The sequence below is a fragment of the Polyangium sp. 6x1 genome (genome assembly GCF_029946515.1).
GTDB lineage: Bacteria > Myxococcota_A > Polyangia > Polyangiales > Polyangiaceae > Polyangium.
Genome location: NZ_JARZHH010000066.1, coordinates 1 through 57671, shown reverse-complemented (window position 1 = coordinate 57671; position 57671 = coordinate 1). Strand labels below are relative to the sequence as shown.

The 57671-nt window shown below is 69.4% G+C and carries 44 protein-coding genes and 2 pseudogenes (1 of these 46 running past the window's edge); 30 read left to right on the top strand and 16 right to left on the bottom strand.

Annotated features, from left to right (window positions below; translation table 11 throughout):
- Together QHF85_RS39790 and QHF85_RS39785 are read left to right on the top strand one after the other, a co-directional pair.
- Positions 1-40 carry the 3' end of an RtcB family protein gene (locus QHF85_RS39790; protein WP_281332650.1) on the top strand. It extends 1493 nt beyond the left edge of the window, so only the last 40 of its 1533 coding nucleotides appear in the window; its start codon lies off the left edge, out of view; its stop codon occupies positions 38-40.
- A 521-nt stretch (positions 41-561) separates the two neighbouring features.
- On the top strand, positions 562-2295 hold the full coding sequence (locus tag QHF85_RS39785; RefSeq protein WP_281332649.1) for a serine/threonine protein kinase: 1734 nt from the start codon (positions 562-564) through the stop codon (positions 2293-2295).
- Here the strand turns inward: QHF85_RS39785 and QHF85_RS39780 are convergent.
- Complete coding sequence (locus tag QHF85_RS39780; protein WP_281332648.1) at positions 2292-3278, bottom strand: hypothetical protein; 987 nt, start codon at positions 3276-3278, stop codon at positions 2292-2294. The genes QHF85_RS39785 and QHF85_RS39780 overlap by 4 nt on opposite strands.
- Positions 3279-3836: 558 nt before the next feature.
- Entirely contained in the window at positions 3837-4172 is a 336-nt protein-coding gene (locus QHF85_RS39775) for a hypothetical protein (protein ID WP_281332647.1), read from the bottom strand.
- Between the two features lie 175 nt (positions 4173-4347).
- Between QHF85_RS39775 and QHF85_RS39770 the strand changes: the two genes are divergently transcribed.
- From QHF85_RS39770 to QHF85_RS39735, 8 genes and pseudogenes are all read left to right on the top strand, one after another.
- The gene (locus tag QHF85_RS39770) at positions 4348-6228 is read left to right on the top strand and encodes a 4-alpha-glucanotransferase (protein ID WP_281332646.1); all 1881 of its coding nucleotides are present in this window, start codon (positions 4348-4350) and stop codon (positions 6226-6228) included.
- Between the two features lie 453 nt (positions 6229-6681).
- Positions 6682-8001, top strand: coding sequence for a serine/threonine protein kinase (locus QHF85_RS39765; RefSeq protein WP_281332645.1), 1320 nt, complete (start codon positions 6682-6684; stop codon positions 7999-8001).
- Positions 8002-8014: 13 nt separating this feature from the next.
- Positions 8015-8785 carry a tetratricopeptide repeat protein gene (locus tag QHF85_RS39760; protein ID WP_281332644.1) on the top strand — a complete coding sequence of 257 codons (771 nt, stop codon included), beginning with the start codon at positions 8015-8017 and terminating at the stop codon, positions 8783-8785.
- A 9-nt stretch (positions 8786-8794) separates the two neighbouring features.
- Complete coding sequence (locus tag QHF85_RS39755; RefSeq protein ID WP_281332643.1) at positions 8795-9523, top strand: hypothetical protein; 729 nt, start codon at positions 8795-8797, stop codon at positions 9521-9523.
- 1 nt (position 9524) lies between these two features.
- Positions 9525-11561, top strand: a complete 2037-nt coding sequence (gene tssI / locus QHF85_RS39750) for a type VI secretion system tip protein TssI/VgrG (protein WP_281332642.1) — start codon at positions 9525-9527, stop codon at positions 11559-11561.
- Positions 11562-11575: 14 nt separating this feature from the next.
- A pseudogene (locus QHF85_RS39745) lies at positions 11576-11845 on the top strand (PAAR domain-containing protein); the annotation flags it as partial.
- Between the two features lie 62 nt (positions 11846-11907).
- Positions 11908-12741, top strand: a complete 834-nt coding sequence (locus QHF85_RS39740; protein ID WP_281332640.1) for a DUF4123 domain-containing protein — start codon at positions 11908-11910, stop codon at positions 12739-12741.
- Positions 12738-13841 carry a DNA/RNA non-specific endonuclease gene (locus tag QHF85_RS39735; protein ID WP_281332639.1) on the top strand — a complete coding sequence of 368 codons (1104 nt, stop codon included), beginning with the start codon at positions 12738-12740 and terminating at the stop codon, positions 13839-13841. The genes QHF85_RS39740 and QHF85_RS39735 overlap by 4 nt, the downstream gene beginning before the upstream one ends.
- A 208-nt stretch (positions 13842-14049) precedes the next feature.
- Here QHF85_RS39735 and QHF85_RS39730 read toward each other — a convergent pair whose 3' ends face one another.
- Together QHF85_RS39730 and QHF85_RS39725 are read right to left on the bottom strand one after the other, a co-directional pair.
- Positions 14050-16089, bottom strand: coding sequence for a DUF2169 domain-containing protein (locus QHF85_RS39730; RefSeq protein WP_281332638.1), 2040 nt, complete (start codon positions 16087-16089; stop codon positions 14050-14052).
- Positions 16090-16217: 128 nt separating this feature from the next.
- Positions 16218-17180: an NmrA/HSCARG family protein gene (locus QHF85_RS39725; RefSeq protein ID WP_281332637.1), complete on the bottom strand. Its 963-nt coding sequence runs from the start codon at positions 17178-17180 to the stop codon at positions 16218-16220.
- 82 nt (positions 17181-17262) lie between these two features.
- Between QHF85_RS39725 and QHF85_RS39720 the strand changes: the two genes are divergently transcribed.
- The 6 genes from QHF85_RS39720 (at position 17263) to QHF85_RS39695 (ending at position 30097) form a co-directional block, all read left to right on the top strand.
- The gene (locus tag QHF85_RS39720; RefSeq protein ID WP_281332636.1) at positions 17263-17856 is read left to right on the top strand and encodes a 2OG-Fe(II) oxygenase; all 594 of its coding nucleotides are present in this window, start codon (positions 17263-17265) and stop codon (positions 17854-17856) included.
- Positions 17857-17983: 127 nt separating this feature from the next.
- Complete coding sequence (gene gltB, locus QHF85_RS39715) at positions 17984-22597, top strand: glutamate synthase large subunit (protein WP_281332635.1); 4614 nt, start codon at positions 17984-17986, stop codon at positions 22595-22597.
- Positions 22590-24023, top strand: a complete 1434-nt coding sequence (locus tag QHF85_RS39710; protein WP_281332634.1) for a glutamate synthase subunit beta — start codon at positions 22590-22592, stop codon at positions 24021-24023. Before gltB ends, QHF85_RS39710 begins: the two co-directional genes overlap by 8 nt.
- Positions 24024-24044: 21 nt before the next feature.
- A complete protein-coding gene (locus QHF85_RS39705; RefSeq protein ID WP_281332633.1) occupies positions 24045-24779 on the top strand; it encodes a glutathione S-transferase in 735 nt (244 codons plus the stop codon).
- 114 nt (positions 24780-24893) lie between these two features.
- Positions 24894-27131 carry a PAS domain S-box protein gene (locus QHF85_RS39700; protein ID WP_281332632.1) on the top strand — a complete coding sequence of 746 codons (2238 nt, stop codon included), beginning with the start codon at positions 24894-24896 and terminating at the stop codon, positions 27129-27131.
- 194 nt (positions 27132-27325) lie between these two features.
- On the top strand, positions 27326-30097 hold the full coding sequence (locus QHF85_RS39695) for a PAS domain S-box protein (protein ID WP_281332631.1): 2772 nt from the start codon (positions 27326-27328) through the stop codon (positions 30095-30097).
- Positions 30098-30115: 18 nt separating this feature from the next.
- Here the strand turns inward: QHF85_RS39695 and QHF85_RS39690 are convergent, their stop codons facing one another.
- From QHF85_RS39690 to QHF85_RS39675, 4 genes are all read right to left on the bottom strand, one after another.
- Complete coding sequence (locus QHF85_RS39690; protein ID WP_281332630.1) at positions 30116-31876, bottom strand: hypothetical protein; 1761 nt, start codon at positions 31874-31876, stop codon at positions 30116-30118.
- A 110-nt stretch (positions 31877-31986) separates the two neighbouring features.
- Positions 31987-32847: an outer membrane protein assembly factor BamD gene (bamD, locus tag QHF85_RS39685; RefSeq protein ID WP_281332629.1), complete on the bottom strand. Its 861-nt coding sequence runs from the start codon at positions 32845-32847 to the stop codon at positions 31987-31989.
- Positions 32844-33419: an RNA polymerase sigma factor gene (locus QHF85_RS39680; protein ID WP_281332628.1), complete on the bottom strand. Its 576-nt coding sequence runs from the start codon at positions 33417-33419 to the stop codon at positions 32844-32846. The genes bamD and QHF85_RS39680 overlap by 4 nt, the downstream gene beginning before the upstream one ends.
- A 58-nt stretch (positions 33420-33477) precedes the next feature.
- Positions 33478-34491, bottom strand: coding sequence for a hypothetical protein (locus QHF85_RS39675; RefSeq protein ID WP_281332627.1), 1014 nt, complete (start codon positions 34489-34491; stop codon positions 33478-33480).
- A gap of 118 nt (positions 34492-34609) precedes the next feature.
- On the opposite strand from QHF85_RS39675, the gene QHF85_RS39670 reads away from it, so the two are divergent.
- The 4 genes from QHF85_RS39670 (at position 34610) to QHF85_RS39655 (ending at position 40778) form a co-directional block, all read left to right on the top strand.
- Positions 34610-35557 (top strand): D-2-hydroxyacid dehydrogenase family protein, encoded by a 948-nt coding sequence (locus tag QHF85_RS39670; protein WP_281332626.1) that lies wholly within the window; start codon positions 34610-34612, stop codon positions 35555-35557.
- Positions 35558-35587: 30 nt separating this feature from the next.
- On the top strand, positions 35588-37489 hold the full coding sequence (locus QHF85_RS39665) for a carboxypeptidase regulatory-like domain-containing protein (RefSeq protein WP_281332625.1): 1902 nt from the start codon (positions 35588-35590) through the stop codon (positions 37487-37489).
- 209 nt (positions 37490-37698) lie between these two features.
- On the top strand, positions 37699-39114 hold the full coding sequence (locus tag QHF85_RS39660; protein ID WP_281332624.1) for a hypothetical protein: 1416 nt from the start codon (positions 37699-37701) through the stop codon (positions 39112-39114).
- 239 nt (positions 39115-39353) lie between these two features.
- Positions 39354-40778, top strand: a complete 1425-nt coding sequence (locus QHF85_RS39655; RefSeq protein WP_281332623.1) for a hypothetical protein — start codon at positions 39354-39356, stop codon at positions 40776-40778.
- 422 nt (positions 40779-41200) lie between these two features.
- Here the strand turns inward: QHF85_RS39655 and QHF85_RS39650 are convergent, their stop codons facing one another.
- The gene (locus tag QHF85_RS39650; protein WP_281332622.1) at positions 41201-41641 is read right to left on the bottom strand and encodes a DUF2267 domain-containing protein; all 441 of its coding nucleotides are present in this window, start codon (positions 41639-41641) and stop codon (positions 41201-41203) included.
- Between the two features lie 157 nt (positions 41642-41798).
- Here QHF85_RS39650 and QHF85_RS39645 point away from each other — a divergent pair, with 157 nt between their 5' ends.
- Both QHF85_RS39645 and QHF85_RS39640 read left to right on the top strand, forming a co-directional pair.
- Complete coding sequence (locus QHF85_RS39645) at positions 41799-42203, top strand: MmcQ/YjbR family DNA-binding protein (protein WP_281332621.1); 405 nt, start codon at positions 41799-41801, stop codon at positions 42201-42203.
- A 96-nt stretch (positions 42204-42299) separates the two neighbouring features.
- Positions 42300-42977: a hypothetical protein gene (locus tag QHF85_RS39640; protein WP_281332620.1), complete on the top strand. Its 678-nt coding sequence runs from the start codon at positions 42300-42302 to the stop codon at positions 42975-42977.
- A 684-nt stretch (positions 42978-43661) separates the two neighbouring features.
- Here the strand turns inward: QHF85_RS39640 and QHF85_RS39635 are convergent.
- Together QHF85_RS39635 and QHF85_RS39630 are read right to left on the bottom strand one after the other, a co-directional pair.
- Positions 43662-44486, bottom strand: coding sequence for a hypothetical protein (locus QHF85_RS39635; RefSeq protein ID WP_281332619.1), 825 nt, complete (start codon positions 44484-44486; stop codon positions 43662-43664).
- Between the two features lie 92 nt (positions 44487-44578).
- Positions 44579-44713: pseudogene (locus QHF85_RS39630) on the bottom strand (IS630 family transposase); the annotation flags it as partial.
- A gap of 327 nt (positions 44714-45040) precedes the next feature.
- Between QHF85_RS39630 and QHF85_RS39625 the strand changes: the two are divergent.
- Positions 45041-45376 carry a hypothetical protein gene (locus QHF85_RS39625; protein ID WP_281332618.1) on the top strand — a complete coding sequence of 112 codons (336 nt, stop codon included), beginning with the start codon at positions 45041-45043 and terminating at the stop codon, positions 45374-45376.
- Positions 45377-45530: 154 nt separating this feature from the next.
- On the opposite strand, the gene QHF85_RS39620 is transcribed toward QHF85_RS39625, so the two are convergent.
- Positions 45531-46133, bottom strand: a complete 603-nt coding sequence (locus QHF85_RS39620; protein ID WP_281332617.1) for an SMI1/KNR4 family protein — start codon at positions 46131-46133, stop codon at positions 45531-45533.
- 93 nt (positions 46134-46226) lie between these two features.
- On the opposite strand from QHF85_RS39620, the gene QHF85_RS39615 reads away from it, so the two are divergent.
- From QHF85_RS39615 to QHF85_RS39595, 5 genes are all read left to right on the top strand, one after another.
- Positions 46227-46880, top strand: coding sequence for a hypothetical protein (locus tag QHF85_RS39615; protein ID WP_281332616.1), 654 nt, complete (start codon positions 46227-46229; stop codon positions 46878-46880).
- Between the two features lie 221 nt (positions 46881-47101).
- A complete protein-coding gene (locus QHF85_RS39610) occupies positions 47102-47962 on the top strand; it encodes a hypothetical protein (RefSeq protein WP_281332615.1) in 861 nt (286 codons plus the stop codon).
- Positions 47963-47966: 4 nt separating this feature from the next.
- The gene (locus QHF85_RS39605) at positions 47967-48869 is read left to right on the top strand and encodes a hypothetical protein (RefSeq protein ID WP_281332614.1); all 903 of its coding nucleotides are present in this window, start codon (positions 47967-47969) and stop codon (positions 48867-48869) included.
- Between the two features lie 18 nt (positions 48870-48887).
- A complete protein-coding gene (locus QHF85_RS39600; protein ID WP_281332613.1) occupies positions 48888-49391 on the top strand; it encodes an ATP-binding protein in 504 nt (167 codons plus the stop codon).
- Positions 49392-49542: 151 nt separating this feature from the next.
- A complete protein-coding gene (locus QHF85_RS39595) occupies positions 49543-50163 on the top strand; it encodes a hypothetical protein (RefSeq protein ID WP_281332612.1) in 621 nt (206 codons plus the stop codon).
- 428 nt (positions 50164-50591) lie between these two features.
- Here the strand turns inward: QHF85_RS39595 and QHF85_RS39590 are convergent, their stop codons facing one another.
- Genes QHF85_RS39590 through QHF85_RS39580 form a run of 3 tightly spaced genes read right to left on the bottom strand, consistent with a single transcriptional unit; the run spans position 50592 to position 52377 of the window.
- Positions 50592-51278, bottom strand: coding sequence for a hypothetical protein (locus QHF85_RS39590; RefSeq protein WP_281332611.1), 687 nt, complete (start codon positions 51276-51278; stop codon positions 50592-50594).
- Entirely contained in the window at positions 51275-51571 is a 297-nt protein-coding gene (locus QHF85_RS39585; RefSeq protein WP_281332610.1) for a hypothetical protein, read from the bottom strand. Before QHF85_RS39585 ends, QHF85_RS39590 begins: the two co-directional genes overlap by 4 nt.
- Positions 51572-51603: 32 nt before the next feature.
- The gene (locus QHF85_RS39580; protein ID WP_281332609.1) at positions 51604-52377 is read right to left on the bottom strand and encodes a methyltransferase domain-containing protein; all 774 of its coding nucleotides are present in this window, start codon (positions 52375-52377) and stop codon (positions 51604-51606) included.
- Positions 52378-52446: 69 nt separating this feature from the next.
- On the opposite strand from QHF85_RS39580, the gene QHF85_RS39575 reads away from it, so the two are divergent.
- Positions 52447-54384 carry a tetratricopeptide repeat protein gene (locus QHF85_RS39575; protein ID WP_281332608.1) on the top strand — a complete coding sequence of 646 codons (1938 nt, stop codon included), beginning with the start codon at positions 52447-52449 and terminating at the stop codon, positions 54382-54384.
- A 28-nt stretch (positions 54385-54412) separates the two neighbouring features.
- Here QHF85_RS39575 and QHF85_RS39570 read toward each other — a convergent pair whose 3' ends face one another.
- Positions 54413-55216: a hypothetical protein gene (locus QHF85_RS39570; RefSeq protein ID WP_281332607.1), complete on the bottom strand. Its 804-nt coding sequence runs from the start codon at positions 55214-55216 to the stop codon at positions 54413-54415.
- Positions 55217-55659: 443 nt separating this feature from the next.
- Here QHF85_RS39570 and QHF85_RS39565 point away from each other — a divergent pair, with 443 nt between their 5' ends.
- A complete protein-coding gene (locus tag QHF85_RS39565) occupies positions 55660-57489 on the top strand; it encodes a cache domain-containing protein (RefSeq protein ID WP_281332606.1) in 1830 nt (609 codons plus the stop codon).
- The last annotated feature ends 182 nt before the right edge of the window (positions 57490-57671 follow it).

The following is a 57671-nucleotide window of genomic DNA, read 5'->3' as shown; positions in this document are numbered from 1 at the left end:
AGTCGTACGGCTCTCGCCGATCGCCACGGTGAAAGGATGAGCGCGGGTGTCATCGGGGAAGCGCCGCGCCGGGGCGCTGCCCCGGGCCCCGCGGGGGCTCTTCGCCCCTCGACCCGAACCAGGGCCAGCCCTGGACCTCTGGGCATCGACTGCGCAAAGCGCAATCGATGCGGGGAATTTTCAAGCTGTCCGCCCCCTCTTCGCAGGGCCAGCCCTGGACCTTTCGGGGAAGAACTGCGCATCGCGCAGTTCTTCCCACAGGCCGGTGGCAAGACCATGGCGGCGCGTCTCACGCATCGACGGGCGTTGCCGGTCGAACCGTCTTGGCTGGCAGGATCGCCCGTGGTCTTGACCTGGCCCGTTCGATGAACTGCGCATCGCGCAGTTCATCGACCCCGAGTCCAGCGCTTGCGCTGGTCCAGGTCCAGGAGCGGACAGCTCCTGGTGGGGCCTGGGGCAACGCCCCAGCGAAACGCCCCCAAACCAGATGGAAACCTGCCCGACCACCGGGTTTGTTGGCCCGCGTGCGTGGCCTTCGTAGCATGCGCCGAAGGGCGCGATATGGGAAACGAAGCAGTGCGGAGCCAGGTCGCGGTAGGCGAGGTCCTCGCGGGGAAGTATCGCGTCGAGCGCCTCCTCGGCATGGGCGGCATGGGCGTCGTGGTCGCTGCCACGCACCTCGAGCTCCGGGACGAGCGGGCCATCAAGCTGGTCCGCTCGGAGCTCACGCACCCGCAGATCATCGAACGATTCCTCCGCGAGGCGCGTGTCGTCGTGAAGCTCCGGAGCGAGCATGTCGCCCAGGTGTACGACATTGGCCGGCTGCCTTCGGGCGCTCCTTTCATGGTCATGGAGCTGCTCCACGGCGACGACCTCTCGGCGCTGCTCAAGAAACGGGGCACGTTGCCGGTGCACGAGGCCGTGCTCTACGTCATGCAGGCTTGCGACGCGCTCGCCGAGGCCCATGGGCGCGGGATCGTCCACCGGGATCTCAAGCCGGCGAACCTGTTCCTCACGCACCGCGAGGATGGCTCTCCTTGCATCAAGGTCCTTGATTTTGGCGTCTCGAAGCACGTGCCCGAGGATGGCGAGTCGAGCGACGTGGAGATGACGAGCAACGGCGACATCATGGGCTCGCCGCTGTACATGGCGCCGGAGCAGATGCGCGCGGCCCGGGAGGTCGACGCGCGGGCTGACATCTGGGCGCTCGGCGCCATCCTTTACAAGCTCCTCACGGGTCGCGCGCCGTTCCAGCGCGCCACCACGCCCGAGATCTGCATGGCCGTGCTCGGCAGCGAGATGGCTCCGCTCCCGTCGTCCGTTCACGCGGGCATCCCGTCCGGGCTCGAGGCCGTCATCATGCGGTGCCTCAGCAAGGACGTCGATTCGCGGTTCACGCGCGCCCTCGACCTCAAGGCTGCGCTCTCGCCCTACAGCGAGCGCCGCGAAGGCTGGGCCGAGGATGAGCGCGCGTCGCTCCTCGACGATCCGCGCTCGTCGTCGAGGGGCTCGAACAGCTCGCGCCCGATCCCCAAGAACATCGACGCCATTCTGCTCGGCTGCATCGGCAAGGATTCGGGCCGCCGCGCTGCGCGGGCGAAGGGACGTCGGACCCGGTCGGATCCTTTCCTCAAGCGCGCCGCAGCCGCCGACCTGAGCACGCTCACCGCGCCCGCCGACCCGCCTTGCGAAATGCCCCGCGATCCCGAGCTCTCTTGCTCGGGTGGCGGCACTGTCCCTATGGGGAGCACCGATCTTCGCAGAGCCCGGGAGATGGGCTTGGGGCGTCCGACCCAGTCCTCGCAGCCCGTGATGTCCGCGTTCCAGGCCGAACCGGCCGGGCTCTCGGCCGCGATGAACCCCGGGGAGACGATCGACGAGGCGACCGCGCTCGCTCCGCCGCGGCTGCCGAGCTTCCCCGCGCTGCCGCCTCCGTCGGTGCGCACATCACTCCCGACCTTTCCCGTGCCGAGCGCCGGTGAGCCCATGGGCAACAGCATGGCGCCCTGGGATTACGCGCTGGCCCCGCCGGCGCCTCGCCGCGCGAAATCGGTCGCGCTCCTGGCGAGCGCGACGACGGCTGCTTTCATCGTCGTCGCGCTCGTCATGGCGTTCACCACGGGGGGCGAGAAGAACGTCGCGGAAGGCGCGGTGCGCGGCGCGGACATGCGCCCCGCGGCGGGTGGCATGCCCGCGCCCGCGGAGCCTGCGATCGAGCCGCAGCCCGAAATCGCAACGCCGGACGCGAGCGCGTCCGCGACGGCTCCCGTCGCGGCGGACGACGCGACGCGCTAGGGCACGCAATACGCGACGGTCCTGCCCCCGAGCATGGCCGTCTCGCAGCCGCCGAAGCCTTGCGCCTTGCAATCGACCTTCGCCGGCGTCCCCAGGTCGCAGAACGAGACGGTGCTGCCCTCGCAGGACTCCGCCGCCCCGAGATCGCAGCTCGGCTCGACGAACCCGCACGCCGCGCCCCCGGCAAAGGCTCCGCTCTGCACGAAGCCGCAGCTTTGGCCCTCGGGTGACAGCGCGGCGCAGTCACGCCGTCCGATCTTCCCGCCCGCACACGTCTCCAGCACGTCGCCGTTGCACGCCTGCGAGAAGAAGCTGCAATCCTCGCCTTTGCCGATGCAGCCGATGTCGTTGCGTTGCTTGTCGAAGCCGCAGGTCTCCCCGGCGATCGTGACCCTCTTCTCCCCATCCTGCCCGTTGATGTGCACCATGTTGTACTGCGTGCGGCAATCGATCCGCTCGAGAACGCCAGCCGCGGTGCATTCGACGAGCACGTCGGGATCATCGGCGGCGCAGGTCGTCTTCGTCTCGCCGAACGTGCAGGTCTCCTTGCCGCAGCCGGCCCAGATGCCCTTGTGGCAGGAGAGCCCCGCGGCCGCGCAGTCCATGGCGGCGGTCGGCTTGCCGTCGGGGTCGCAAAGAACCCAGGTCTGACCCTCGCAGATGTCGTCGGCAGGGGCCGCGGCGCACGCCGACGCAAAGGTGTCCTTGGGCGGGGTGCAGGCGCGGACGGTGGCGCAGTCCTTCGCGGCGAGCTTGCAATCGAGGCTCGCGATCTCGAGCCGCAGCGTGCCGGTGGCCGCCCAGGTCCAGGGCTCGTCGAGCACATGGCCGAGGCAAGCCTGCATGCCGATCGGCTGACCTCCCTCGGCATCGCATGCGTTGATGCGCAGGCAGTCGGCGATCCGCGCCTCCAACTCCGGCGGCGGCGGAGGCGCAGGCGCAGGCGTCTCGGGGTCGTTCCCGGCGCACGAAAGCAAAAGCATGGACAGAAGAATCCAAGAAGAACGGTGGAGCATGCGCGCTCTCTAGCGCGCCGCTGGCTCCTCGCCGGCCGGCAGCAGCAAAATGGCGCCACCCGTGTCGCTGGGGCGTTGCCCCAGACCCCACCCGGGGCTGTCCGCCCCGGGACCCGGACCAGCGCCCGCGCTGGACTGAGGGTCGATGAACTGCGCGATGCGCAGTTCATCGAACAGGCCCGGTCAAGACTGGCGACGACCCTGCCCGCCAAGACGGCGGCGCTGACGGTTCGACCGGCAACGCCCGTCGCAGCGTGAGAGGACCTCCATGGTCTTGCCACCGGCCTGTGGGAAGAACTGCGCATCGCGCAGTTCTTCCCCGAAAGGTCCAGGGCTGGCCCTGCGAAGAGGGGGGCGGGCAGCTTGAAAAACTCTCCCCGCATCGACTGCGCTTCGCGCAGTCGATGCCCAGAGGTCCAGGGCTGGCCCTGGTTCGGGTCGAGGGGCGAACAGCCCCCGCGGGGCCCGGGGCAGCGCCCCGGCGCAACGGCTCCCCGCGGGGGCTCTAAGGTAAGGTTTGTCCGCCTAGAACCTACGCCCTGGCCGCCCGCGATCTTCGAGCAGGCGCGCCGAGTCGGGCGCGTTCGAGGGGGCCGTCATGCGCGACGTTTGCGCGCCTTCTGGCGTGGAGGCCTCGTTCGTCTCTACGATCCACGAGGCGAGTGCGAGCAGGACGAACCCAAGGAGAAGGATTGCGGCGACGATCGCTGTCGCCATGGGCAAACGAATTCGAACGCCATCGACATGATTCATCTCGAGCGTCACGAACACCTCCGCGAAAGGGACGGACTCGAAACGGGTGGCTTGCGGCGCCTCTGCGCCGATCTTCGAGCCCCCCTCGATGTCCGTCCGATGGTCCACCGCCGCTCGAAAAGAGCGGCACCTTCATCGTCCGTCGATCGGCGCACATTTTATCGATCTGGGCCGCGAAATCGAGGGAAATCAGGGATTCGCTGGGACATTGAATGTCCATCCGACGCGCTTGGACGCTGGCCGCGTGACGCCGCCCCGCTGCGCGGGTAGGCTCCGCCCCTGCATGAACACGCGCGCCGAGGAATGTGAGCTCACTCGCGAGGCCTTGCGCCTCCTTGGCGTCGACAGGCTCGCACTTGCCATCCACGATCCGAGCTTTCCTGCGGATCCCGACGAGGACATCGGCCGCGGATCGCCTTACACCCGCGCTGCCGCGCGATTTTTCCGTTTTGCCCGCGACCTCGGCTTCAGTGCGATTCTCCTCGGCCCGCAAGGGGAGCTCTCGGCTGACAACGCCTCGCCGTACGATGGCGCTTGCTTTTCGCGCGCCACTGTCTCCATCGCCCTCGCGCCGCTCGCGCGGGATCCTGCCTGGGGTGGCCTCCTTCGCTCGGGGACGCTCGCTTCTCTCCTCGAGGATCGGCCCCGCGCTCCGGCCGGCCGCGCGCATCATCGCTACGCGTCTGCTGCCGTTCGCCGTGCGCTCGACGAGGCGTTCGCGTCATTCCAGGAGAAACGTCGGCTTGGCGCCTTGCCTCCCGCGCTCGCCTCGTTCGCTGCGCGGCTCGACGCGTGGCGCGCGCGCAACATCGGCTGGATCGAGCGGGATGCGCTGTACGAGCGCCTCGCCGTCGAACACGGCCGCGGCCATTTCGAGGACTGGCCCGCCCTGGACGCGCGCCTCTTCGCGCCTTTGCCCGGCGACGAGGCTGCGGCGGCTGCGCGGATCGCGGCGCTCCGGTCACGCTCTGCGGAGAGCATCGAGGCGCACGCGTTTCGCCAGCTCCTCGCGCGCGAACAGCATGCGGCCTTGCGCGCGCACCTCGCTTCGCTCGACCTCTTCCTTTATGGCGACCTCGCCGTGGGCCTCGCCCTGCAGGACGAATGGTCGAACCTCTCGATTTTCCTTTCGGGCTACCGCATGGGCGCGCCGCCGAGCCGCACGAACCCCGAGGGACAGCCTTGGGGGTATCCCGTCCTCGATCCTGCGTGTGTTCGCGGCGCTGCGCGGACCTTCCTCCGCGCGCGCATGGACGCGATGTTCGAGGCCTATGACGGCGTGCGAATCGACCATCCCCACGGGCTCGTCGACCCGTGGGTGTATGTGACCTCCGCGGACGACCCGCTCGCGGCCGTCCAGCACGGCGCGCGCCTCCGCTCCTCGCCGGATCTGCCCGATCACCCGCGCCTCGCCGCGTTTGCCATTGCACGTCCGTCACAGCTCGACCGAGGCGTCCCGCGGCATGCAGAGGAATGGGTTCGCGCGCTCGACGCCGCCCAGGTGGGCGAATACGGAAGCCTCTTCGATGTCCTGGTCGAAGCCGCGGAGGCGAGGGGGCGCGCCGTCGATACGCTGTTTGCCGAGGTCCTGAGCACGCTGCCGGCGCAGGTCGGGGCGGTGCTCGCGCGGCATGGGCTCGGGCGATTCCGCGTGACCCAGAAGGCGAACGTCGACGATCCGCGCGACGTCTACCGCAGCGAGAACGCCGAGGCGGCCGACTGGATCATGATGGGCACGCACGACACGCCCTCGATGTGGGAGCTCGCGGCGTCGTGGCGGACCGAGGGCAAGCTCGCGGCGCAGGCCGCTCACCTCGCGCGGCGGCTCGGCGCGCCGGCGCTCGAGGCGGACCTCGTGCGGGACGCGGGCCTGCTCGTCTCGGCGAAGCTCGCCGACGCCCTGGCGAGCGACGCCCGGAGCGCGATGATCTTCTTCACCGACCTTTTCGGGATGCGGGAGCGGTACAACTTGCCCGGCTCGATCAGCGACGACAACTGGTCGCTCCGCGTGCCCGAGGGGTGGGAGACGGGGTACTTCGAGGCGCGACGCCGGGGCGAGGCGCTCGACCTCCGGCGGGCGCTCGCGCTCGCGCTCCGGGCGCGTGCGGCCGGGACGACGGGCGACCTCGAAACGCTCGCGGCGCGGCTCTTCGCCCTGCCTTGAGCGGCGCCTCTGCCCGATCCCGACCCCACACACGTGCCAGCTCGGAAACCCGGTCCCGCCGGCGACCTGTGAAGCTTCACAGCCGCGAACACCGGTCGGCGCGCGGGACCCACACACGCGCCGGGTGACGAGAGGAAACCTCGATCCGCGGCTGGCAGACGTCACGGACGGGCGGGGAGCTCGGGGCGGGTGGGTCCCACACGTCACAGGGGCCGAAAGCAGATCACTTCGGCGAGGTGACACATGTGGGACCTCGCGTCGGAGGTCCCCGAAATGCCGCTGTGACGAATGCCAGCGGGCGCGGGCGGTCGGATCGAACGACTGGGACGTGTGTGGGCGCATTCGAGCGCGCGGCGTCCCCATTCACAGCAAGAACGTGCGGTGGAATGGGCTTGCCGCATTCCTTTCGGATCGTACCCTGTCGCGGATTGTCGGGCGGGAGGGGGACTTTCGTTGAACAGCGGGGACATCATCGCCTCGAGATACGTGCTCGAGCGACCGCTGGCGAAGGGCGGGATGGGGGCCGTGTGGGTGGCGCGGCACCTCGAGCTCGACGCGCTCGTCGCCCTCAAGGTCATGGCGCCCGAGCACGCGGACACCTTTTTCGCGCGTGACAGATTCCAGCGCGAAGCGAGGGCCTGCGCGCAGATCCAGCACCCGAACGTCGTGGCCGTCCACGATTACGGCGTCGCGGACGACGTGCCGTTCCTCGTCATGGAGCTCCTCCAGGGCGAGGATCTGCAAACCTGCCTCGCCCGGGAGAAGCGCCTCTCGCTGCCCGCGGCCATTGCCGTGATCCTGCCGGTCTGCAAGGGGCTCCGGCGCGCGCACGAGCTCGGGATCATTCACCGCGACATCAAGCCGAGCAACGTCTTCCTCGCGCGCCAGGGCGACGACACCCTCGTGAAGATCCTCGATTTCGGCGTCGCGCGGATCACGCACGAGGTCTCCGGCCAGACGACCCACACGGGGGTCTTGCTCGGCTCGCCGAGCTACATGAGCCCCGAACAGGCGCGCGGCCGGCGCGTGGATCATCGCAGCGATCTCTGGTCGCTCGCGGTCGTTCTTTACGAATGCCTGACGGGACGGCTGCCGTTCGGCGCCCGCGCGCTCGGCGATCTGCTCATCGAGCTTTGCACCGAGCCGGTCCCTCCTCCCACGACGATCACGCCCGATCTGCCGGCCGTCGTCGATGCCTTTTTCACGCGGGCGCTCGCGCGCACTCCGGACGATCGATTCCAGAGCGCGGAGGCCTTCGCCGAGGCGCTCGCCTCGCTCCGGTCCGGAATGCCGAACCTCACGATCGGTCCGCCCGACGTGCGGGAACGCGATCCCTCGATGCCCGAGGTCTCCCTCTCCCAGACCCCGCCGCCCACGTTCTCGCCCACCGCGCCCGGCGTCGCCACCACGATAGGCCTGAGCCGCCCACGGGCCGCCAAGCTCGCGCTTGGAATCGCCGCCCCGGTCGTCCTCGGCCTCGGCGCGCTCGCCGCCTATGGTTTGTCCTCGCCCGCGGAGCCCCTCGAAACGGCGGTCGCGGCGCCGGCGGATCCCATTTCGTCACGTCCGCCCGAGAGCCCCGCGCCCACGGCCAGCGTCTCCCCGACGCCGGCGCCGTCCGCGACGCCCACAACCCCGGAATCGACGCCCTCGGCCGCGCCGCCTCCGGTCGCGTCCGCCGAGACGCCCCCGAACCGCGCGCGGCGCGCCCCGGTCAAACGCCCTTCGCCGCCTCCGCCCGTGCCTAGCCGCGATCCGACCTTCGGCTTCTGAATCGGGAGATTGCATGCGCCTTCGTTGGCTCTTTCCCTTCGCAACCGCGTTCCTCTTCACGCTCGCGCCGCCGGCCGGAGCCGCGGAGCCGCGCGCTTCGAGCGTGCAGGACAAACGCGCCCTCGCCCTGGAGCACGCGCACCAGGGGCTCGATGCGTATCGCGAAGGACGTTTCGAGGAGGCCTACGAGCACTTCCGCGAGGCCCAGGCGCTCTTCCCCGCGCCCACCTTGCTCGTGCACATGGCGCGTTGTCAGCGAAGGCTCGGCAAGGTCGTCGAGGCGAAGGCGCTTTACGAAGAGGTCCTCGCGCAGCCGTTACCGAAGAACGCGCCGCCTCCTTTCGTGGAGGCGCGCCACGATGCCGAGCGCGAGCTTTCCGAAATGGAGGCCAAGCTCGCCGCGGAGAAAAAGGTCACGGAGCGCCCCGCGCCCGCCCCGCCGCGAGGTTCCATCGTCCCCGGCGTGATCACGCTGGGCCTCGGCGCGGTCGGCCTCGGGGTCGGGACCGTGACCGGGGCGCTGTCGATGGCGAAGGTGTCCGATATTCGCAGCCGCTGTCAGGACGAGCATTGCGTCTCGGCCGATCGCGCCGCGGCCGATCAGGCCCGGACGCTCGGCCACGTCTCCACGGCGGCATTCGTCGTGGGAGGCGCCGCGGCGGCGGCCGGCGTGCTCTTGCTCGTCCTCCGTCCGGGCGGCGGGGCGGACAAAACCACGGGCGCCGCAAAGGATCTCCGCGTCTCCGTGGGGATCGGCCGGGCGGAATTCGAGCTTCGTTATTGAGGGACGTCCATGCACTTGTTTCTTCGTGCCTCGGCGCGCCGGGGCCTCGGCGCGCTCCTCGGGGCGGCAGGGATCCAGGGAGCGCTCGGGTGCAATACGATCACGGGGGTCGACGCGCTGCGCTTCGAGCCGTGCGCGCCGAGCTTCACGGAATCGACGCCGACGGCCGCGCAAGGCAGCGACGGCGGCAGCGCCTTCGAGGACGATTGCCCGGAAGGCCAGGTCCTCGTGGGCCTGCGGGGCGGCGTGAACGGCGATGTCGTGTCAGGGATCAGCGGCCTTTGCGGGGTCGTGCAGGTCTCGGAGACGTATCCGTTCGCGGTCACGATCACGCCTGGGACCGCGATGCTGGGCGTGCATGGGGTGATGTCCTCGGAGGAGCCGGAGGCGCGGATGTGCCCGCCGAACGAAATGGTCGTCGGCTTCAGCGGGAGCACGTTCCTGTACGACCCCGGCAATCCTCGTCCCATTCTCCTGCGCGTCTCGCTCCTCTGCGCGCCGGTCCTCGTGGATGGCACGGCCGCCGCGCCGGCGCTCTCGCTCGGCGAGGCCACGGGCACGCCCTCGCTCGGCGGCGCGGACGGTCAAGGAGACAGCTTCGAGCCCATTCATTGCCCCGAGAACCAGGTCGCCCGGGTGCTCCAGGGGCGCTCGGGTTTGCTCGTCGACGCTTTGGCCCTCGGTTGCGCGGAGCTCTCGCTTTCGTGTCCGTGGGCCCCGGCCGCCTCGGAGGAGTGACATGCGCGGCTTCCACTTGCTCTTCGAATCGTTCAAGCCGAAGACCCCACGGGAGGATCTCTCCGTGCGCACGTTCTCGGTGCGCGAGGCGATCTCCGAGCCGTTCGAGGTCTCGATCATGGCGCGCTCGCACGATGCGAGCATCGACCTCGAGGCCATCGTGGGCAAACCCGCGAGCTTCGTCATGGAGCGGGGAGACCATTTTTCCATCGGCCAGGCCCGCCGCCGCTGGGAGGGCATCTGCACGCACATCGAGCAGGTCCGCGTCGAGGACTCGGAGACCGGCGAGTCCACCTACACGCTGACGATCCTGCCCAAGCTATGGCTGCTCGGGCAGCGGCTCGGCTACCGGGTCTTTCAGCATCTCTCCATCCCGGACATCGTGGACAAGGTGCTCGGCGAATGGAAAATCCAGCACAAGTGGGCCATCGATCGGGGCGCGTATCCGCGGCTCGAATACCGGGTCCAGTACGGCGAGAGCGAGCTTTCGTTCCTGTCGCGCCTGCTGGAGGACGCGGGCATCGCGTACACGTTCCCCGACGAGGACGGCGCCGGCACCATGCTTCAGTTCTCGGACGCGCTCGCCGCCGGCAAGCCGCACCCGCGCTCGCCCTTGACGTTCGACGACGCGCCGAACCGCACCGCGCCGAAGGAATACGTGACGGCCGTGCAAATGAGTCACCGCGTGCGGCCGGGCGCGTACGTCGTGCGCGACCACGACTTCCGCCGCCCCGACTTTCCGATCCAGGGCGAGGCCCCGCCCGCGAAGGACCCGGAGCACCGGTACGAGCAATTCCATTACCGCCCGGGCGCGCTGCTCGTCGAGACCACGAAGGGCGCCGGCGCCACGCCCGTCGCCGACGACAAGGGAACGGCGCGGCGCGACGAGGCGTTTGGCGTCACCCGCGCGACGCAGAGCCTCCACGCGGAGCGTCACGAAAAGCGGGTCGTCTCGTACGTCACGAATTCGATGATCCTCTCACCCGGGGTCATTTTCGTCATCCAGGACCACCCGCACCAGGGCCTCGCCGCGCAGCGGTTGCTGGTGACCGAGCTTTGCTTGTCGGGCAGCGTCGTGACGGAGTGGGACATGAGCGGCCGGGCCGTGTTCGCGCCCGATCCGTACAGGCCGCCGATGACGACGCCCAAGCCGCGGGCGTTCGGGATGGAGAGCGCGGTGGTGGTCGGGCCGCGGGGGCAGGAGATCCACACCGACGAATTCGGTCGCATTCGCGTGCAATTTCCGTGGGACCGGGAGGGCAAACACGACGACGACAGCTCGTGCTGGATTCGCGTGAGCCAGGGCTGGGCGGGGACGGGCATGGGCTCCCTGACGATTCCGCGCGTGGGGCAAGAGGTGCTCGTGGGGTTCCTCGGCGGCGACCCGGACCAGCCGATCGTGGTCGGGCGGGTCTTCAATGGGAAAAACCTCGTGCCGTACAAGCTCCCCGACCACAAGACGAGGAGCACGCTGAAGAGCGCGTCGTCGCCCGGCGGAGGCGGCTCGAACGAGCTCATGTTCGAGGATGCGCGAGGAAAAGAGCTCGTGTACGTGCAGGCGCAGCGCGACTATTACGCGCGGGTGCTCGGCGACGAGCACGAGCAGATCCAGGGCCATCACCAGATGCTGGTCGGACGGCGCCAGGATATCGTGATCCGGGCCGAGAAAAAGGAGCTCGTGGGCGGGCGGAGTGATCTGCACGTGCGAGGGGACGAGCGCAGGCAGGTGGACGGCAAGGCGTCGATCACGGTGGGCGGGAGCCGGCACGAGAAGGCCGCGCAGAGCCACGCGATCGAGGCCGGGAAAGAGATTCACCTCGCGGCCGGGACGTCGGTCGTGATCGAGGGCGCGCTCGATCTCACGCTGAAAGGGCCCGGGGGGTTCATTCGAATCGATCCGAGCGGCGTGTCCATCGTGGGCAACCTGGTGCGAATCAACAGCGGAGGCGCGCCCGGCGCGGGGAGCGGGGCACGCCCGGACGCCCCCGAGGACGCGATCGAGGCCATCGTGGACGTGCCCGGCGCGGGCGCGCCGTAATCGAGGAGGGAAACATGCCGCCTGCTGCGCGCGTGACCGATTTGCATGTTTGTCCGATGATGCCGACGGGTGGGCCGGTCCTGCCGCCGTGTGATCCGCGCGTGCTCATCGGGTACATGCCCGCGGCGCGCGTGGGCGACGTGGCGACGTGCGCGGGGCCGCCGGACGTGATCGTCGGGGGCGAGGCGACGGTGCTGATCGGATATCGACCGGCGGCGCGGCTCGGGGATCCGACGGCGCGCGGGGGGATGATCACGATGGGCTGTCCGAACGTGCTGATCGGCTCGTCCGCGCAGGCGCGGACGCTCGAACGCGCGGCGCAGGAGGGGACGCCGCTCTGCGAGCCATGCGAGTGATCCTGGAGGTGCAATGGGGGCGGCTCGCGTCGAAGCGGGCAGCGCTCACGCCGGGCGGGTCGCTGCGCGTGGGGCGGACGGAGCTCGCCGATTTCGTGGTCGCGCACGATCGACGGATGTCCGGCATGCATTTCGAGGTGTCGTGGGACGGGGCGCGTTGCCTCGTCCGGGACCTCGCGAGCGATACGGGGACGTGGCTCGACGGGCAGGTGGTGCGCAAAGGGGAGGCGCGGCACATGTCCTGGATCCGCGCAGGAGATACGGTATTCATGATCTTCTTCGAGGGAGCGACCACGCGCCCGCGCGAAGCGGATCCGCCGGACGTCGCCTCGCGCAAGGAAGAGGCGCGCGCCGCATTGCAGGCCGAGAAAACACCGCTGTTCGCGCTGCTCGACGGGGCACGTGACAAGCGAATCCTGGAGCTTTTGCACGAATCGGTGGACGAACACCGATCGCTGTACGAGGGCGTGCAAGGCGACGCGCTGGGCGACGTGGCGCCTTATCTGGTGCACCTGTCGTCGGAGAGCGCGCTGTCGGAAAAACTCCTCGACGAGGGATGGGGCCGGAGCTGGGGCGTATATCTGACGAGCGCGCGTCCGCTCGCGGACGTGCGGCAGCATCTGCGCCGGCTCACGATGGTGGAGGCGGAGGGGGAGACGAAGCGGCTCTATTTCCGATTTCAGGACCCGCGGGTGCTCCGGCGATTTCTGGCGATGAGCAACACACGGCAACGAGGGGAGATGTTCGGCTCGACCCTCGAAGCTTTCTTGATGGAGGGGGAGCAAGGCGAGGTGATTCGCGCCTCGTGCCCATCGGCGCCATGAGGTTCACGGGAGACCAGATGGCGCAATGGCAGGTCCAAGAGCCGAGCGTCCAGCGGTGTGTGCGTGGCGCCACGCGGCTCCGCGGAGCCCCCGCGTACCAGCGAGAATCGTTCGCCTACCAAGGGCAAGCGCGCGAGCGGCCTTCAGGCGTGACGTTCGAGCTCGCCGCAGGCGGCGCGAGGGGGCGAAAGCGCCCACGCGAGGAGCTCGAAACGCCGCTCGCACTCGTGGCGCCCGGCGGCGCGGTCGATCCAATGGTCTTTCACATGGATCGATTCCACCTCGTCGCACACCGATGGGGCGGAAGCAAGGAGAGCGAAAACCTGGTCCCCGCCTACGCCGGATTCAACCGGACGGAATGGAGCAACTTCGAAGGCGAGATCGACAAAGTCGTGCAAGCACGCGGCGGCCCCGTACGAGTGACCATCACGCCCGGCTACGACGACACGCAGGACCCACGCGTGCCCGTGCGCCTTCACGTGAAGGTCGAGGAAGAGCTCCTCGACGGCATCTTCGTGCAGCGGCACAATGGATGGTTCGTGCCAACACCCCCAACGGCGCAACGCGCCGAGGACCGATGGCTCGAAGCGCTCATCGCCCAGCACCACGACAACTTCGTAGCCTCGGGCTTCAGCGCGCACATGCTCCACGATCCCTCAGGCATGCCACTCAACCTCCCAAACGAGCCCGGCCCCCACGCCATCCTGGATTATCTGCACATAAACGGGCACCTGGCAGGGACGGCCGCGCAAAACGTGACGCTCAAAAACGGCCAGGAGTTCACAGCCGCACAGCGGGACCTGATCCTCATGCACAACCGCATCCGCAACCAAAGCGGATTCGTGATCTCGGAATCCCCCACAGACCCCGCGCGCAGCTGGCCCGCGCCGCCAGGCCGCCCCCCCGGCACGCTGCTCGACGGCAGCACGCACGCCGCACCGCAGGTCGATCACATGTACCCCCAAGCCCACAACGGCTCGAACGCCTACAGCAACGCAATGGTGATGAGCGCACAGCACAACAACGAAAAACGGAGCAGCGTGACCCCCGACGTCCAAGCAGAGTCCGCCCTCAACCGGCGGCGCTCGCCCCGAGGGTGAGCGGGGCGCCTCGCTGGGGCGTTGCCCCAGGCCCCACCAGGGGCTGTCCGCCCCTGGACCCGGACCAGCGCAAGCGCTGGACTCGTGGTCGATGAACTGCGCGATGCGCAGTTCATCGAACGGGTCAGGTCAAGACCAGCGGGCGACTCTGCCAACCAAGACCGCAGCGCTGATGGTTCAACCGGCAAGGCGGTCCCACCAACGGCCTTCACCATCCGTCCGTCGCGCTGATTCGCGCGATCGCCACACCCCGCAAGGCCAGCGGGCAGGACGCGCGCGCGTCCGCCGCGAGGTGCGCCTCCGCGAGGATGCGCGCGGAGAAACGCGCGAACATCGGCAAGACTTCGGCGAGCGCCTCCGGGATGTACATGGGCACGTCGCGGTCTTCGCCCGCGAGTTTCATGGCGCACTGCAAATGCTTCCCTCCGAAGACGGCCTGCCGCTGATAGCGCCGGTGTTCGAGGAGGATCCGCTCTATCCTATCGGTGACCTCCACCGGCGAGACGACGCGCTTCTTCGTCTGCATGTATGCAGCCTCGATCGCCGCGCCGAGCTCCCGCGCCGCCAGCGGATCACGAAGCGCGTCCGCGGCGCTCAGGTAGTCACGCGCGGCCGTGAGCGCCTCCTTCGTGCGCTCGTCCCCGCCCGCGACAGGTCCCGTCGCTGCCACGCGCGCCCGCAGCGATTCGATCTCGTCGAATGAAAACGAGAGATCTCCCTCGACGAGGACGAGCGGCGCGACGAACCGACCGTCCTTGCGAATCGCCGCACGCGCGGCCTCGCGGATCGCCTCCTCGCCGAGCGCCTGTCCGTGCGCGAGGACCTCGAACATCTCGCGACGCTCTTCCACCTCGGCCGGCTCGAGGCCAAGCTCCGGATCGTCGATGTCCGGATCGAGCGGTTTGTCCCCGAGCGCTTCCAGGATTGCGCGCCACGCCGGCTGCCGGCGGACGCGCGGCAAGCTGCGCGGATCGAACCACAAGAGATCGAAGAGCCGCGCCGGGAGGGCCCGCGCCTTCGGCATCGGATTCGGCACCTGCATTTCGGGCGCCGTATCGAGATCGGCCGCCGCATTCGAGGCGCTGAGCGCGCTCGGCGGGGTGAGGGGCGCGCCGGAGAGCAAGGGCGGCGGGGGTGGACGGGGCGAGGGGGGCGGCGCCGCGAATTCGGAGCGCCGCGCGGACATCGATCCCGTTCGGAAGGGGAGCGCCGGCCGCGCGTCGTTCACCTCGGGGGGGAGCGCCAGCGTCGAGGCGGGCGAGGGCGCGGGTTTGCCCGAGGAGGGCGGCGGGTTCGCCGCGCGGCGCGGCGGATCGAACCAGGCGAGAGGCTCGCCCGCCACCTCCACGCCCGCCACGACCCGCATCGCTTCGAGGGCATTTTCGTGGGGGAGCTGTATCCAGCTCCGACAAACCACCGTGCACCGCTGCTCGTCGCCGTCGATGCGCAGCGTATCCATGCAGAGGTCCATCGGCTGGCCGTCGGGGATGCCGAAGGCCGCGAGGCCATGGATCCGCGCGGCGCCGCGGAGGCCGGGCAAGTGCGTCACGAGCCGCGGCAGGGAGGGGTGGAGGCCTTCGAGCACGATGCGCTCGTCGCCGCGGAGAAAATCGGTCTGCTGGTCGAACGGCGCGGCCTGGAAATAGGCGGCGTCGAAGCCCGGCGGGATCTCGGCGATCCGGCCTTCGAGCGCGCTCCTCGGCGTCGCGCCGAGCAGGCGCTTGCGCGCGGGCCAGGCGCGCGCGATCGGCCCGAAGCCCGCGGGGCGCCTCGGGTCCCCGGGGGTGAGGATCGTCGGCTCGCCCTCGTCCATCCCACCGCCGATCCCGAGCGGGTTGTCCGGAACGTCCGGCCCGCCGAAGGCACGCTCGTAGACGATGGGCATTCGCTGGGCGCCGCGCGAATCCTTCAAGAGGAGCGTCTTGTCGACCAGCACCCGCTCGCCGGCGTGGACCTGGAGCCGCGCGGCGGTTGCGTGGCCGTGCCCCGTGAAGAGCACGTCGGCGCGCGTCAGGTAGGGGACGAGGTCGCTCGTGAAACGCACGCTCCGCGCGGGGTTGTCCCCGTGGTGGACCTCCGCGCGCAGGATGGGCTGGGGCTCGATACGCGGCATGGGCGCGTCGGGCGCGAAGGCGAACGTCGCCTTGGTGATCACGGTGGCGTGCAAAACGCCGCCCGTACGAAATGCAACGACACCGGCCTCGGCACCCGGCAGGGGCGAGATGGCGGCCACCCCGTCGACAAGCATGAACGAGCGTATCACGAATATACGCGCGCCGCCCTCGGCCCGAGGTCCGCCGCGCGCAAAATGCAATTGCGTCCGGGGCAGGGAGCCGAGGCGCGCTCGCCCCGGACAAACGGACGTGGACGCGCGGCTCAGGCGGGCTGCGGAAGAGACATCCGGCCCTGGTTCTCCGCGAGCCACGCGGCGAACGAGCGGAGGTTCGGGTTCAGCGCGCGCGTCCGCGCGAGGTCCCGGAGCCCGCAATAGTCGGCCTCGAAATCCCGCTTGAACTGGAACATGTTCGCGAGGTCGTCGGCGCCGGGGATATCGAGGGTGCGGTAGACCTCGGGCTCGATCGCGTGATAACGGATCTTCTCGCCGGCGATCGCCGAGAACGCGGCGGCGAGCTCGCTGCCGCTGAGATGATCACTCGCGACGCCGAGGCGCTGCCCGATCATCTCGGCGCCGCGCTCGAAGATGCCGTACGCGCACCGCCCGATGTCCTCCGTCGCGATGCCCGGCAGCCTGGCCGTCCCCATGGGGAAGGAGAACACGAGGCGGCCGGCCGCGTCGCGCCGCGGGCCCATGCCGAGGTGAATGAAATTCTCCCAATAAAACGAGGTGTGAAAGAACGTCGTCGGGACGCCGAGCGAGGTGAAGATCGCGTCGGCCTCGCCTTTCGCGTCCATGTGCGGGACCTTGTAGTTCCCGCGCAGCGTCGGCATGCGGTCGTCCGAGAGCGGCACCCACTTGCGCGTGTCCTCGATCGTCGACCAGATCACGTGCTCGAGGCGCGCGTGGCGCGCGGCGCGGGCCATCGCGCGCGCCTGTTCGATCTCTTTTTCCGCAGAAAAATGCGCCCAGAAGAAGGTGACGCAGTACGCGCCGTACGCGCCCTCGAACGCGCGGCACAGGCTCGCCTCGTCGTCGAGGTCGGCGAGGACGACCTCGGCGCCGAGGGCGCGAAGCTCCTTCGCGGCGCGCGAATCGCCGTCCCGCGTGATTGCGCGGGCACGGAAGGCTCCACTCGGGTGGGCGGCGATGGCGCGGACCAGACCTCCGCCCTGCGCACCCGTGGCGCCGACGACGGCAATGACGCGTTTCTTCGAGCTCATGACTCCCTCCTCATTTCCCAAGCGCGCACTGTCGCACGCTTCGTCCTGCCCAGGAAGCCCCCCTGCGTGGTAGCCTCTTCGTATGGGGCTCTACGTCGGCCATTTCGATTTCACCGCGCCACTGCTCTGGACGGTCCCGGCGCTCTTTTCGTCCGAGACTTGCGCCGCCATCCTCGAGGGCGCGCGGGACAAACCTTGGCTCCCGGCCACCGTCAACGCCGAAGAGGGGCGCGTCGTCGATACCCGCATTCGGTCGAGCACCACGGCCGTGCTCCGCGATCCCGCGCTCGGAGGCGAGCTCTTTCGCAAGGTGACGCCCCACGTGCCGGAGCGCATGTCCACCGAGATCGGCGGGCGGCGCGTCGCCATGCACCTCACGGGCATCTTCCTCCCGCTGCGGATTTACCGCTACGAGGTGGGCCAGCATTTCGGCCTGCACCAGGATCAATCGTACGCCGGAGACGGCGGGACGCGGAGCCTCCTCACGCTGATGGTCTATTTGAACGAGGGGTTTGCCGGCGGCGAGACCGAGTTCCCCGAGCAGGAGCGCACGATCGTCCCGAAGACGGGCGACGCGCTCCTCTTCCAGCACATGCTCCTCCACGCGGGCAAACCCGTCACGAACGGCACGAAGTACGTCCTGCGCTCGGACGTCCTCTACCGGCCGGCCTCGTGAGTCGGGTGCGGACGAATTGCCGCACCGGGTCGACGGCCTGGCGCGACGCACCAGGGAAGAAAGAAATTGCTGCGTCGCAGCAACATGGACTGTGCTTCGGACGCCGATGGCCGTACGATCGTAGGCTGTGAAGCATCAGGCGCCGCCGCCCCGCCAGGGCCTCTACGACCCGCGCAACGAACACGACGCGTGCGGGCTCGGGTTCATCGCGCACATCAAGGACAAGAAGAGCCACGCGATCGTCGCGCAAGGCCTCGAGATCCTGAAGAACATGACCCACCGCGGCGCCACCGGCGCCGACCCGCTGCAAGGGGACGGTGCGGGCATCCTGCTGCAGATCCCCCACGCGTTCTTCGTACGGGAGTGCGCGCTCCTCGGCATCACGCTCCCCGAGCCTGGCGAGTACGGCGTGGGCATGATGTTCCTGCCGCAGGATCCGGGCGCGCGCGCCGCCTGCGAGCACGAGGTGGTGCGCGCCATCGTCGCCGAAGGACAGGAGGTCCTCGGATGGCGTGACGTGCCCGTGGACAACACCGGCCTCGGCGAGGGCGTGAAAGCGAGCGAGCCCGTCATCCGGCAGGTCTTCGTGGCGCGCGGCCTGTCCACGCCGGACGTCGAGGCCTTCGAGCGCAAGCTCTACATCATCCGCAAGCGCGCAGGCCACGCGATCCGCGCGCTCCGGATCTCGCGCGCGGGGCAGTTCTACGTGCCCTCGTTTTCAGCGCGGACGATCGTGTACAAGGGCATGCTGCTCGCGCACCAGGTCGGCGAGTTTTACGTGGACCTGAAGGACAAGGCGGTCGAGTCCGCGCTCGCGATGGTGCACCAGCGCTTCTCGACGAACACGTTTCCGTCGTGGGATCTCGCGCATCCGTTCCGGCTGATCGCGCACAACGGCGAGATCAACACGCTGCGTGGCAACGTGAACTGGATCCGCGCGCGGCAACAAAATATCGCCTCGAAGCTGCTCGGCGACGGCCTGCAGAAGATCTGGCCGCTCATCTACGACGGGCAGTCGGACTCGGCCTCGTTCGACAACGCCCTCGAGCTGCTCTACTTCGGCGGCTACTCGCTGGCGCACGCGATGATGCTGATGATCCCGGAGGCGTGGGCCACGAACCCGCTGATGGACGAGCGTCGGCGAGCGTTCTACGAGTACCACGCGGCGCTCATGGAGCCCTGGGACGGGCCCGCGGCGATCGCGTTCACGGACGGACGGCAGATCGGCGCGACGCTCGATCGGAACGGCCTCCGGCCCGCGCGGTACCTGCTCACGGACGACGACTACGTGATCCTCGCCTCCGAGGCGGGCGTGCTCGACATCCCGGAGCGCAAGATCGTCAAGAAATGGCGTTTGCAGCCGGGGAAGATGCTGCTCATCGACCTCGCCGAGGGGCGCATCATCGACGATCAGGAGCTCAAGACGAAGCTCGCGAAGCACAGGCCCTACCAGAAGTGGCTCGATCGCACGCAGCTCCGGCTGGAGAACATCCCGATGCCGGACTACGTGCCGATCCCCGACAGCAACAAGCTGCTCGATCGGCAACAGGCGTTCGGCTACACGCAGGAAGATCTGCGGCTCGTGATGGCGCCGATGGCGGCGAGCGGCGAGGAGGCCATCGGGTCGATGGGCGACGACACGCCGCTCGCCGTGCTCTCCGATCGGCCGAAGCCGCTCTTCGGCTATTTTCGGCAGCTCTTCGCGCAGGTGACGAACCCGCCGATCGATCCGATCCGCGAGGAGACGGTGATGTCGCTCGTCTCGTTCATCGGGCCGCGGCCGAACATCCTCGCCCTCGACGAGAGCGGGCCGAACATGCGGCTCGAAGTGCACCTGCCCATTCTCACGTTCGAGGACATGGAGAAGCTGCACCGCGCCGAGGAGCTCACGAAGGGGCATTTTCGATCGGTGGTGCTGTCGATCTGTTACCCGGCCGCGTGGGGCGCGGACGGGATGGAGGCGGCCCTCGGAAAGCTCTGCGCCGACGCGGAGGACGTGGTGCGCGGCGGCGGGGTGAACATCCTCATCCTGTCGGATCGTGACATCGGGCCGGATCACATCGCGATCCCGGCGCTGCTCGCGGTGAGCGACGTGCACCAGCACCTCGTGCGCGCGGGCCTGCGGACGCGGACGGGGCTCGTGGTCGAGACGGGATCGGCGCGCGAGGTGCACCATTTCGCGCTGCTCGCGGGCTACGGCGCCGAGGCGATCCACCCGAACCTCGCGTTCGCCACGCTGCCCACGCTCGGCGATCTCTTGCCGCCGGGCACGACGGCCGAGGAGGCGTGCGCGCGGTACATCAAGGCGATCGCGAAGGGGCTGCTCAAGGTGATGTCCAAGATGGGCATCTCGACCTACCAGTCCTATTGCGGCGCCCAGATCTTCGAGGCGGTCGGTCTTTCGTCGGCGTTCGTGGATCGTTATTTCACGGGCACGGCGACGGCCATCGAGGGCGTGGGCTTGCAGGAGATCGCCGAGGAGACGGTGCGGCTGCACCGGCTCGCGTTCCGCGACACGCCGACCTACCGCAACGCGCTCGACGCCGGCGGCGACTACGCCTACCGCGCCCGCGGCGAGGCCCACATGTGGACGCCCGACGCGATCGCGAAGCTCCAGCACGCGACGCGCACGAAAAACCCCGCCACGTACGAGGAATACGCGAGGCTCGTGAACGACCAGAGCGAGCGGCTGATGACGCTCCGCGGTTTGTTCGAGATCAAAGAATCGGAGCACCCGATCCCTCTCTCCGAGGTGGAGCCGGCCTCCGAGATCGTGAAGCGTTTTTCCACGGGCGCGATGTCGCTCGGCTCGATCTCGCAGGCGGCGCACACGACGCTGGCGATCGCGATGAACCGCATCGGCGGCAAATCGAACACGGGCGAGGGCGGCGAGGATCCGGCTCGGTACGTGCCCTTGCCGAACGGCGACTCGATGCGCTCGGCGATCAAGCAGGTGGCGGCGGGTCGCTTCGGCGTGACGACGGAGTACCTCGTCAATGCCGACGACATCCAGATCAAGATGGCCCAGGGCGCCAAACCCGGCGAGGGCGGGCAATTGCCGGGGCACAAGGTCTCGAAGTACATCGCGCAGATCCGGCACTCCGTGCCCGGCGTCGGCCTGATCTCGCCGCCGCCGCACCACGACATCTACTCGATCGAGGATCTCGCCCAGCTCATTCACGACCTCAAGAACGTGAACCCGAGCGCGCGCATCAGCGTGAAGCTCGTGTCGGAGATCGGCGTCGGCACCGTGGCCGCGGGCGTGGCCAAGGCGCACGCGGATCACGTGACGATCTCGGGGCACGACGGCGGCACGGGCGCCTCGCCGCTCTCGTCGGTCAAGCACGCGGGCGGGCCCTGGGAGCTCGGCCTCGCCGAGGCGCAGCAGACGCTCGTCTTGAACCGGCTGCGCGGCCGCATCGCCGTGCAGGCCGACGGGCAGATGAAGACGGGCCGGGACGTGGTGATCGCGGCCCTGCTCGGCGCGGACGAGATGGGCTTCGCGACGGCGCCGCTCGTGGTGGAGGGCTGCATCATGATGCGCAAATGCCACCTCAACACGTGCCCCGTCGGCATCGCCACGCAGGATCCGGAGCTCGTGAAGCGATTCGCGGGGCAACCCGAGCACGTGGTCAATTACTTCTTCTTCGTGGCCGAGGAGGTGCGCGGGTACATGGCCCGGATGGGCTTCCGCACGTTCGCCGAGATGGTGGGACGCTCGGACAAACTCGACACGCGGCGCGGGATCGCGCACTGGAAGGCCAAGGGGCTCGATTTTTCACGCGTTTTCTACCGGCCCGACGCGCCCGAGGGCGTCTCGATCCGCTGGACGGAGCGGCAGGATCACAGCCTGGAGCACGTGCTGGATCATCGGCTCATCGACGAGGCATTGCCGGCGCTCGTCAACCAGGTGCCGGTCGCGTTCGACGTGCCGATCCGGAACATCCACCGCGCGGCCGGGGCGATGCTCTCCGGCGAGGTCGCGCGGCGGTACGGGCACGCGGGGCTCGCGGACGACACGATCCGGATCCGCGCCCGCGGGACGGCCGGCGGCAGCTTCGGCGCGTTCCTCGCGAAGGGGATCACGCTGGAGCTCGAAGGGCAGGCGAACGATTACGTCGGAAAAGGTCTGTCCGGCGGCCGGATCATCGCCTATCCGCCGCGTGATTGCCCCATCGTGCCGGAGGAGAACATCATCGTCGGCAATACCGTGCTGTACGGCGCGATCTGCGGCGAAGTGTATTTCCGCGGCGTCGCGGGCGAGAGGTTTGCGGTGCGGAACTCCGGCGCGACGGCGGTCGTCGAGGGGATCGGCGATCACGGGTGTGAATACATGACCGGCGGCACCGTGGTCGTGCTCGGCAAGACCGGGCGCAACTTCGGGGCCGGCATGAGCGGCGGTGTGGCCTACGTGCTCGACATGACCGGGGATTTCCGGCTCAGGTGCAACCTCTCGATGGTGGCCCTCGAGCAGGTCCGGGACGCGGAGCACATGCCGCCGGGCGAAGCGCGGCACCTCGGGCGCGCGGACGCGGAGATCGTCCACGGCCTCCTGGAAAAACACTTCTTTTATACGGGAAGTGCGCGGGCGCGGGCGATCCTGGACGATTTCCACGCATACCGGGCCCATTTCGTGAAAGTGATGCCGCACGAATACCGCCGCGCGCTCGCCGAGCACGCGGCCGAGGAGGCCGCGAAGGCCCTTCCCGCGGCGGTGACGGAGGTCGTGGCCCATGGGTAAGGTGAAAGGCTTCCTGGAGATCGCGCGCAAGGAGCCGGAGCTCGTGCCGGTGCCGACGCGCATCCAGCGGTACGAGGAGCTCGTGCTGCCCATGGCGCCCCTCGAGGTGAGCCGGCAGGGCGCGCGTTGCATGGATTGCGGGATCCCGTTTTGCCACAGCGGCTGTCCCGTGAACAACGTCATCCCCGACTGGAACGACCTCGTCTACCGCGGGAATTTCCGGCACGCGCTCGACGTGCTGCATTCGACGAACAATTTCCCCGAGTTCACGGGGCGCGTCTGTCCCGCGCCGTGCGAGGCGGCCTGCACGCTGAACATCAACGACGAGCCCGTGACCATCAAGACGATCGAGCAATCGATCGTCGACCGGGGCTGGGAAGAGGGCTGGATCGTGCCGCAGCCCGCGAGCCAGAAGACGGGCAAGCGCGTCGCCGTCGTGGGCTCGGGGCCGGCGGGGCTCGCGTGCGCGCAGGAGCTCGCGCGGGCCGGGCACGAGGTCACGGTGTTCGAGAAGCACGATCGGGTCGGGGGGCTGCTCCGGTACGGGATCCCCGATTTCAAGCTGGAGAAGCGGCACGTCGATCGCAGGCTCGATCAGATGCGGGCCGAGGGCGTGGTGTTCCGGACGGGCGTGCACGTGGGCGTGACCGTGCCGGCGCAGGAGCTCGTGGACGCGTTCGATGCGGTCGTGCTCGCGGGCGGGTCGGAGGCGCCGCGGCCGCTCGACGTGCCGGGGCGCGACCTCGACGGGATCCATTACGCGATGGATTACCTGACGCAGCAGAACAAGCGCATCGCCGGCGACGAGGTCCGCGGGCAGATCCTCGCGACGGACAAGCACGTGGTCGTGCTGGGCGGCGGCGACACCGGGTCGGATTGCATCGGCACCGCGATTCGCCAGGGCGCGCGATCCGTCACGAACTTCGAGCTCATGCCCGAGCCGCCTGCCAAGGAGGACAAACCCCTCACGTGGCCGTACTGGCCGATGAAGCTGCGCACGTCGAGCTCGCACGCGGAGGGCTGCACCCGGGATTTCGCCATCGCGACGAAGGGTTTTTCCGGCAAGAACGGCAAGGTCGAGGTGCTCTCGGCGGTGCGGCTCGACTGGAAAAAGGACGCGACCGGCGCCCTCCGCGCCGAGGAGATCCCGGGCTCTTTGTTCGACGTGCCGGCGGATCTGGTGCTGCTCGCGCTCGGATACGTGCACCCCGTGCGCAAAGGGATGCTGGAGGAGCTCGGCGTGGCGCTCGACGGGCGCGGGAACGTGAAGGCGGATATGCGGAGGTACCAGACCTCGAATCCGAAGGTCTTTGCCGCGGGGGACATGCGTCGTGGTCAATCGCTGGTCGTGTGGGCGATCCGCGAGGGGCGCGACGCGGCGCGGGCCGTGGATGCCCATTTGCGCGGGCCGTCGAACGGGCTGTGACGCCGTGATACCTTGCGCCGGATGAAGGCGCGCTACGAGCTGTATTACTGGCCGTCGATCCAGGGGCGCGGGGAGTTCGTCCGGCTCGCGTTCGAGGAGGCGGGCGTCCCGTACGTCGACGTCGCCCGCCTGCCCGCAAAGAAGGGCGGCGGCGTCCGCGCGATGATGAAGCTCCTCGAAGGCACGGGGCCCACGCTCGTGCCGTTCGCGCCGCCGTTCCTCAAGGTTTCCGACTTTTTGCTCGGACACACGGCGAACATCCTGCTCTACCTCGGCCCGCGGCTCGGGCTCGTCCCGGACGACGAGGAGAGCCGCCTGCACGCGCATCAACTGGAGCTTTCGGTCACCGATTTCGTCGCCGAGATCCACGACACGCACCACCCGATCGCGTCGAGCCTCTATTACGAGGACCAGAAGGCCGCCGCGAAGAAACGCGCGTCGCTCTTCCGGAAGGAGCGCTTGCCCAGGTTCCTCGGCTATTTCGAGCAGGCGCTCGAGCAGAACGGGGGCGCGTGCTTCGTCGGCTCGGCGATCTCGTACGTCGACCTCTCGCTCTTCCAGGTGATCGAGGGCCTGCGCTACGCGTTCCCGAACGCCATGGCGCGGGCCTTGCCGCGCACGCCGAGGCTCGCGGCGCTCGCGGTCGCCGTGGCCGCGCGCCCCCGGATCGCCGCCTATCTCGCGTCCCCGCGCAGGCTCCCCTTCTGCGAGGAGGATATTTTCCGGCATTACCCGGAGCTCGACGCGAAACGGTGAAACGTGCCCGACCGCCCAAGACGGCGCTTGTTTTGCTGGCCGATCGGTGGTGGGCTAGAAGACCTCGAAGCGACGAGGAGCCGAGCAGGAAGCCTTGTGGTGAGCAGGGGGGGCATGACGGGCGGAGGGGCCGCGGAGCTCTACCGAAGCATCTTCGAGCATGCGTTCGACGGGATCCTCGTCGCGGACGACGAAGGGCGCCTCGTCGAGGTCAACCCGCGCGCCTGCGAGCTGCTCCGCGCACCCCGCGACGAGCTGCTCACGCGGACGGTGTTCGATCTCGGGCCGCCCGAGATCGCGTCGGCGCTCCGGGAGGCCTGGCCTCGGTTCCTCGTGGAGGAGCGCGTCCAGGGCGAGGGGACGTTCCGGCGCGCCGACGGGACCACGTTCGTCTGCGAGTTTTCGGCGCAAGCCCATTTCGCGCCAGGCAGGCACATGGCGATCCTGCGCGACGTCAGCGCGCGAAAGCAATCCGAGGAGGCGCTGCGCCTGAGCGAGCAACGTCTCGCCCGCGCGCAGCGGATCGCCCAGATCGGGAGCTGGGAGTGGGTGGCCGCGCTCGACGAGACGACGTGGTCGGACGAATGTTTCCGCCTCTTCGGCCTGCCCCCCTCGGAGGACAAGAAATCCTACGGGGACTTCCTCTCGTTCGTGCACCCGGACGACCGCGCGCACGTGGACGACGCGGTGCAACGAGCCTTCCGCGGGATCGCCGCGTATTCGATCGATCACCGCATCCTCACCGCCGACGGGCTCGAGCGGATCGTGCACGCGGAGGGCGACGTGGTCCGCGACGAGGCGGGGCACATGCTCGGCATGACCGGGACGATGCAGGACGTGACCGCGCAACGGAGGGCGGAGATGGCGCTCCAGAAGAGCGAGCATCTCTTCCGACAGGTGCTCGAGGCATTGCCGGTCGGGGTATGGGTCTCCGACGTGCAAGGCAAGCTCATCCTGGCAAACCCCGCGGCGAAGCACATCTGGGGCGGCTCCTTGCTCGTCGGACCGGAGCGGTTCGCAGCGTTCAAGGCGCGCTGGGTCGCGACGGGCGAGGAGGTGAAGCCCGACGAATGGGCGCTCGCCCGCGCGGTGCGGACCGGGGAGAGCACGCTGAATGAGCTCGTCGAGATCGAGGCCATAGACGGCCCCCACAAGATCGTCCTGAACTCGGCGGTGCCGGTGCGCGATCCGGAGGGGCGGCTCCTCGGGGCCCTGGCCATCAACCACGACGTGACCGAGCAGCACCAGCTCGAAGCGGAGCGGGAGGAGCTCGTCCGCGCCCTGTCGACGGAGCGGCAGTGGCTCCGGGCCGTGATCGACCGCTCGCCGATCGGCATCGTGCTCTGCGAATTCGGCGAGGGGCGGCGGGTCGTCATGAACCGGAGGGCCGAGGAACTGCTCGGCGTGACCGGGCCGCCCCCGGACGTGCTCGACCTCTTGCACCAGCGGTTGCACCTGCCGGACGGCTCGCCCGTGTCCCGCGGGGATCTCTCGCTCGAGCGGGGCCTGCGCGGCGAGCTGGTGACCGGTCGTGAGCTCTTGATCCGTATCCCCGACAAACCCGACGTGCCGATTTTGACGAATGCGTCCCCCATTCGCAGCGAGGGCGGTGAGGTCCTCGGGGCCGTCGTGACGTACGAGGACATCAGCCCGCTCAAAGAGCTCGAGCGATTGCGGCAGGAGTGGACGAGCGTGGTGGCCCACGACCTGCGCCAGCCGGTCACGACCATTTTGACCCTCGCGGGCATGGTCGCGCGCTCGTCGGCCGACCCCACGGCGCGCCGACGCGCCGAGCGGATCGTCGCGAGCACGGCGCGGCTCGAACGGATGATCGGGGATCTGCTCGATCTGTCGCAGCTCGAGGCGCACCGGCTCTCGCTCGTACGCGCGCCGACCGATGTCCCGGCGCTGCTCGTGCACGTCATCGAGGCGAGCGAGGCCCGCGAGCGCGTCATGCTCTCGATCCGGGGCGAGTTGCCCGCCTTGTCCATCGATGCCCAGCGGATCGAGCAGGTCGCGGAGAACTTGCTCTCGAACGCGCTCAAATACGGCAAGCCCGGGACGCCGATCGAAATCGTCGCGGAGCAGCGCGGCGGCGAGATCGTGGTGACGGTGCGCAATCAGGGGCCGGGGATCCCCGCCGAGGACATGCGGGCCTTGTTCGAGCGGTTCCAGCGAGGTCGCGCGCGAGGCAGCATGATCAAGGGGCTCGGGCTCGGGCTTTACATCGTGCGAGGGCTCGTGGAGGCGCACGGGGGGCGCGTCGAGGCCGAGAGCATTCCCGGGGAGACCACCACATTCTCGTTTTCCCTGCCCATCCCCGAACGTCACGAGGGAGCAGGCGCAAGCTGATGGGCCGCGCGGGCGAGCGGAGGCGCTCTTTGCGTCCCCGCGTCCGAATCGAGCCATCGAGCCGATCCTGCCGTGGCGCGCGATATCGGGGGCATGACGATCGCGCCGCGGTTCCGCGTGACATGCCGCCGTGCTGTTGTACCTTCGATGATACCCGCGCACGCATTCAAGCGGCGGGGCGCAGCAGGGAACCTATGGTGGGGGCAAACCAGGGCGATTTTTTCAGCAAGGATACGTTCTCTGAAAATGCAGGCGCCATTCCCAGGCTCGCGGCGCACCTCCTGAGGAGCGAGCTCGAGCATCTGGACGCGCAAAGGCTGACCGCCGATCTCGTGGCCACGGCGCTCGGCGGCGACGTGACGCTCGTCTACAGCCTCGGCGAGGACGAGCGTACGCTCTCCATCTCGGCGCATCGCGGGGCGCCCGAAGCGCTGCTCGCCCGCGTCGCCACGGTCCCGCTCGAATCGACGAGCCTGGCAGCCCGCGTGGCGCGCACGAGGCAGGCCGCGGACGTCGACGTCCTCGCCGAGGACGCCCCCTTGGACGTCCGCGCAGCCGCGGAGCTCGGCTGCGGCCCGAGGGCCCTTTCCGTGCCGCTCGTCTCCGAGGAGCGTCTGCTCGGCGTGCTGGTTTGCTTCACGCAGCGAGCCGAAACCGGCCGGGATCGGTCGTTGCCTCTGCTGTCGGCGCTCGCCAGCATGATCGCGGCCTCGCTTTCGACCACGACCCGGGCGAACGCGGCGCCCGACTGGAAATACCAGAGCCTGTTCGAGCACGCATTCGATTGCATCATCGTCGCGGACGACGCGGGGCGCGTGGTCGACGTCAACCCGCGCACCTGCGAGCTCATCGGCGCGTCGCGGGACGAGCTCTTGCAATGGACCGTGTTCGATTTCAGGCCCCCCGAGTTCCTCGCCCAGATCCAGACGAACTGGCCCGAATTCATCACGGGAGGGCGCTGGCGCGCCGAGAGGATGTTCCGGCGGGCCGACGGCAGCACGTTCGTCGGTGAGTTCACCGCGAAGGCCCATTTCATGCCGGGCAGGCACATGGCGATCCTCCGGGACGTCACCGCGCGCAAGCAAGCCGAGGAGACCCATCGGCGGAGCGAGGAGCGCCTCGCCCGCGCCCAGCGGATCGCCCACATCGGGAGCTGGGAATGGGAGCTCGACACGAACGAGGCCTCCTGGTCGGACGAATGCTATCGCATCTTCGGCCTGCCCCCGGTGATAGGGAAGAGGACGTACGAGGATTACCTCTCGCTCGTGCACCCGGACGATCGGGCGGACGTGGACGGGGCGGTCCGGCGCGCCCTCGACGGGAAGATCTCATTTTCGATGGATCACCGCATCCTCCTCGAGGACGGCCACGAGCGGATCGTGCACGAGGAGGGCGACGTGGTCCGCGACGCCGAGGGGCGCCCGATCGGGATGTGCGGGACGGTCCGGGACGTGACCGAGCAACGCCGCGCGGAGATGGCGCTCCAGAAGAGCGAGCTTCTCTTCCGGCAGGTGGTCGAGACCTTGCCGGTCGGGGTCTGGGTCTCCGACGAGCGCGGCCAGCTCGTGCTGGTCAACCCCGCCGGGCGACGGATCTGGGGCGGGGCGCGGCTCGTCGGGCCGGAGCGGTTCGACGAATACAAGGCGTGGTGGGTCGATACGGGCGAGGTGGTGAAGGCCGAAGAGTGGGGGCTCTCCCGCGCCATCCGGAACGGCGAGACCGCGCTGAATGAGCTCGTCGAGATCGAGGCATTCGACGGCCCGCACCGGCTCATCCTGAACTCGGCGGTGCCGGTGCGCGATCCGGAGGGGCGCATCGTCGGGGCCTTCGCCATCAACGACGACGTGACCGAGCAGCGGCGGCTCGCGGCGGAGCGTGAAGAGCTCGTCGACGCCCTCTCGACCGAGCGGCGCTGGCTGCGGACCGTGATCGACCGCTCGCCCATCGGGATCGTGCTCTGCGAGCTCGGGAACGGGGCGCAGTACGTCATGAACCGAAGGGCCGAGGAGCTCTTCAGCGTGACCGAGGCGGAGGCAGACGTGCTCGGCCTGCTCCGGGAGCGGCTCTGTTTGCCGGATGGCTCGAAGGTGCCTCTCGACGACCTCTCGATCGAGCGGGGCCTGCGCGGCGAGCTGGTGACCGGACGGGAGCTGCTCATCCGCGTCCCCGACAAACCCGACGTGCCGGTCCTGACGAACGCGTCCCCCATTCGTGGCGAGGAGGGGCAGCTCCTCGGGGCCGTCGTGACGTACGAGGACATCCGGCCGCTGAAGGAGCTCGAACGATCGCGACAGGAGTGGACGGGCGTCGTGGCCCACGACCTGCGCCAGCCGGTCGCGACCATCATGACGTCCGCGTCGATGCTGTCGCGCGCGTCGACCGACCCCACGGCGCGCCGCCGCGCCGACCGTATCGTCGAGAGCGCCGCGCGGCTCGGGCGCATGATTGGCGATCTGCTCGATCTGTCGCGGATCGAGGCGCGCCGCCTTTCGCTCGTGCGCGCGCCGACCGATGTCCCGGCGCTGCTCGCGCAGGTCATCGACGCGAGCGACGACCGCGATCGCGTCGCGCTCTCGATCCTCGGCGATTTGCCCTTGATGTCCATCGATGCCCAGCGGATCGAGCAGGTCGTGGAGAACCTGCTGTCGAACGCGATCAAATACGGTTCTCCCGGGACGCCGATCGAAATCGCCGCGGAGAAGCGCGGCGACGAGGTCGTGGTCTCGGTGCGCAACCAGGGGCCGGGGATCAGCCCCGAGGACATGCAGGCCTTGTTCGAGCGATTCCAGCGGGGCCGCGCGAAAGGCGGCGCGATCAAGGGGCTCGGGCTCGGGCTTTACATCGTGCGAGGGCTCGTGGAGGCGCACGGGGGGCGTGTCGACGCCGAGAGCGTGCCCGGGGAGACGACGACATTCTCGGTGTTCCTGCCCATCACGGAGGGCGCCGCGGGCGCGGAGGCTGGCTGACGGGCGTCGCCGAGGAGCTCAGAGCCGGCTCGCCATTCGCTCGGCGAGCGCTCGCACGACCGGCCGGTACGCGTAATCCGGATCGACCGGATCCGTGGTCTGGGACGGGCAGATCGAGGTGAGCACACCCTGGCTGCCCGCGCCCTCGATCACGCGCATCGTGCGGGGGCTCGGGTAGGCCTTGGCGGCGACTTGCAGCGTGCGCGCGCCGCCGCTGCTCGGGTTCGGCGCGCAAAGCGGGCTGTCGTTGTCCGGATTCGTGCAATCGCAGGGCACCACGGATACGTCGCTGCAATTTAGCGGAACGGAAAGGGGGAAGGTGCAAGCATATTGCAGGTCGTCCTCGTCCGCGATCGTACGGTCGCCCCCGTTCTTGGCATTGCCGGCCGTGACGCCCGGGCGTTTCGCGATGGACTCGATCACGTACGCGTTCGTCGGCTGCACGCCCGTCGCGGGATCTCCGAGCAGGGCGTCCCAGGCGCCGCTCTGCGCGAGCTCCTCCGTGCTCTTGAAACCGGCCGCGAGGTTCGACGGGTCCCGCGCGATGTCCTGCCAGGGGACGCCGACGATGCCGGCCACGAAAACGAGCCCCGGATCGCGGATGGCCTCGTTTCCGTCGCTCGGATCGAGGTCGGAGAAGATCGGGTTCGGCACGACGTCCCCCGCGCGCGTCGTGACCGTGGGCTGGGTCAAGGCGTTGATGTATCGATCCACGGGGTAGAGGAAATCGACGCCGAAGCGGCGCTTCTGATCGAAGCAGCGCAGATCGGGCGGGTCCTCGTTCGGGCCGAGCCTGGCGACCGCCCCCGAGGGCTCGAAGCAGGTCGGATCGACAGGGCAATCGCCGGGATCCATGCCGCACGACTTGCAGCACACGTCGTTCGGGTTCGTCGCGCATTCGCTGCGCGGCCGCGGCAGCCCCGTCACGTCGTGCTGCGCGACCACGTAATGATAACCCGACTCCTTGATGGAGCAGTCGTTCTCGTCGGTGAGCGTCAGGATCACGAGCATCGAGTCGGGCCGGAGGAAATCGCGGCGCTGGGTCAAGAGCTCGACGTCGACGCCCTGGGGCGTGGCCTCCCCATCGACGACGCTGATCGACTCGTAGGGTTCGGGGTCGACGAGGAAGCGATACCAGCTCTCGAGCTGCGACTCGTATCCGCAGCCGATCTGCCCGGCGCCCAGGATCAAATCGGAGAGGTTTTTCGCGAGCTCGGCCGTGTCGCTCGGAGGCGAGAGCGCGCCTGCGGGGTCCCAGACGAGGAACCCCTTGTCCTCGTAGGTCGGCACGGACGCGCCACCGCATTGGTCGAGTCGCGTGAGCAGGTGGCCCCTGTCGTTGTTCGTCAGGTTGTCGTTCGGCGCGCAGGTCGCGTCGTTGCTGACATCCGGGCACGCGCTCGAGCCGTGGCCTCCGAGGCTCGAGCTGATCACGCCGATGTGGATGTCGGTCATGGGCACGTGCCTTCGCACCTGGCCGGGAGGGCAGGGTTCGACGGCGGTGCTCGGCGTCGATGCGACCGCGCCGTTCGGGTCGACGCACGGCGGGTTCACGAGCGTTTGCACGAGGTCGGCGGTCGCGCGCGAGAGGACCTCCTGCTTGTCGGCCATCGACCTCGAATTGTCCACGACGAGCAGGAGATCGAGTTTGTCCGCCCTGGGGAGCGGACCGCTGTTCCCATTGCCTCCGCCCACGTTGACGACGCCCTGGCACGCGGCGAGCGTCGCGCCGAGGCCGAGGACACACGAAAACCACGCCATTGCAGATCGCTGGCCCATGACATTCTCCTTTGCACGCGGCGCCGCCGGACGACGGCCGGCGCCAGTTCGTGCAAGGTGGGTGGAGCGAGGCGCCGGGCGCCATTTCAAAAAAGACGCGCTCGGTGGTTTCATCGGACGAAGGCGCGGAGCTTCTTGGCATGCGCGCTCGTCGGGTGGGCGCGAAGGAAAGAGGCGGCGCGCTCGGAGGCGGCGGCGGTATTGCCAGCCCGGGCGAGGGCCTCGATGGCCAGGGCCTCACGCTCCTGCGCGAGGGTGCCATTCGGGAAAGAATCGCCCATGGCTTCGAGCTTCTGCAGAGCAGAGGCCGTGTCGCCGGCCCGGAGCGCCGCGCGCGCATCGCCGAGCGCCGTGCGCTCCTCGCGGAGACGGCTGGCCCGCTCGGCGCGGCTGGCCTCCGGCTCGACGCTCGACGAAGGGGGCTCTTTCGGGGCAACGCTCGCCGAGGGGAGGGCGCTCGAAGCCCGGCGCGGCGTGGCGCTGCGCGGAGCCTCGTCCTCCGGGGCGGGCGGCTCGGGCGTCGGTGTGGCTTCGGCCTCCGGGACGTCCGGCGCTTCCGCGTGGGGCGCTTCGATGGCCGCTTCCGCCGTCGGAACCGCCTTCGGCGCGGCCGGCGTGGCCTCCTTCGCCGGGACGAGCACGGCGACGGCGCCGGCAACGAGCGTCGCGCCCATGATTCCGACGATGAGCCCTTTCGCGACGCCGATCATCCCCGAGGCGCCGGCCGTCGACGAGCCCGCCGTCGCCGCCTGGGCGGGTGCTCCCGCGGGCGCCCCCGTGCCTCCCGACGAACCTCCGCCTCCGCCGTCACCTCCGCCGCCTCCGCCGGGGCCGATCTTGGCGCTGAGCGCGGCCCAGATCGCGTCCTCGGCGCCGGTGGGCGGGTTCATGTCGAGCCCGGCGCGGAGCAATGCGCGTTCGTGGGGCGCGGCGTCCGCGCCTTCCTCCATCCATCGCTTGGGGTCGCTCATCGCTTCCCTCCTGCCTGACTCGTGAGGACGCTGCCCAAGACCTGCGCGGACGGGGCCCCATAAAACCGATCGCGCGCCTGGGAGCGCGCCGCGCCGCGCCGGAACGCCTCGCGGGCGAGCCGGAGGCGCGAGTAGACGGTGCCGAGCGGCAGCTCCAGCGTCTGCGCGATGTCCTCGCCCGTCATGCCCTCGAGCTCGAAGAGCGTGAAGACCGCGCGTTGATCGAGCGGCAGTTCGTCGAGCAGCGCTTCGAGCTGCGCGAGCCCCTGCCGGCGCTCGGCCTCGGCGGCGACGTCGGCGCGCTCGTCGGGTGTGTCGAGCAAGGGCTCGTCGCCGCCGTCGCGACGGGCGGCGGCGCGGGCCGCCTTGCGCCGATCGCCGGCGACCCGGAAGCAGATGCCGAAGAGCCAGGTGCTCACCTTCGATCGTCCCTCGAACTCGGGCAGCCGCCGATGAACGACCAGAAAGACGTCCTGCACGGCGTCGGGCAGGTCGCTCTCCCGGATCCCGAGGCGGCGGAGGGAGCGCCAGACGAACGGGAAATGCTCGTCGTAGAGCTGCCGGAAGTTCATGAAGGGAGCGGGGTTGTGGTCATCGCCCTGGCTGGGTGGAGGGACGGGCCGTTCGCCATCACGGAATCGTCCAGCGGAGGCCAGCGCCGAGAAACCCGCCCACGGGCGAGGGCTGGAAGGCGGTGACGGGGACGATCGGGGCGGAGGGGCCCGCGCCGGGCGCGGGCACATCGACGGTGAAGGCCTGGGAGAGGAGCGGGGCGGCGACGCCGAGGCGGGCGGACCAGCCGAGGCGGCCGACGAGGGGGCCTTCGAGGAGCCCGGTGCCGCCGAGGGCGATCCAGGGGCGGGTGCCGTCGCGGTTGGCCTCGAAGCCGCGACCTTCGCCATGGACGGCGCCGAGGAAGGGCTGGGCGCACAAGGAGAGGCGGACGCCACGAGGCGGGCGCAGGACGGCGACGCAGGCCCGCGCGGTGGCGGCGACGAGCCAGAGGTGGACCTGGCCGGGCCCGACGTCGACGGAGGCGCCGGGGAGGGCGAAGACGCCGGCGCCGAAGGAAGCGACGCCAAAGCGGAGGGCGACCTCGCCGCTGACGGCTGGGGAGAAAGGGGTGAGGAATCCAGCGGTCACGGCGGCGCCGAGGTCGAAGGAGACGTCCCAGGGGGCAGGACGCGGTGGGAGCGGAGGCGGAGGAGGGGGTGGTGGTGGCGGAGGCGGCGGAGGCGGCGCCGGTGCTGCGGGCTCGCTGTCGAGCAGGATGGCCAGGGTCAGGGCGAGCGCGTCGGCGAGCTCGGTGCACGTGGTTCCCGCGTCGGAGAGCTGCCGCGTGAGGTCGCCGGCCTCGAGCGTCGCGGCGTAACCTTCCTCCGAGCGGACAATCCGCACCTCGTAGACCGGGGCCGACGGGTCGCCGTCCGCCGAATCGAGGGCGGGTCGCTGCATCTGGTGCTCGACGGCCGCGGCGAGGGCGATGGCGTCGGGGCAATCGGCCGCTTCGGGCGCGCGCTCGACCACGAGGCGGGGCAGCGCGGCCGCGGAGGCCCGAGGGACGGCCGCGAGCGTCAAGCCGAGGGCGAGCGCGAGGGGCCGGGGGAAGCGGGAGCGGCGCGGGGAGACGTGGGGGAGGCCCAAGGCGGGCGGCATCGTAGTCGAAATCGAAGGCGAACCACGAACCGGCCATGCGACGCGCGTTTGCTCCTGGTCCCACGGTGCTGGACATCGCGCCCGCGAAGCCCAGACCATGCGGCGCATGAAGATCGCCATCCTCGACGACTACCTGCGCGTGGCGGAAACCCTCGCCGACGTTCGCCGCCTGCCGCCCGGGAGCGAGGTCGTCGTGTTCGACCGGCCCATCCCCGATCGGGACGAGCTCGTCGCCAAGCTGCGCCCGTTCGACGTCGTGGTCCTCATGCGGGAGCGGACGCCGCTGCCGGCCGCCGTGATCGAAAACCTCCCGAACCTGCGGCTCGTCGTGACGACGGGCGGGCGCAACGCGGCGATTGACCTCGCGGCATGCCGCGCGCGAAACATCCCGGTCTCGGGTACGGGCTCGGTCGGCACGCCGACGGCGGAGCTCACGTGGGGCCTGATCCTGGCGCTCGTGAAGCGCATCCCCGCAGAGGACAGGGCGCTCCGCGCAGGGACGTGGCAGACGGGGCTCACCGAGGGGCTCGCCGGCAAGCGCCTCGGCCTCGTGGGGCTCGGGAAGCTAGGAACCCAGGTCGCGCGCGTGGGGCTCGCATTCGGAATGGAGGTCGTGGCCTGGAGCCCGAACCTCGACGACGCGCGAGCCGTAGCCGGAGGGGCGAAGCGCGTGGAGAAAGCCGAGCTTTTCGCGACCTCGGACGTCATCAGCCTGCACCTCGTGCTCGGCGAGCGGACGCGGAACATCGTCGGCGCGGACGAGCTCTCCGCCATGAAACCCTCGGCGTTTTTCGTGAACACCTCGCGCGCGGGCCTCGTGGACATGGACGCCCTGCTCGCCGCGCTGCAAACACGCCGCATCGCCGGCGCCGGCCTCGACGTCTTCCCGGAGGAGCCCTTGCCGCCGAGCCACGCGCTCTGCGCCTTGCCCCACGTCGTCCTCACGCCGCACCTCGGGTACGTCACGCGGGAAAACTTCGCCGTGTTCTACCAGGACGCCCTGGAGGACATCCTCGCCTGGCACCGAGGCGCGCCCGTCCGGCTCCTGACCTGACATTCCCGGCCCAACGCGTACGATAGGCGCATGTCGCAGCCGAACCGGCTCGTGCGCCCGATCCTGATCGTCGTCGTCATCGCGCTCCTCGCGCTCCTGCTCTCGCGCCTCGGCGGCAGCAGCTCCGAGCGGTCGGCCCCCTCCCCAGCTTCGAGCACGACCCACGCGCCCGCACCGCGCGCCCGCACGTCCCGCGCCATCACCGAGCGCCAAGGCCCCCTGCGCCTGCCGAGCGGCGAGATCGCCGCCGACGCCTCCCGCCGCGCCGGCGCCTTCTCCGGCCGCGTGATCGCCGCCCGCACCGGCGCGCCCATCGAAGGCGCCACGCTCACCTTCGACCACGACGGCGTCGCCCGCGCCATCACCTCGGGCGCGGACGGAGCCTTCCTCTTCGAACCCCCCGCGCCGGGCGTCTACGCGCTCGCAATGGTGGCCGCCAAGGGCTTCCACCCATTCGCCCCAGCGTGGGGCGAGAGCCCCATCACGCTGATCGCCCGCGCCGGCGAGGTCGTCCGTGGCCTGACCATCACCCTCGAACCCGAGCGACGCTACGAGGGCATGGTCCTCACGCCCACCGGCGAACCCGCGCCAAAGGCCGAGGTGCGCATCCTCGAAGCCCCGGGCGGCGAGGCCAGCGCGGGCGGGCATTTCATCGCCGACGACAAGGGCGCATTCTCGTTCAGCGCCCCCGACGACGCCTTGCTCGAAGCGACCCACCCAGACCACGCCCGAGCCCGTGCCCGCCTCGACATGCGCGCACAAGCGAGCGGCCGCGTGACGCTCCGGCTGCGACCCAAAGGCGAAGCCGTCGTGCTCGCATCCATCACCGGCCTGGTGCTCGACGCCGCCGGAGCGCCCGTCCCCTTCGCCAGCGTGAGCGCCCACTTCCACCGGGAAATCGCAGCGCGCGACGACGACCTCCACCCCGGAGCCGAAGCCACCACCGACGAGCGCGGCGCCTTCACGCTGGAAGGCCTCGACCCAGGCACCTACGAGCTCACAGCCCGCGAAGGCGCACGCATCGCCCACGCCGAAGGCATCGCAGCCGGCGCCGAAGGCGTGACCCTCCGCCTCGCCGCCGCCGGCCGCATCCGCGGCACCGTCCGCAGCGGCAACCCCGCCACCCCCGTCGCCTCATTCTCCGTCGTCGCCGCGCGCCACCGCGGCCCCCTGGAGCGCGACGCCTCCACCGGCACCTCCTTCTTCGACGCCACCGGCGCCTACGAAATCGGAGACCTCCTCCCAGGCACCTACGCCGTCACCGCAGCCGCCCTCGGCCACGCCCCTTCGGCCACCATGAACGTCACCGTCCCCGCAGGCGGCGAAGCCACAGCCGACCTCCTCCTCCGCACCGGCGGCCGCCTCCACGGCATCGTCCTCGAAGACGACACAAAAACCCCCATCGAAGGCGCACGCATCACCCTCGAAGGCGTCCTCGGCGCCGGCGCCAGCCCCATCCCCGTCGTCGCCGACGCAACCACCGACGCCTCCGGCCACTTCTCCCTCCTCGGCCTCGCCGAAGGCGCACGCTCCGTCACAGCAACCGCCCCCAACCACCACGGCCGCATCCTCTCCGGCCTCGTCGTCACCGAAGGCGGCGACATCGGCCCCGTCACAATCAGCCTCGCCAAGCTGAAAGAAGGCGAAGAGCCCCGCATGGAGCTCACCGGCATCGGCGCCGTCCTCTCCCCCAAAGACGACGCCCTCATCATCGGCCAAGTCCTCCCCGGCGGCGGCGCCGCAAACGCAGGCCTCAGCCCAGGCGACGCCATCCTCGCCATCGACGGCGCCCCCATCGTCGAGCTCGGCTTCGAAGGCGCCGTCCAGCGCATCCGCGGCCCCGAAGGCAGCGTCGTCAAACTCTCCATACGCCGCAGCGGCACAGGCGAGCCCACCGACGTCGCCGTGCGGCGGACCCGCGTGCGGAGCTAGGCTCGCAAAGGCGTTGCGCTGGGGCTTTGCCCCAGGCCCCACCGGGGCTGTCCGCCCCTGGACCCGGACCAGCGCAAGCGCTGGACCCAGGGTCGATGAACTGCGTTGCAGTTCATCGAACGGAGCAATGCGCCAGCGATCGGGTGTCGTTTGCGTTTGTGAGAGTGGCGCTCCTATTTTTGTCGGCGGTGATGCGCTACGATCGGCGTATGGCGAAGCTTCGATTCTTTCTTGTCGCCCCGCTTTTCGTTCTCGGCTGCGCGGAGACGGTCGCCGAGACTCCCACGCCGACCTCAGCGTGCGGCGAGGCGCTCGACCTGACGTTCGGCACCACGGAATCACGAACGAACCTCACCGGCCTCTCGATTGCCGTCGACGACGCCTGCAACACCCTCCTCACCGGCACGACACAAGGCCCGATCGATTTCGGCGGAGGCCCCCTCGGCAGCGCCGAAGCGCCCTTTTCCTTCGTGGCAAAACTCGACGCCAGCGGCAAACACATCTGGAGCCGCGCACTCCCGAACGGCGCCACCTTCGAAGGAAAGGACGTCCTCGCCCTGGACCCCCAAGGCGGAATCCTCCTCGCCGGAAGCCTGACCGCCAACGTCGACCTCGGCGGAGGCACGCTCGGCGGCGAATACGTGCGCGCAAACCACCCCTTTTTGCTGCGGCTCGACGCAGACGGCAACCACGTCTCGAGCCGTCGCCTGCCCGGAAACCTGCCGGACGACATCAACTTCAGCGGCAACTTCGCCCGCGCCGTGGAGGGCATCACCTTCGACCCCGAAGGCAACTTCGTGATCAGCGGCAGATTCGTCGGCACGCTCGATCTGGGCGGCGTCACAGTGACGAGCGTGCCCGAGCCCTGGGACGAATTCATCACGAACTACAAGCCCGACGTATTCGTCGCGAAATACGACACGAAAGGCGAGCTCCTCTGGGCCGAGAAGTACGGCGGCGACATCTCGGACTTCCCGGCCGGACTCGACGTGACCCCGGCCGGCGAAGTGGTCTTCGCGTATAACCAATTCAGCGTCATGGAGACCTCCGGGGAGCCGATCGGCTTGCACGTGAAAAAGTATTCACGCGACGGCGACATCATCTGGAGCAAGGTCTTCGAGGCGTCGCACCTGACAGGATTCGGCGGCAACATGGCCGTGACGGACGACGGCGGCCTGGTCCTCGGCGGGGAAGGGCAGCTCGTCTTCGACGGCATTGGCACATTCAGCCCGTCCTTCGTCGGACGGCTCGATGCGAACGGCAAGCCCGTCCTCGGCGCCTCGATCACAGGCGACGCAGCCGCCATCGTCTCCTCCGTGGCGCCTGGCAAAAATGGCGGCATTCGTGCCATCGGCTGGTTCGAGGACACGCTCCTGCTTCAAGGCAAAGTCATGGCCGGCACCAGCGGCGGACTCGACGGATTCGACGTCCACCTCGAATGGGACGACACGGCAAACACCCTCGCGACCTTCGGCGCCGCAGCGGACGAGCTCCCCCTCGCGATGGCACAAAGCAAAGCCGGCGATCGCGTGATCGTCGGCGTCGAGGGCCCCCTCGTCCACCTGGACGACTCCCTCACCCCGTATTCGACGGGAACGCGGATCTTCCTGCGTCGCCGCAGGTAGCCCTGCGACGAGCAACACCCGTCGAAGCGCGAAACGCCCCTGCTGGTCTTGCCACCGGCCCGTTGGAAGAACTGCGCATCGCGCAGTTCTTCCACCAAAGGTCCAGGGCTGGCCCTGGTCCGGGTCGAGGGGCGGATAGCCCCCGCGGGGCCCGGGGCAGCGCCCCGGCGCGGCGCCTCCCGCCGAGACAGCAGGCTCGTCCTCCTCCTCTTCGCTGTCGGTTGCGCTACGATGGGTACATGACGACCTTTCGAATTTTTCTTGTCGTTCCGCTCCTCGTTCTTGGCTGCGGGGAAACACCTCCCGAGATTCCCACGCCCGGGCCTGCGCCGACGTCCGCGTGCGCCGAGCCGCTCGACCTCGTGTTCGGGAGCTCGGCGTCGAAGACCAACCTTGCGGGCCTCTCTGTCGCCGTCGATGGCGCGTGCAACACGATCGTTGCTGGCATGACGCAGGGCCTGATCGATTTTGGCGGCGGGTATCTCGGCTCGGACGACGCGCCGACGGCCTTCGTGGCGAAGTTCGACGCGCGCGGAGAGCACCTCTGGAGCCGCGGGCTCCCGAAGGGCGCGGCGTTCGAGGGGAAGAACGTGCTCGCCGTGGACGCCGCGGGCGCGCTCCTCCTCGCGGGTAGCCTCTCCGCCGACGTCGACCTCGGCGGAGGCCCGCTCGGCGGCGAATACGTGCGCGCGAACTACCCGTTCTTGCTTCGCCTCGACGCGGATGGCAATCACGTGAGCAGCCGCCGCCTCCCGGGAAACCTGCCGGACGATGTCGGGTACGCGGGCAGCTTCCAGCGGGTCGTGGAGGACGTCGCCTTCGACGCCGAGGGCAACTTCGTGATCACCGGCAGGTTCATCGGCGACCTCGATCTCGGCGGCGTCACGTTGACGAGCGTGCCCCAGGATTGGGACCCCAATTTCACGAACTACAAACCCGACGTCTTCCTCGCGAACTACGACACGAAGGGCGACCTGCGCTGGGCCAAGAGGTACGGCGGCGACATCATGGACCTTCCTGTGGGCCTCGACGTGACCCCGAGCGGCGAAACGCTCCTCGTCTACACACAACCCAGCATCATCGAGAGCGCGGGGGAGCCGCCTGGCTTGCACGTGAAGAAGTTCTCACCCAACGGCGACCTCGTCTGGGGCAAGGTCTTCGAGAACTCGGAGCAGTACAACTTCGGCAGCGTGGCGCGCACGGACGACGGCGGCCTGGTCCTCGGCGGGGAAGGCGAGCTCATCCTCGGCGGCATTGGCACGTTCAGTCCGGCCTTCGTGGCGCGGCTCGATTCGAATGGCGAGCCCATCCTCGGCGCCTCGGTCACAGGCGACGCAGCCGCCGTGGTCTCCTCCGTAGCGCCAGCCGGCAAGGAAGGCATCCGGGCCATCGGCTGGTTCGAAAACACGCTCCTGCTCCACGGCGAAGCCATGGCCGGCTCCAGCGGCGGCCTCGACGGCTTCGACGTCCACCTCGAATGGGACGACACAGCAAACACCATCTCGACCTTCGGCGCCGCAGCAGACGAGCTCCCCCTCGCCATGGCGCGAAGCAAGGACGACGATCGCGTGATCGTCGGCGTCGAAGGCCCCCTCGTCCACCTGAACGAATCCCTCACCCCGTATTCGACGGGAACGCGCATCTTCCTGCGCCGCCGCAGGTAACGCGAGCATTGAAGGCGCCTCGCTGGGGCTTTGCCCCAGGCCCCACCGGGGCTGTCCGCCCCTGGACCCGGACCAGCGCAAGCGCTGGACTCGGGGTCGATGAACTGCGCAATGCGCAGTTCATCGAACGGGCCAGGTCAAGACAGCGACGACCTTGCCTGCCAAGACAGCCGCGCTGACGGTTCAACGGGCGACGTGGTACCAGCGACGGCTTGTGGGAAGAACTGCGCATCGCGCAGTTCTTCCCCAAAAGGTCACGGGCTGGCCCTGCAAAGAGGGGGCGAACAGCTTGAAAAACTCTCCCCGCATCGACTGCGCTTCGCGCAGTCGATGCCCAGAGGTCCAGGGCTGGCCCTGGTTCGGGTCGAGGGGCGAACAGCCCCCGCGGGGTCCGGGGCAGCGCCCCGGCGCGGCGCCTCCCGTCAAGCGGCTGCGCGATGGGGCCCCCAAAGCTCCCACAGCTCCGACGAAAGCTGGCTGCGGAGGTGCTCGATTTCTCCCTGGGGCAAGAGGGCGCGCACGCCTTGCAACACGGCGCGGGCGACGCGCTCGGCCTCGGCTGCCTCGATTTTCAGGTGCTCGGCGAGCAGGTTCAAGAATTCCCCGCGATCGAAGACATCACTCGCGAGATCGCGGTGGGCTGCGCACGGTTGCACGAGGGATTGCAGGGTCTCGGGGAGGCAGCTTGCGAGGTCCTTTGCTTCGCCCTTGCTGAGCCGTCGCGACAGGACACACAGCACGGCCGCGGCGGCCTCGGGCGTACGCACCTTCTGCGGCAGCCTGCCGGCCTGCTCGATGTGCTCGACGATGCGCCGCGACACGGGATCGATCCGCGGGCCGCCCTGAGTTCCCTGGTTTGCCATGTGGCTCCTCCGTTCTCGCTCGACGTCTTGGCTGCAAAGGAGCAAGCGTGGTGCCCGGCCGATGGCCCGCGCTGCAGCGCCCCGCCGGCCGGCCGAGGAGCCTGCTGGCCAAACCCGGCTGTTTTCCCGCGGACCTCGGCCGGTGTACCATGCTCGCATGAAGTGGGAGCAAGTCAGCGAGCTCGCGCGAGAGCTACCCGAGGTCGTCGAGGACACCTGGTTCCGCACGCCCGCGATGAAGGTCCGCGGCAAAGGTTTCTGCCGGCTGCGCGAGGAGGGCGACGTGATCGTCTTCCTCACCGAGAGCGTCGACGAGCAGGAGTTTTTGATCGAAAACCGCCCCGACATCTATTACATCACGGACCATTATCGCGGCTATGCCGCCGTGCTCGCCAGGCTCCCCGCGCTCACCGTCCCCGAATGCCGATTGCGCCTCGAACGCGCGTGGCGTCTCAAGGCCCCGAAGGCCTTGCTGCAGCAGCTCGACGCGCCGGCGACAACCACGAAAGCGCGCACGAAAACGGCGGCCAAGAAGCCGAAGGCCAAGCCCCGCTCGGCATAGACGCGGGGGCCCTCCCAGCAAAGCGGACAGCCTGGCCCACGCTTTGCAATTCCTCCCGTCCGAGGCGCTCGTCGCCCCCCACCAAGGGAGGTTCTCATGGGTCAGGTCATTCGCAAGGATGGTTCGGTCGACGTCATCTTCGAGGACGTGCAGGTCACGCGCGAGCGGGCCGTCGCGCGAGGCGGAGTCTTTCAGGATCTCGCCGAGCAGCGGCTCGGCCCCGTGCTCGCGATGGTGAGCCATGTGGACGCCGAGATCGCGCAGGCCGAGGCCAAAGCAGGGCCGGCGCTCGCCGCCCTCGCGGCCGAAAACGACAGGGCCGACAAGGTGATCGGAAAGGTCTCCGACGACCTCTGGAACGCGCTCGGAAGGCCAGCCCTCGATCCCTACCTGAACCTGCTCTTCCCAGGCGGCATCGCGCCCTATACGGACGGCGACGTCGCCGCCCAGCCGCGCCGCATGGACCTGCTCGTCTCGCTCCTGCGCAGCCACGTCCACCCGCGGCTCCCCGCCGAGCCGTGCGACGCAGCCGCAAACGCCGTGGAGGCAGCCGCCGCATCCCTCCGCGCCCGCGTCGAGCCATCCATGGCCGCGCGGACGCAGCTCGACATGCTCGGACGCGTGCGGAGCGCCCTCGCCCGGACAGCGCAAATGGAGCTCGCAAACCTGAAGCGCCTCTACAAGGGCCACGGCCTCCGCGAAGTAGACATCCACGAGGTGATCCCCGCCCGAAGTCGCCCCTCGACGAAGAAGACGGCTCCGCCCGTGGGCTGAAGCGTCGCGCCGGGGCGCCGCCCCGGGCCCCGCGGGGGCTCTCCGCCCCTCGACCCGGACCAGGGCCAGCCCTGGACCTTACGTGGAAGAACTGCGCTGCGCGCAGTTCTTCCAACAGGCCGTTGATACCGCGTCGCCGGTTGAACCGTCAGCGTGGCTGTCTTGGTGGGCAGGGTCGTCCCTGGTCTTGACCCGGCTGTTCGATGAACTGCGCATCGCGCAGTTCATCGACCCCGAGTCCAGCGCTTGCGCTGGTCCGGGTGCAGGGGTGGACAACCCCTGCTGGGGCCTGGGGCAAAGCCCCAGCGCAGCGCTCCCCAGATGCGTGTCCGCGTACGCTTTCCTGCCCTTTTCAAACCTCACACACGCGCCAGGGGCCGATCCTGTGCCGGCACGGTGCCTGGCACGTGTCACGGCGCCGCGCGCCGTTCGGGGGGGATGGCTCACACACATGCCGGGACACGATCTGCGTCCTCGGGGACACGCTGGCGTCCTTCCCAGACACGCGCGGAGGTCGGGGGTGGGCGGCTGGCCTGCGTCACGGACCCGGGACGAGGTCGGGCAGGCGCGCTGGCGCGTGGACGGGTCGGCGATGGAGATGTCCGGAGGGGGGCGGGACAAAGCACGGACGGCGAGGGCAGGGCGGGGAGGGCGCCTCACCTGTGTGTGGGCCGTGCTTCGGGCTCAGAGGCAATGAATGGGCAGCTTCACCTCCGAGCAGGCCGTCGAAATGTCGGCGTACCCCTCGGAGGGGATCGGGCCGAAGCAATGCTCGTACATTTCGTTCCAGGTCCCGCCTGGCGCGAGCTCGGTATACCCGCCGCCGTACATCATCCAGATGTCGATGGGGTAGGACGCGCTGTGGTTGTGGTAGCTGATCTTGAGCTTCTGCCCGGCGGGCACGGAGAACTCCACCGGATCGACGGTCATCTTGCAGGTATTGTCGACCATGACGTGGACGTGCGCGGTGACGAGCTCCGGCTGGCAGCCCTTGCCGGGCACGTTCACGAAGCCCGGCGAGCAGGTCCCCGCGGGCACACACGCGCCATTGCCACCGTTGACGAGGACGTCGCAGCCCGCCATCACCACGCCGTCGTCGCAGCCCTCGTTCGATTGCAGCATCCCATCGCCGCACGCGCCCGTCACGGCGAGGCAATCGGCTGCGCAATAATCACCCGCCGCCGCATTGCCGTCGTCGCAGGCCTCGGGCGCCTCGACCATACCGTCTCCGCACACGGCCGCCGGCTCGCCGCCGCCGCTGCCCCCGGCGCCACCGATTCCGCCCGCGCCACCGCCGCCGCCCTTCCCGCCCATTCCGCCGGACCCGCCCGCCATGCCGCTGGCGCCGCCCATTCCGCCGGACCCGCCCGCCATGCCGCTGGCGCCGCCCGCGCCCCCCTCGCCGCCCGCGCCCGTGCTGCCGGGCGGTTCACTGCATCCGGCCGCGAGGACGAGGAGCAGGGGAATTCCACAGCGTGAGGTGGATGCAATCCAGGCAGAGATGCGCATCGCTCCCGCATAGCAGGATTCGCTGGGCACGGAAAGCACGACGCGCGTGCACCCCAGCCAGCGGAGGTGACCTTGCCCGTCTCGTCGCCCGACGCAGCGAACAGCGTCGGGGTCCCGTGCCGCACGTAGTCGTGCGAGCGTCGCTCGATTTGCCTGGGCCGCATCGGCGAGAGCGGCTGCGAGCGGTTGAGCGCCTCCATCTGCGATTTCTCGTCCACACAGAGAACGCATGGTCCGGCGGAGTATGTACAGGTCGACGGTGTCGGCGACCGTGTGCATCGCTTGACCGCATGTCGCGCCATCCGCGCGCACTGCCCATGCGCTCTCTGGAAAGGGCAGAGCGCAGTCGAGGCCCCCCTGGCGCGTCCAAGCTGGGAGAACGGCGCACGCGCGGCCCGCACTTCGACAGATAGCCGGGGTTGTCGCGGCGTGACAACGCTGCCGACGCTCGTGGCAAGAGACCGGAGCGGAAAACACCGGTGGCATGGGACGCGCATCGGGGGAGATGCGTCGCCATCGCGACACACAGAACGCTTCCCATCAGGAGAAACGTGATGCATATGCATGACTCCACCGCGTACCGTCTCGCCCTCGCTTTCATGCTGACGACGACTGCCTTCGGGTGCGGCTCCGAAGGCGACGCGGTCGACGCGGTCGCGGAGACCAGCGCAGCGCTCGAGCCTCAAGCTCAGCCTGAGGGCCATGACTGCTGCCCGCAGGGCGATGCCTGGTCCGAACCGGTGGCGCCCGATGTCGGCGATGAGGTCTACGACCATAACGACGACGGCCTTATCTGCTTCAAATTTATCGGGGGCCAAGGGGGAAACAGCGTGCCTGCCCCCGGATTCACCATCAAGGACAACAACAATCCGTGCGAAGAAGCACCCTGACGCACCGGATCCTTCCCTGAACCCACCGACACAACGACGCAAAACCCCCCGTCGACGCACCGGGTTGACGGGGGGTTTTGCGTCGTGCGAGCCGCTGCTGCCGCCGCTCCGTCCGGGGCTCGTGCCGGTGGGCCTTCGGCGCGCGCTCCGTGGCTCATGGATCCGCGAGCAAGTCGAGGTACGGACCGTCGTACGTGCCCGAATCGACGAGATACGTGTGATCGCCGCTCTCGAGCGCATCCGCATACCGTTCGAGCACCGTGGCGAGGTCGCTGCTGCCGCTCGCGAACGGCCCGCCCGCGACCTCCCACTTGATGACCTGCCCGACGCGGCCCGCCGGCCCCGGCGCGAGGTCGATGCAGTAGAAATTGCCGCAGCCATCCTGGGCGATGGGAATCCAGGCCGCGTGCCACTTCACCGGCTTGATACGCGGGACATTTTGCTCGAAGACCTCGTGGTCGGCGAACGTCCCCTTCTTGCGCAGCGTTTCGAGCCCGGCCCGGCGCTTCTTCGCCGCGGCCGCGCCGAGCCCCGCATACTCGAAAATCGGCAGCCCATCGTGGACCGCCCACATCGCCACGAGCTCGGCCGGGAGCGGCTTCCGAAGGGCCTTCGCGAGCGCCTCCACGGCAGCCGGATCGGCCGGCGGGGAAAGCTCCGCAGCCGCCTCGGGGGCGTGCTTTTGCAACCAGGCCGCGACCCGCCGCGTCGCCGCGGCGGCCCGCTGAGGGCGATCGGAATCCTTCAGAGAAGCCATCGGCGCCCCGTACGCCAACTCCGCGGCTGCGACAAGCGCTTGACGCCGAGGGGCTTGGTTTCCGCGGACGGTTGATCCATCGTGCTCGACGCCATGCGCGCTCCTTTCGCCGCCGCGATCCTGATCCCGCTCGCCGTCCTCCTCCCGGCCTGCGCCGGCTACACATCCGAGGCGCGGCGCGCGGAGATTTCCGAAGAGATCCGGAAGACGAATGGGGAGAGCTACCAGCGCGCCCTGTCGGATACGCTCCGCGCGCGCGGCGCCACCCTCCTCGCGGCCAAGGACGAGCCGCTCATGGTGGACAACCTCGAGCGATGCCTCTCGAGCTACCGGGGTCTCTTGCCCGAGCCGCCGGCGACGATCGAGATCAAACGCGTCGACGGCCGGAAGCTCGTCGTCCCCTGCCAGGCGTTCGCCGACGCTTTCCACGTCGGGGCCGCCGAGGTCACGACCGACGACGGGAAGAGCATGCTCGCCGTCCGCGCCGGCACCGACGAGGTGCGATATGCGCTCGCGACCACCGCCGACGGAAAGCTCCTCGTGCTTCGGCCCCAAAAGAAGGTCGTCGATCGGCGCGTCGTCCGTATCCCGGGCACCTGCGATCGGATGCCCCGGAGGCGCCCCATGTTCCTGCCGATGGAACACGCCTACCTGCTCGAAGGACGTCGTGTCGATACGGTCGAATACGTGGACTTCGTCTACGAGGGCCTCGACGAGGACGACCACTGCGACCAATACACGGATTGACGCGCCACGCCATGGCTTGGCTGGTAAGGCCATTGCCCACGGGGCGGGCTGTCGCCGCGCGTTCACGAGAGGCACACCCCCCGGCGTTTACACAGCGGGCGAGCGGCGTGGTCCGGAGGCTCTTTCGTGGCCTCGAACCGCCACGCGAAGAGAAAGCTTCCCTGTGGCAGGGGCCTTGCTTAAGCTCTTGTACTTGCCTTTCTCGGCAAAGGAGACCTTCCATGCGTAAAAGCGGTATCCTCGGGCTCTTGGGCCTCGCGATCGGCCTCACGACGGCGCTCCCGGCGAGCGCCGGCGTCCCCGAGTGCGGCAACCTCCGTTTCGAGGGGCTTTCGAACTGCGAAGTGCGCGTCACGGCCCAGTGCACGGCCGGATGCAGCGAGTTCGGCATCTACAAGACGGCCTGCGCGACGAAGCTCGTGCAGGTCTGCGGCAACCAATGCACGCTCTCGGCGGAGGCGACCTGCACGGACAGCTGCACCGTGCAGTGCAAGTCCGACTGCGACAACGGCGTCAACGTCATCTGCTCCCACAACTGCTTCGAAGAATGCACCGCGAGGCGCGACACCGACTGCGCGGCGAAAGCGGACCCGGCGCAGTGCGCCGCGACGTGGGACGCGAACTGCGACAACGAGTGCGACGCCAAGTGCGTGACCGTGGACGGCGGCTGCTATCAGCACTGCATCGAGTGCTGCGGCGGCTCGTGCACGGCCGACGCCAACATGGACTGCCAGTACAGCTGCCAGGACGTGGAGTTCGAACAGTGCGAGCAGGAGTTCCGCGCGAACTGCGACGCCTCGTGCAGCGGCGACGGCGCGCTCTTCTGCGGCGGCGAGTACATGATCTCCGGCTCGCAGCTCCCGGCCTGCCTGAAGGCGCTCGCCGCGCAGGGCATCGAGGTGAAGGCCGAGGCGACCGTGACCATCGGCCCCGACGGCATCAACGGCGACGTCACCGCGGGCCTCTGCTCCTACAGCCCGGGCGACAAGACCACCCTCGTCGGGCCGTTCGCGCTGTTCGCCGCGGCCACGGCCGGCTGGCTCTCGCGGCGCCGCAAGCGCGATTCGCGTCCCTCGCGGTGATCCGATGATCGTGCGGCCGACCTCCCTTTCGCGTTTCATGCTGTGCGTCGTCGCGCTCGCTGGCTGCGCCGACGAGGAATCAAATACGGAGGTGGTGGTCGGCCTCACGACCAACATGGCCGTCGGGTTCGACTTTTATGAGCTCGAGCGGACCGTGAAGGTCGACGGCGTCGTCGCGCAGAGCGAGCGCCTCTCGTATGGCGCGGGCAGCCTGCGCCTCCCGGCGGAGCTTCGGGTCCCGACGGCGAAGGACGGCGCCACGATCGAGCTATCGCTCACGGCCAAGCACATCGGCGAGGACGTCCCCGTCGTGACGCGGGAGGTGGGGACGCGCGTGCTCGGCGGGCAATCGCTGCTCTTGCCCGTCTCCCTCGACGAGGCGTGCGCCGGGGTGTCCTGCGCGGCGAATACGACCTGCGTGAAGGGCGCGTGTGCCTCCCCCTTCCTGGAACCGTCGTCCCTCGCGGCCTACGATCCGGCGTGGATGCAATCGGCCGAGGACGCGTGCAAGATGGCGTCTTCGGGGGAACCGGCGATCGTGGTCGGGAAGGGGCAAGACGCATTCGCCCCGCTCACGGAGGGCGAGGTGGTGGCGATCGAGCAGGGCCCCCAGGGCGGCCACCACGTATGGCTCGCGCTGCGCGTGACGGGCCTGCGGCAGATGGGCTCGACGCTCAAGATAGGCGGGGTCTATCCCGACCTCGACTACAAGCTGCCTCCGGCCTCCTCGCTGGCCACGCTGCGCAAAGCGGGCGACCATTGCGAGCTTTACGGAATCCGATTCCAGGTGGACCGAGGCATCGAGGTCGAGAGCGTCCGGGGCCTTCCGCTCGACGTCGATCTCGTCCTCACGGACCCGACGGGCGACGCCGCGACGGCCAAGACGCGGGTCGTCATCGCGCCCTGACGGGGCCAGAAATCACGCATGCTGAGCGAGGCCGAGCGGGCCGAACGACGCAAGCGATGGGGCGACCGCGTGCCTCAGTGCGTCCTCTTCATCGGCCTGCCCGCGGCCGGAAAGTCGACCTATTTCCGGGCGCGGTTCGTCGATACGCACATCCGCATCAACGGCGACATGCTCCGGACGGCGGCACGCGAGCGGCTGCTCGTCGAGGCGTGCCTGCAAGGCGGGACGAGCTTCGTCGTCGACAAGACGAACGTGTCCCGCGCCGAGCGAGCGAGGTACATCGAGGCCGCGCACGAAGCGGGTTTTTGGGTGCACGGGTATTTCTTCGAAAGCAGGAAGGACCTTTGCCTCGATCGGAACGCGAAGCGCCCGCCGCACGAGCGCGTGCCGGACGTCGCGGTGCTCGGCATGCGGTCGAGGATGGAGCTCCCGTCGCGCGGGGAGGGATTCGACGAGCTCTCTTTCGTGCACGGGGCGGAGGGGTCGTGGAGCGTGGAGGCGTATCGCGAGGGCACTCGATGACGGCCCCCGGATCGTGCGACGCGTTTGTCCTGGTATCGGGTGGGCGACGAGCGCGAGCAAGTCCCCATCTAGAGCGGAAATTTCCACAACAAAGTTTCGGGGAACAAATCGCCAACCTCGAGCGTCGAGGCGCGCCATGAACATTCTCCGCATGGCTCTTCTGTGTTTCCTGGCCCTCCCCGCATGCTCCAGCGAAAAGGGCGATATCTTCTCGAACGGCGGCAGCTCGGGCGACGAGGGCGGCGCCGGGGGTGGTGCCGCCTCGAGCTCGTCGAGCGCGAGCTCCGGCAATGGCGGCAGCGGTGGCAGCGGCGGCGGTGCCGCGTGTAATTCCTCCCCGGGATCCCTCTCGTTTCACGGCGTGCGCACGACCTCGTTCGACAACACGATGGCGATGGCCTCGGGCACGTACGGCAACCCGAACGACAGCACGCTCGCCGCATACTGGGCGCCTGAGGACATGCTGGAGCTCCGCGCCGAAAACGCGGAGTGGAAGGTGGAGCTCAGCCTGCACCTCGGGGCGAACATCGAGCCGCCTTTGACGATCACGCCGAAGAGCTTCCCGCACTCCGTGTACGGCGCCTGTTTCGTCAGCGGCCTCGGAATGGCGAACTCCCTCTGCGGAGAAGACGGCTTCGAGGTGACCGTGGACAGCCTCGCGTGCAATCGCATCCAGGGCTCGTTCAAGGGCAGGGCCGCCTCCTTCAACGGATACAACTTCCTCGACGTCGATTCGGGCACGTTCGACGTGCCGATCGGTTCGATGCCTTGATGGGCGAGCCCCGTCCTCGACATCACGTTTTGTTGCAGCACAAAACGAACGCGCCGCGTACTTTGGAAAAACCGCGGCGAGATGCTATCGAAGAGGGATGCGAGCCATTCTCCTCCTCGGTTGTCTTCTGGTCACTACAATGACCACTGGCTGCGTCGCGACCGCGCGGGGCGGCGCATACGCGGGCAGGGACGATCGCTGGGACAGGAATCGATCGCGCACGACCACGTACCGATCGACGTCCTCGCGTCCGAGCGCGTCGCGTCCGAGCACGGCGCGTCCTTATGCCAGCCGCGCCAGCAACGAAGATTGCCCGCCGGGGCACCGATGGTCCGACGGGCGTTGCCACGATACCGGCAAGGGGCACGATCCGAACAAACATCGCGGGCACGCCAAGGGCAAGAAGAGGTAGCGGCCGGCAGGAGCGCTCACCGGCGCGCGCGCCGGACCGCATACGTGACGCCCCAGAACAGGAGCATGCCCGGCAGACCGCCCACGACAATCGGCAACAAGAACTCGAACGTGAAGGGTTCCGGCCGAAGTTCGAGGTACCACGCGACCGCTGGGAGCGAACCGAGCGACACGGCCACGAGCGCGATGCAAAAGCCGAGGCGCGCGAGCACCGTCCGGCCATGCACGAGCCCCGCGACGAGCCCGAACAGAGCGGCCACGACGACGGCCGCGACGAGCGAGCCCGGATCCCCGAACCACATGTCGAGCCAGCCCGCGCGGATCATGGCGCCGGCCACGCCTCCACCGGCGGCAATGCCGAAATTCCGGGCCGCGCGCATGCTCTCGGGGTCCGTGCCCTCGCCGTCCATGGCGCCGCGGATCTGGGCGCGCGCGAAGTCGGTCATCTCGCCTGGATCACGCCCTTCGCGGCGCAGCACGAACGCGGCGAGGACGAACATCAGGCCGAGCGCCGGGACCTCTGTCACGATGAACGTGAGGCCGGCGGCCGCGAGCGGATGCGTGGCCGCATCCTCGCCGAGCTCGGCCGCGAGGAACACCGCGTAGGGCCCCGTTCCCGTCTTGACCCAGTGCACCGTGAGCGCAAGCGCCACGGCGCAGAGCAGGCCACCGACGAGCCGGACGCGGAGCGGGAAAGGGTTCAAGGCGTGGGTGGGGGCGACGTCTCTTCGGGTTTGGCCAGTGGCTTTTGCGTCTCGCAATCCACGGGCTCGACCCACGGCGGATTCGCGGCGTGCGTGATGGTGCACGTCCCATCCGCGTTCTTCGCAAAACCTTCCTTCACGCTCCCGAGATTCGGCACCCAGTCCTGGTTCTCCGGCCCGGTGCCTTCGGTCTGCGGATCCGGCTTCGTGGGCTCCTGCGTCGCTCCTCCGCACCCCGCGGCGATCGTGACCACGAACGCCGCCGCGAGCCGCGGAACTCTCTTGCGTTTCATCCGGACGAGTAGATGCGAGCCACGCCGCCCCGTCAAGAAGACGCAGCGCGTGTCGCCACGACGAACCGGCGCGTGAACGGGAACGGCGTGCCCGAGGGCAGGGCAGGATAATCCGATTGCAGCAAAGGCCGGAGCGTATCCAGGAAGGCCGCGGCATCCTCGGGCCCGAGCGCGGTCACGATGGGCCGCAGCGTGGTGCCGAGCAGCCATTGCAAGACCGCGTCCTCGCCGGGGAGCACGTGCAGGTAGGTCGTGTCCCACGCCTCGACCGTGCATCCGAGGCCGACGAGGTGATCCAGATAGAAGGCCAGGGGCTCGGCGTGTCCTCGGCGCACGTCACGGAGCGTCGCTGCAAAGCGGGGCAGGGCGCGGACCTCTTCGACGCGCCGATGCGAAGGCGCCTCGAAATTCGCGGGCACCTGGAACGCCAGCGTCCCGCCGGGCTCGAGGAGGCCAGCGAGATGCGTGAGCAGCGCGGCGTGGTCGTCGAGCCAGTGGAGGGCCGCATTCGAGAAGAGCACGGAGGCGGGGCCGGGCAGCTCGACGCGGGCGAGGTCGGCCTGGAGAAAGCGGACGCGGGAGGACGCGTGTTTCGCCTGGGCCTCGGCGAGCATGGCCGCGGAGCTGTCCACGCCGAGGATCTCGGCCGCGGGCCAGCGTTCGGCCAGGGCGAGGGTCAGGTCGCCCGTGCCACAGCCGAGGTCGACGACCCGCGCGGGGGCCGTGGTTTTTACCTGCGCGAGCAGATCAAAAAAAGGTCGGCGGCGCGCTTCGCGGAACAGGTTGTATTGCCTCGGATCCCACATGAAAGATGCGGTCACGTATCACGGCCGGGCGCTTTCGCAACTTGACAAACATGTCGGTCCGAAGGTTCGATGAAACGCATGCGTCGCTCGGCCGCTCCACTGCTGCTCCTGGGATTCGCGCTCCTCGCCGCCGGCGCATGTGGAGGGGCTTCGCCCGAGACGCCGGCTCCCCAGGCGGCCACGCGCGCCGCCGCGGGCGCCTGCGGAGCCACCACCGAGGGCGCTTGCCGGGCCGCGTGCGACGGCGGAGACGCGGCCTGCTGCGAGCGCCTCGGCGACCTCGTCCTGCGGGATCGCGACCGCGGACCTTCACGGGCCCTCGCCGCGGCGGAGGCGCTCGGCAAGGCGTGCAACGGCGGCCACGCGCGCGGCTGCCAGAAGCTCTCCCGGCTCATGCACGACGGGTTTCCCGGCGCGCTCGCCGGCAATCCCTTCCACGCCGCCACCCTCGCGCGCCGCGCCTGCGACGGCGATGACCCTGCGGGATGCGGCGATCTCGGGCGGATGCTGCTCCACGGCGTCGGCACCGACGCGGACGAGCTGCGGGGCGCCGCCTTGCTCGCGCGTGCCTGCAATGCCGGCGACGGCAAGAGCTGCGACGTGCTCGGCATCGCGCTGCTCTTCGGCCAGGCCGTCACGCGGGATCCCGAACGCGCGCAGGAGCTCTTCGTCAAGACCGTGCAGGTGAGCGAGAAGGGCTGCGCGGCGGAGGATCCGCGCGCTTGCCTCGTGCTCGGCGCGGCACTCTTTCGCGGGCGTGGCGTGCGGCGGGACCAGGCGCGCGCCGTGCCGTTTTTCCAGCTCGCCTGCGATGCAGGGCTCGCCGACGGATGCGATTGGCTGAGCGAGGTCTACGCATACGGCCTCGGCGCAGCGACCGATGCGGGACGCGCCCTCGCCCTCGCGCAGCAGAGCTGCGAGGAGGGGAGCCCCCACGGCTGTGCCAGCTTCGGCGCGCTTCGCGCAGAAGGCTCGACCGGCCCGAAAGAGCTCGCCGAGAAGGCCGCGATCGCGCAGCGCGCGTGCGACGCCGATCCGTCGGCCTGCATCTACCTCGGCACGGCGTACGCGGCGGGCGAGGCGGTGCCGAAGGATCCGCAGAAGGCGGCCATGCTCTACCGGCGCGCGTGCGCCACGGGATCGGCGGCGGCTTGCACGAGGCTCGGGCTGGCCATGGTGCGCGGCGAGGGTGTGACGAAGGACCCGCGAGGCGGCTTGCAGCTCGTGTCTGCGGCGTGCGACGCGCGCGTCCAGCATGCCTGCATGCGGCTCGGCCAGCTCTTCATGGAGGGAGAAGGGACCCAGAAGGATCCGGCACGCGCGGCCGTGCTCTTCGTCGAGAGCTGCGAGGGTGGCTCGACGCTGGCCTGCGAGGCGGCGGCCGACGCCTATGCCGAGGGAAAGGGGACGACACGTGACGACATGCGCGCGGCCGAGCTCTATCGTCGCGCGTGTGATGCGCGGAATCCGTCGGCGTGCGCCGAGCTCGGCGTGCTCCGCGCGGAGGGCCGCGGCGGTCCGCGCGACGAGGCGGCGTCGACCGAGCTCCTCCGCAAGGCGTGCGAGGGCAAAAGCGATCTCGGCTGCGCGCTCCTCGCGGCGAAGCCTGGGGACCGCGTCGCTCTGCGCGCGAAGAGACGCATGAGGGTCGAGGAATGCAATGCGCTGATCGGGGTCATCAACAAGGGCGTGGAGGATCTCAACAAGACGGCGCGCGGCGAGGATGATCCGACAGGCGCGCGCGAGCTCCGCGCCATGGCCGACCAGATGGACCGCGTGGCGCAGCAGGCGGCGGGCGTCCGCCTCACGGTGCCCGAGCTCGTGAAGTTCAGCGCCGATTACCGGGGGATGGCCGTCACCGTCGCGAAGGCCGCGCGCGCCATGGCGAAGGCGGCCGAAGCGAAGGATCTTCCCGGCATCAACGCCGCGCAGGTCGACCTCGCGAAGGCGGTCAAGCAAGAGGACCCGCTCGTCGACGCCATCAACAAATTCTGTCAGGCCCCCTGAAGCGCCCGAAGGAATGCGCCCGGGAGCGTCACGCCGCGCGCGGGCACCCCGTGAAATACAGCGCCGACCCCGCGACGCCCGCGTCCCAATCGTACGCGTCGCCGCCGGGCACGGCGCGCGCGATCGCGAGCAGCTCCTCGGGCGCGTACGCGCGAATCGCCGAGACCGTGCCGTCCCACGCCACGAGCGCCGGGATCAGCGGCACGAGGTACGTCAGCGCAAAACGCGACGCCCTGAGCGGGCGCACGAACGGGACCAGGAAGAACGAGCCGACGAAAAGCGCCGTCATGTTCACCCCCATCATGAGCGGCGCGAGCGCGCCCGGCAGCCGCCGCAGCGCGGGCGAGGCCGCGACGTCGAAGAACGCGAGGGGTTTGCCGTCGGCAACCATCGAAGCCACGAGCGCCGTGACGGCCTCGGGTGGGAAGTGGTGCAGCGCGCCCCACATCGTGCGCACACCGTCGAGCTCAGCCGGGACCGCGAGCGCGTCGACGGGTTCGTCGCGGTACACGAGCCTCGGATCGCTGCGCGCCGCGACGCGCGCGCGTCCCGCCTCGTTCGGATACCGGTCGGTCAGGACGAACCTCACGTCCTCGCGCCCCTCGTCGCGCAGCGCGCGGATCGCGTAGAGCGCGCCGCCGCCGCCGCCCGAGCACACGTCGATCACTTGCGTGCGGCCGGTCCGATCGAGCAGCGCCGCGAGCTTCGGCACCACCCCGCGGTAAAACCCCAGGCGATCGAAGCCCAGATCGAGCAGATCGGTGCCGCCGTCACGGATGGCGGCTGGCATCCAGGGGAGATCCTCGAGCTCGACGAGTTGCATGCGGCGCACGATCGCGATGATGGGGGGGCTCGCGCCGCACTTCAAGGCCCCCGGGAGGCGCCGCGCCGGGGCGCTGCCCCGGGCCCCGCGGGGGCTATCCGCCCCTCGACCCGGACCAGGGCCAGCCCTGGACCCTTTGGGGAAGAACTGCGCATCGCGCAGTTCTTCCCACAGGCCGGTGGCAAGACCGTGGAGGTTCATTTTTGCTGTCGACGGGCACCTTTGCCGCCTTGGCTGGCGGGCTCGTCGCTGGTCTTGCCTCGGCCTGTTCGATGAACTGTGCGGAGCGCAGTTCATCGACCCCGAGTCCAGCGCTTGCGCTGGTCCGGGTGCAGGGGCGGACAGCCCCTGCTGGGGCCTGGGGCAAAGCCCCAGCGAAGCCGCTTCAGGTAAGGTGTTCGAATCGAGAAACGAGGTTATAAGGAAGCGCGCCGGATCCGGTACAATGAGCCGTGACGACGCCTACCCTTCCAGACGAGCACGCCGATCCTCCCGCGGCTGTCTCGGGCGCAGCGGACGCCCGCCCTCGCACGACGCTCGCGCGGCAAACCCTCCTCCGGATGGCGCTGCGCCTCTCGCTCGTCATCGCGGCGCTCACCGCGGTGAGCTACTGGCATACGTTCGGCGTGGCCACGCAGCATTCGCTCGACGGGCTCGCGAACCACATCGCGGCCCGCGCGCGGAGCGAGCGGTGGCTCTTCGATCTCGCGATCGACAACCTGCGCACGCTCGCCGCCGAGGTGCCGAAGCGCCTCCGCGAGGCGCCGCCGGGCGACCCGAAGGAGGCGTTCGATCGGCGCTTCGTCGCGTTTCCGGACGGCGTCGTCCGCAGCCGCCTCGAGGGCTTCGATCCGGCGCGGCATGCGGGCGCGACGATCATGAACCCGGCAGAGCTCGACGCCGCGGTCATGCGCCGCGTCCTCGTGTACCAGGACGCCGTCGCGCAGATGGGCCTGGCGATGCACACGCGCTTCCAGAACACGTACATCGTCGACGGCGCAAACTTCGCAGTCACGTACTGGCCCGCGTCGCCCCGCTGGACCCTCGAAATCAAGCCCAACCACGATTACGCGGGAGCCGAGCTCTTCGTCGAAGCCGCCCCCGCGAAAAACCCCGAGCGCAAGAGCAGCTTCAGCCAGGTCTACATCGACCCCGTCCTCCGGGCGCCGGTCGTCACCATGAACCTCCCGATGTACGACGGCGAGAGGTTCCTCGGGATCGTAGGCCATGACATCACCCTCACGGAGCTGCTCGATCGCACGGTGAACGTCCGGCTCGACGGCACCTACAACCTCATCGTCCACCGCAATGGCAACATCATCGCGCACCCCGCGCTGACGCGGGCCCTCGCGGAGGCGAACGGCGGCCTGCACGTCTCGAAATCGGGGGATCCCGCGCTCCCCGCGATCCACGCGGCGGCGCTCGCAGTCTCCTTCGGCGAGGGCGTCACCGAGGCCGGCGACGCTCACCTCGGCGTGGCGCACATCGACGGCCCCGACTGGTTCTTCGTCACGGTCTACCCGAAATCGCGGTTGCGCGCCCAGGCCTTCCAATCGGCGCGGTTCGTCCTTTTCGGCGGGCTTGCCTCGCTCCTTCTGGAGGTCCTCCTGCTGTCGTGGGTCCTCAAAAAGGAGGTCGCGGCGCCGCTCGGCGCGCTCACCCAGGCCACGCGGAAGGTCTCCGCCGGGGAGATGGACGTCGCACTCGACAGGGCGCGGCGCGACGAGCTCGGCGAGCTCGCGGAAGCGTTCCACCACATGACGGACGCGGTTCGCGAGCGCGAGGCGCAGAGCAAGGAGAGCCGCGAAGCACTGCAGAAGCTCGCAGGCGAGCTCGAGGCCATGCTGCTCCGCGAGCGCGAGAAGAACGACGCACTCTCGCGCCTCCGCGCCGCGGTCGACGTCCTCTCCACGCCGGTGCTCGAGGTCTGGAAGGACGTCCTCGCGCTGCCCATCGTCGGCGCCGTCGACGAGCAGCGCGCGCAAAAGATGATGGAAAAGGTCCTCGACGAGGTCGCGCGCACGCAATGCCGCTACATGATCCTCGACATCACGGGCGTGGACACCATCGACGCGGCGACCGCCGATCGGCTCCTCAAAGTGGCAGCCGCCGTGGAGATGCTCGGTGCGCGTTGCGTGCTCACGGGCATTCGCCCCGTCGTGGCGCGGGCGCTCCTCTCGCTCGACGTCTCCTTCGGCGACCTCCGGACCTTGCGCACGCTGGAGGACGGGCTGCGCCATTGCCTGCACCACCTCTCGGCGGCGCCGCGGCAACGGCGCTGAGCGTCTGGGCTCGGAGGCGCCTCGCTGGGGCTTTGCCCCAGGCCCCACCAGGGGCTATCCGCCCCTGGACCCGGACCAGCGCAAGCGCTGGACTCGTGGTCGATGAACTGCGCAATGCGCAGTTCATCGAACGGGCCAGGTCAAGACCGCAACCGACCCTGCCAACCAAGACAGCCGCGCTG

Excerpts from the sequence above, each read along its gene's own strand:
- QHF85_RS39705 (WP_281332633.1), top strand. The coding sequence starts at position 24,045 with ATGAAGGCGCGCTACGAGCTGTATTACTGGCCGTCGATCCAGGGGCGC.
- QHF85_RS39690 (WP_281332630.1), bottom strand. The coding sequence starts at position 31,876 with ATGGGCCAGCGATCTGCAATGGCGTGGTTTTCGTGTGTCCTCGGCCTC.
- QHF85_RS39580 (WP_281332609.1), bottom strand. The coding sequence starts at position 52,377 with ATGTGGGATCCGAGGCAATACAACCTGTTCCGCGAAGCGCGCCGCCGA.
- QHF85_RS39760 (WP_281332644.1), top strand. The coding sequence starts at position 8,015 with ATGCGCCTTCGTTGGCTCTTTCCCTTCGCAACCGCGTTCCTCTTCACG.
- QHF85_RS39655 (WP_281332623.1), top strand. The coding sequence starts at position 39,354 with ATGACGACCTTTCGAATTTTTCTTGTCGTTCCGCTCCTCGTTCTTGGC.
- QHF85_RS39625 (WP_281332618.1), top strand. The coding sequence starts at position 45,041 with ATGCATATGCATGACTCCACCGCGTACCGTCTCGCCCTCGCTTTCATG.
- QHF85_RS39665 (WP_281332625.1), top strand. The coding sequence starts at position 35,588 with ATGTCGCAGCCGAACCGGCTCGTGCGCCCGATCCTGATCGTCGTCGTC.
- QHF85_RS39755 (WP_281332643.1), top strand. The coding sequence starts at position 8,795 with ATGCACTTGTTTCTTCGTGCCTCGGCGCGCCGGGGCCTCGGCGCGCTC.
- QHF85_RS39730 (WP_281332638.1), bottom strand. The coding sequence starts at position 16,089 with ATGCTTGTCGACGGGGTGGCCGCCATCTCGCCCCTGCCGGGTGCCGAG.
- QHF85_RS39620 (WP_281332617.1), bottom strand. The coding sequence starts at position 46,133 with ATGGCTTCTCTGAAGGATTCCGATCGCCCTCAGCGGGCCGCCGCGGCG.
- QHF85_RS39600 (WP_281332613.1), top strand. The coding sequence starts at position 48,888 with ATGCTGAGCGAGGCCGAGCGGGCCGAACGACGCAAGCGATGGGGCGAC.
- QHF85_RS39740 (WP_281332640.1), top strand. The coding sequence starts at position 11,908 with ATGCGAGTGATCCTGGAGGTGCAATGGGGGCGGCTCGCGTCGAAGCGG.
- QHF85_RS39645 (WP_281332621.1), top strand. The coding sequence starts at position 41,799 with ATGAAGTGGGAGCAAGTCAGCGAGCTCGCGCGAGAGCTACCCGAGGTC.
- QHF85_RS39585 (WP_281332610.1), bottom strand. The coding sequence starts at position 51,571 with ATGAAACGCAAGAGAGTTCCGCGGCTCGCGGCGGCGTTCGTGGTCACG.
- QHF85_RS39595 (WP_281332612.1), top strand. The coding sequence starts at position 49,543 with ATGGCTCTTCTGTGTTTCCTGGCCCTCCCCGCATGCTCCAGCGAAAAG.
- QHF85_RS39785 (WP_281332649.1), top strand. The coding sequence starts at position 562 with ATGGGAAACGAAGCAGTGCGGAGCCAGGTCGCGGTAGGCGAGGTCCTC.
- QHF85_RS39650 (WP_281332622.1), bottom strand. The coding sequence starts at position 41,641 with ATGGCAAACCAGGGAACTCAGGGCGGCCCGCGGATCGATCCCGTGTCG.
- QHF85_RS39605 (WP_281332614.1), top strand. The coding sequence starts at position 47,967 with ATGATCGTGCGGCCGACCTCCCTTTCGCGTTTCATGCTGTGCGTCGTC.
- QHF85_RS39770 (WP_281332646.1), top strand. The coding sequence starts at position 4,348 with ATGAACACGCGCGCCGAGGAATGTGAGCTCACTCGCGAGGCCTTGCGC.
- QHF85_RS39700 (WP_281332632.1), top strand. The coding sequence starts at position 24,894 with ATGACGGGCGGAGGGGCCGCGGAGCTCTACCGAAGCATCTTCGAGCAT.
- QHF85_RS39695 (WP_281332631.1), top strand. The coding sequence starts at position 27,326 with ATGGTGGGGGCAAACCAGGGCGATTTTTTCAGCAAGGATACGTTCTCT.
- QHF85_RS39725 (WP_281332637.1), bottom strand. The coding sequence starts at position 17,180 with ATGAGCTCGAAGAAACGCGTCATTGCCGTCGTCGGCGCCACGGGTGCG.
- QHF85_RS39710 (WP_281332634.1), top strand. The coding sequence starts at position 22,590 with ATGGGTAAGGTGAAAGGCTTCCTGGAGATCGCGCGCAAGGAGCCGGAG.
- QHF85_RS39670 (WP_281332626.1), top strand. The coding sequence starts at position 34,610 with ATGAAGATCGCCATCCTCGACGACTACCTGCGCGTGGCGGAAACCCTC.
- QHF85_RS39660 (WP_281332624.1), top strand. The coding sequence starts at position 37,699 with ATGGCGAAGCTTCGATTCTTTCTTGTCGCCCCGCTTTTCGTTCTCGGC.
- QHF85_RS39735 (WP_281332639.1), top strand. The coding sequence starts at position 12,738 with ATGAGGTTCACGGGAGACCAGATGGCGCAATGGCAGGTCCAAGAGCCG.
- QHF85_RS39615 (WP_281332616.1), top strand. The coding sequence starts at position 46,227 with ATGCGCGCTCCTTTCGCCGCCGCGATCCTGATCCCGCTCGCCGTCCTC.
- QHF85_RS39640 (WP_281332620.1), top strand. The coding sequence starts at position 42,300 with ATGGGTCAGGTCATTCGCAAGGATGGTTCGGTCGACGTCATCTTCGAG.
- QHF85_RS39680 (WP_281332628.1), bottom strand. The coding sequence starts at position 33,419 with ATGAACTTCCGGCAGCTCTACGACGAGCATTTCCCGTTCGTCTGGCGC.
- QHF85_RS39780 (WP_281332648.1), bottom strand. The coding sequence starts at position 3,278 with ATGCTTTTGCTTTCGTGCGCCGGGAACGACCCCGAGACGCCTGCGCCT.
- tssI (WP_281332642.1), top strand. The coding sequence starts at position 9,525 with ATGCGCGGCTTCCACTTGCTCTTCGAATCGTTCAAGCCGAAGACCCCA.
- QHF85_RS39635 (WP_281332619.1), bottom strand. The coding sequence starts at position 44,486 with ATGCGCATCTCTGCCTGGATTGCATCCACCTCACGCTGTGGAATTCCC.
- bamD (WP_281332629.1), bottom strand. The coding sequence starts at position 32,847 with ATGAGCGACCCCAAGCGATGGATGGAGGAAGGCGCGGACGCCGCGCCC.
- QHF85_RS39575 (WP_281332608.1), top strand. The coding sequence starts at position 52,447 with ATGAAACGCATGCGTCGCTCGGCCGCTCCACTGCTGCTCCTGGGATTC.
- QHF85_RS39610 (WP_281332615.1), top strand. The coding sequence starts at position 47,102 with ATGCGTAAAAGCGGTATCCTCGGGCTCTTGGGCCTCGCGATCGGCCTC.
- QHF85_RS39720 (WP_281332636.1), top strand. The coding sequence starts at position 17,263 with ATGGGGCTCTACGTCGGCCATTTCGATTTCACCGCGCCACTGCTCTGG.